The sequence below is a fragment of the Desulfococcus sp. genome, assembly GCF_041737845.1.
Classification (GTDB): Bacteria; Desulfobacterota; Desulfobacteria; order Desulfobacterales; family Desulfococcaceae; genus Desulfococcus.
This window is the reverse complement of record NZ_JBGSQX010000032.1, coordinates 1-51,521: the sequence shown is the minus strand read 5'-3', so window position 1 is coordinate 51,521 and position 51,521 is coordinate 1. Positions and strand designations below refer to the sequence as shown.

At 61.9% G+C, this 51,521-nt stretch carries 47 protein-coding genes and 1 pseudogene; 18 read left to right on the top strand and 30 right to left on the bottom strand.

Going from position 1 to position 51,521, the window contains the following annotated elements; translation table 11 throughout:
- Positions 1-176 (top strand): annotated as a pseudogene (locus ACEW8N_RS04155) (hypothetical protein); the annotation flags it as partial.
- A gap of 40 nt (positions 177-216) precedes the next feature.
- Positions 217-1,080, top strand: coding sequence for a DUF58 domain-containing protein (locus ACEW8N_RS04150; RefSeq protein WP_373498540.1), 864 nt, complete (start codon positions 217-219; stop codon positions 1,078-1,080).
- A gap of 85 nt (positions 1,081-1,165) precedes the next feature.
- Here the strand turns inward: ACEW8N_RS04150 and ACEW8N_RS04145 are convergent, their stop codons facing one another.
- The 4 genes from ACEW8N_RS04145 to ACEW8N_RS04130 form a co-directional block, all read right to left on the bottom strand.
- Positions 1,166-2,632, bottom strand: coding sequence for an ammonia-forming cytochrome c nitrite reductase subunit c552 (locus ACEW8N_RS04145; RefSeq protein ID WP_373498539.1), 1,467 nt, complete (start codon positions 2,630-2,632; stop codon positions 1,166-1,168).
- 32 nt (positions 2,633-2,664) lie between these two features.
- Positions 2,665-3,126, bottom strand: coding sequence for a cytochrome c nitrite reductase small subunit (gene nrfH / locus ACEW8N_RS04140; RefSeq protein WP_373498538.1), 462 nt, complete (start codon positions 3,124-3,126; stop codon positions 2,665-2,667).
- Between the two features lie 76 nt (positions 3,127-3,202).
- Positions 3,203-4,129 carry a dihydroorotate dehydrogenase-like protein gene (locus ACEW8N_RS04135; RefSeq protein WP_373498541.1) on the bottom strand — a complete coding sequence of 309 codons (927 nt, stop codon included), beginning with the start codon at positions 4,127-4,129 and terminating at the stop codon, positions 3,203-3,205.
- Positions 4,011-5,090, bottom strand: coding sequence for a TetR/AcrR family transcriptional regulator (locus ACEW8N_RS04130; RefSeq protein WP_373498537.1), 1,080 nt, complete (start codon positions 5,088-5,090; stop codon positions 4,011-4,013). The genes ACEW8N_RS04135 and ACEW8N_RS04130 overlap by 119 nt, the downstream gene beginning before the upstream one ends.
- A gap of 298 nt (positions 5,091-5,388) precedes the next feature.
- Here ACEW8N_RS04130 and ACEW8N_RS04125 point away from each other — a divergent pair, with 298 nt between their 5' ends.
- On the top strand, positions 5,389-6,468 hold the full coding sequence (locus ACEW8N_RS04125; protein WP_373498536.1) for a TOBE domain-containing protein: 1,080 nt from the start codon (positions 5,389-5,391) through the stop codon (positions 6,466-6,468).
- 32 nt (positions 6,469-6,500) lie between these two features.
- Here ACEW8N_RS04125 and ACEW8N_RS04120 read toward each other — a convergent pair whose 3' ends face one another.
- The 12 genes from ACEW8N_RS04120 to ACEW8N_RS04065 all read right to left on the bottom strand — a co-directional run bounded on the left by ACEW8N_RS04120 (position 6,501) and on the right by ACEW8N_RS04065 (position 17,767).
- The gene (locus ACEW8N_RS04120) at positions 6,501-7,538 is read right to left on the bottom strand and encodes a galactose-1-phosphate uridylyltransferase (protein WP_373498535.1); all 1,038 of its coding nucleotides are present in this window, start codon (positions 7,536-7,538) and stop codon (positions 6,501-6,503) included.
- 348 nt (positions 7,539-7,886) lie between these two features.
- Positions 7,887-8,207, bottom strand: a complete 321-nt coding sequence (gene tsoC, locus ACEW8N_RS04115; protein WP_373498534.1) for an NEPxGxxU motif selenoprotein TsoC — start codon at positions 8,205-8,207, stop codon at positions 7,887-7,889.
- A gap of 11 nt (positions 8,208-8,218) precedes the next feature.
- Entirely contained in the window at positions 8,219-10,006 is a 1,788-nt protein-coding gene (gene tsoB, locus ACEW8N_RS04110; protein WP_373498533.1) for a rhodanese/DsbD fusion-like selenoprotein TsoB, read from the bottom strand.
- Positions 10,003-10,476, bottom strand: coding sequence for an LULAXC motif (seleno)protein TsoA (gene tsoA, locus ACEW8N_RS04105; RefSeq protein WP_373498532.1), 474 nt, complete (start codon positions 10,474-10,476; stop codon positions 10,003-10,005). Before tsoA ends, tsoB begins: the two co-directional genes overlap by 4 nt.
- Positions 10,477-10,499: 23 nt before the next feature.
- Positions 10,500-10,805 (bottom strand): ArsR/SmtB-type metalloregulator TsoR, encoded by a 306-nt coding sequence (locus ACEW8N_RS04100; RefSeq protein ID WP_373498531.1) that lies wholly within the window; start codon positions 10,803-10,805, stop codon positions 10,500-10,502.
- A gap of 286 nt (positions 10,806-11,091) precedes the next feature.
- Positions 11,092-11,850 carry a sensor histidine kinase gene (locus ACEW8N_RS04095; RefSeq protein ID WP_373498530.1) on the bottom strand — a complete coding sequence of 253 codons (759 nt, stop codon included), beginning with the start codon at positions 11,848-11,850 and terminating at the stop codon, positions 11,092-11,094.
- Between the two features lie 125 nt (positions 11,851-11,975).
- A complete protein-coding gene (locus ACEW8N_RS04090) occupies positions 11,976-12,173 on the bottom strand; it encodes a Fic family protein (protein WP_373498529.1) in 198 nt (65 codons plus the stop codon).
- 123 nt (positions 12,174-12,296) lie between these two features.
- Entirely contained in the window at positions 12,297-12,635 is a 339-nt protein-coding gene (locus ACEW8N_RS04085) for a helix-turn-helix transcriptional regulator (RefSeq protein WP_373498528.1), read from the bottom strand.
- Positions 12,636-12,799: 164 nt separating this feature from the next.
- On the bottom strand, positions 12,800-13,096 hold the full coding sequence (locus ACEW8N_RS04080; protein ID WP_373498527.1) for a hypothetical protein: 297 nt from the start codon (positions 13,094-13,096) through the stop codon (positions 12,800-12,802).
- A 107-nt stretch (positions 13,097-13,203) separates the two neighbouring features.
- Positions 13,204-14,256 carry a prolipoprotein diacylglyceryl transferase family protein gene (locus ACEW8N_RS04075; protein WP_373498526.1) on the bottom strand — a complete coding sequence of 351 codons (1,053 nt, stop codon included), beginning with the start codon at positions 14,254-14,256 and terminating at the stop codon, positions 13,204-13,206.
- Positions 14,253-15,302: a phosphatidylserine decarboxylase gene (locus ACEW8N_RS04070; RefSeq protein WP_373498525.1), complete on the bottom strand. Its 1,050-nt coding sequence runs from the start codon at positions 15,300-15,302 to the stop codon at positions 14,253-14,255. Before ACEW8N_RS04070 ends, ACEW8N_RS04075 begins: the two co-directional genes overlap by 4 nt.
- Positions 15,299-17,767 (bottom strand): hypothetical protein, encoded by a 2,469-nt coding sequence (locus ACEW8N_RS04065; protein WP_373498524.1) that lies wholly within the window; start codon positions 17,765-17,767, stop codon positions 15,299-15,301. The genes ACEW8N_RS04070 and ACEW8N_RS04065 overlap by 4 nt, the downstream gene beginning before the upstream one ends.
- A 226-nt stretch (positions 17,768-17,993) precedes the next feature.
- On the opposite strand from ACEW8N_RS04065, the gene ACEW8N_RS04060 reads away from it, so the two are divergent.
- Complete coding sequence (locus ACEW8N_RS04060) at positions 17,994-19,151, top strand: DUF2786 domain-containing protein (RefSeq protein ID WP_373498523.1); 1,158 nt, start codon at positions 17,994-17,996, stop codon at positions 19,149-19,151.
- Here ACEW8N_RS04060 and ACEW8N_RS04055 read toward each other — a convergent pair.
- On the bottom strand, positions 19,136-19,612 hold the full coding sequence (locus tag ACEW8N_RS04055) for a methylated-DNA--[protein]-cysteine S-methyltransferase (protein WP_373498522.1): 477 nt from the start codon (positions 19,610-19,612) through the stop codon (positions 19,136-19,138). The genes ACEW8N_RS04060 and ACEW8N_RS04055 overlap by 16 nt on opposite strands.
- Positions 19,613-19,914: 302 nt before the next feature.
- On the opposite strand from ACEW8N_RS04055, the gene ACEW8N_RS04050 reads away from it, so the two are divergent.
- Positions 19,915-20,211, top strand: a complete 297-nt coding sequence (locus ACEW8N_RS04050; protein WP_373498521.1) for an integration host factor subunit alpha — start codon at positions 19,915-19,917, stop codon at positions 20,209-20,211.
- Positions 20,212-20,233: 22 nt separating this feature from the next.
- Here ACEW8N_RS04050 and ACEW8N_RS04045 read toward each other — a convergent pair whose 3' ends face one another.
- Positions 20,234-20,479 (bottom strand): hypothetical protein, encoded by a 246-nt coding sequence (locus ACEW8N_RS04045; RefSeq protein ID WP_373498520.1) that lies wholly within the window; start codon positions 20,477-20,479, stop codon positions 20,234-20,236.
- A gap of 25 nt (positions 20,480-20,504) precedes the next feature.
- Complete coding sequence (locus tag ACEW8N_RS04040) at positions 20,505-21,158, bottom strand: lactate utilization protein (protein ID WP_373498519.1); 654 nt, start codon at positions 21,156-21,158, stop codon at positions 20,505-20,507.
- A 323-nt stretch (positions 21,159-21,481) separates the two neighbouring features.
- Between ACEW8N_RS04040 and ACEW8N_RS04035 the strand changes: the two genes are divergently transcribed.
- On the top strand, positions 21,482-22,039 hold the full coding sequence (locus ACEW8N_RS04035; protein WP_373498518.1) for a lipocalin family protein: 558 nt from the start codon (positions 21,482-21,484) through the stop codon (positions 22,037-22,039).
- On the opposite strand, the gene ACEW8N_RS04030 is transcribed toward ACEW8N_RS04035, so the two are convergent.
- Positions 22,034-22,990: an acyltransferase gene (locus ACEW8N_RS04030; protein WP_373498517.1), complete on the bottom strand. Its 957-nt coding sequence runs from the start codon at positions 22,988-22,990 to the stop codon at positions 22,034-22,036. The two genes, ACEW8N_RS04035 and ACEW8N_RS04030, sit on opposite strands and share 6 nt — an antisense overlap.
- Before the next feature lie 128 nt (positions 22,991-23,118).
- Here ACEW8N_RS04030 and ACEW8N_RS04025 point away from each other — a divergent pair, with 128 nt between their 5' ends.
- The 4 genes from ACEW8N_RS04025 to rnmV all read left to right on the top strand — a co-directional run bounded on the left by ACEW8N_RS04025 (position 23,119) and on the right by rnmV (position 27,238).
- Complete coding sequence (locus ACEW8N_RS04025; RefSeq protein ID WP_373498516.1) at positions 23,119-24,543, top strand: PAS domain S-box protein; 1,425 nt, start codon at positions 23,119-23,121, stop codon at positions 24,541-24,543.
- Between the two features lie 146 nt (positions 24,544-24,689).
- Positions 24,690-25,619 (top strand): DMT family transporter, encoded by a 930-nt coding sequence (locus ACEW8N_RS04020; protein WP_373498515.1) that lies wholly within the window; start codon positions 24,690-24,692, stop codon positions 25,617-25,619.
- Between the two features lie 206 nt (positions 25,620-25,825).
- Complete coding sequence (locus ACEW8N_RS04015; RefSeq protein WP_373498514.1) at positions 25,826-26,569, top strand: enoyl-CoA hydratase/isomerase family protein; 744 nt, start codon at positions 25,826-25,828, stop codon at positions 26,567-26,569.
- Positions 26,570-26,686: 117 nt separating this feature from the next.
- A complete protein-coding gene (rnmV, locus tag ACEW8N_RS04010; protein ID WP_373498513.1) occupies positions 26,687-27,238 on the top strand; it encodes a ribonuclease M5 in 552 nt (183 codons plus the stop codon).
- Between the two features lie 30 nt (positions 27,239-27,268).
- Here the strand turns inward: rnmV and ACEW8N_RS04005 are convergent, their stop codons facing one another.
- The 5 genes from ACEW8N_RS04005 to hcp form a co-directional block, all read right to left on the bottom strand.
- Complete coding sequence (locus ACEW8N_RS04005) at positions 27,269-27,973, bottom strand: YceH family protein (protein ID WP_373498512.1); 705 nt, start codon at positions 27,971-27,973, stop codon at positions 27,269-27,271.
- Positions 27,974-27,988: 15 nt separating this feature from the next.
- On the bottom strand, positions 27,989-28,738 hold the full coding sequence (locus ACEW8N_RS04000; protein ID WP_373498511.1) for an esterase family protein: 750 nt from the start codon (positions 28,736-28,738) through the stop codon (positions 27,989-27,991).
- Between the two features lie 79 nt (positions 28,739-28,817).
- Positions 28,818-29,981: an acetyl-CoA carboxylase biotin carboxylase subunit family protein gene (locus tag ACEW8N_RS03995; RefSeq protein WP_373498510.1), complete on the bottom strand. Its 1,164-nt coding sequence runs from the start codon at positions 29,979-29,981 to the stop codon at positions 28,818-28,820.
- Positions 29,982-30,065: 84 nt separating this feature from the next.
- Positions 30,066-32,345: an anion permease gene (locus tag ACEW8N_RS03990; protein ID WP_373498509.1), complete on the bottom strand. Its 2,280-nt coding sequence runs from the start codon at positions 32,343-32,345 to the stop codon at positions 30,066-30,068.
- A gap of 322 nt (positions 32,346-32,667) precedes the next feature.
- On the bottom strand, positions 32,668-34,296 hold the full coding sequence (hcp, locus tag ACEW8N_RS03985) for a hydroxylamine reductase (protein WP_373498508.1): 1,629 nt from the start codon (positions 34,294-34,296) through the stop codon (positions 32,668-32,670).
- Positions 34,297-34,655: 359 nt separating this feature from the next.
- Between hcp and ACEW8N_RS03980 the strand changes: the two genes are divergently transcribed.
- The 3 genes from ACEW8N_RS03980 to ACEW8N_RS03970 all read left to right on the top strand — a co-directional run bounded on the left by ACEW8N_RS03980 (position 34,656) and on the right by ACEW8N_RS03970 (position 38,576).
- Positions 34,656-36,416 (top strand): sigma 54-interacting transcriptional regulator, encoded by a 1,761-nt coding sequence (locus ACEW8N_RS03980; RefSeq protein WP_373498507.1) that lies wholly within the window; start codon positions 34,656-34,658, stop codon positions 36,414-36,416.
- A gap of 246 nt (positions 36,417-36,662) precedes the next feature.
- The gene (locus tag ACEW8N_RS03975; protein WP_373498506.1) at positions 36,663-37,148 is read left to right on the top strand and encodes a cupin domain-containing protein; all 486 of its coding nucleotides are present in this window, start codon (positions 36,663-36,665) and stop codon (positions 37,146-37,148) included.
- An 18-nt stretch (positions 37,149-37,166) separates the two neighbouring features.
- Positions 37,167-38,576, top strand: a complete 1,410-nt coding sequence (locus ACEW8N_RS03970) for an FAD-binding oxidoreductase (RefSeq protein ID WP_373498505.1) — start codon at positions 37,167-37,169, stop codon at positions 38,574-38,576.
- Positions 38,577-38,680: 104 nt separating this feature from the next.
- Here ACEW8N_RS03970 and ACEW8N_RS03965 read toward each other — a convergent pair whose 3' ends face one another.
- Both ACEW8N_RS03965 and ACEW8N_RS03960 read right to left on the bottom strand, forming a co-directional pair.
- On the bottom strand, positions 38,681-39,610 hold the full coding sequence (locus tag ACEW8N_RS03965) for a DUF1566 domain-containing protein (protein WP_373498504.1): 930 nt from the start codon (positions 39,608-39,610) through the stop codon (positions 38,681-38,683).
- 11 nt (positions 39,611-39,621) lie between these two features.
- Entirely contained in the window at positions 39,622-40,023 is a 402-nt protein-coding gene (locus tag ACEW8N_RS03960; RefSeq protein WP_373498503.1) for a hypothetical protein, read from the bottom strand.
- A gap of 434 nt (positions 40,024-40,457) precedes the next feature.
- Here ACEW8N_RS03960 and ACEW8N_RS03955 point away from each other — a divergent pair, with 434 nt between their 5' ends.
- Both ACEW8N_RS03955 and ACEW8N_RS03950 read left to right on the top strand, forming a co-directional pair.
- Positions 40,458-42,635 carry a VTT domain-containing protein gene (locus tag ACEW8N_RS03955; protein ID WP_373498502.1) on the top strand — a complete coding sequence of 726 codons (2,178 nt, stop codon included), beginning with the start codon at positions 40,458-40,460 and terminating at the stop codon, positions 42,633-42,635.
- Positions 42,636-43,322 (top strand): endonuclease/exonuclease/phosphatase family protein, encoded by a 687-nt coding sequence (locus tag ACEW8N_RS03950; RefSeq protein WP_373498501.1) that lies wholly within the window; start codon positions 42,636-42,638, stop codon positions 43,320-43,322.
- A 171-nt stretch (positions 43,323-43,493) separates the two neighbouring features.
- On the opposite strand, the gene ACEW8N_RS03945 is transcribed toward ACEW8N_RS03950, so the two are convergent.
- Both ACEW8N_RS03945 and ACEW8N_RS03940 read right to left on the bottom strand, forming a co-directional pair.
- The gene (locus ACEW8N_RS03945) at positions 43,494-44,645 is read right to left on the bottom strand and encodes a bifunctional oligoribonuclease/PAP phosphatase NrnA (protein ID WP_373498500.1); all 1,152 of its coding nucleotides are present in this window, start codon (positions 44,643-44,645) and stop codon (positions 43,494-43,496) included.
- 68 nt (positions 44,646-44,713) lie between these two features.
- Entirely contained in the window at positions 44,714-46,090 is a 1,377-nt protein-coding gene (locus ACEW8N_RS03940; RefSeq protein WP_373498499.1) for an NAD(P)/FAD-dependent oxidoreductase, read from the bottom strand.
- A 429-nt stretch (positions 46,091-46,519) separates the two neighbouring features.
- On the opposite strand from ACEW8N_RS03940, the gene ACEW8N_RS03935 reads away from it, so the two are divergent.
- The 3 genes from ACEW8N_RS03935 to ACEW8N_RS03925 are packed head-to-tail and all read left to right on the top strand — an operon-like array spanning position 46,520 to position 50,524.
- Positions 46,520-47,641: a transketolase C-terminal domain-containing protein gene (locus ACEW8N_RS03935; protein ID WP_373498498.1), complete on the top strand. Its 1,122-nt coding sequence runs from the start codon at positions 46,520-46,522 to the stop codon at positions 47,639-47,641.
- Entirely contained in the window at positions 47,634-48,932 is a 1,299-nt protein-coding gene (locus ACEW8N_RS03930) for a thiamine pyrophosphate-dependent enzyme (RefSeq protein ID WP_373498497.1), read from the top strand. The genes ACEW8N_RS03935 and ACEW8N_RS03930 overlap by 8 nt, the downstream gene beginning before the upstream one ends.
- Positions 48,933-48,982: 50 nt before the next feature.
- Positions 48,983-50,524 (top strand): aldehyde dehydrogenase family protein, encoded by a 1,542-nt coding sequence (locus tag ACEW8N_RS03925; RefSeq protein WP_373498496.1) that lies wholly within the window; start codon positions 48,983-48,985, stop codon positions 50,522-50,524.
- A 24-nt stretch (positions 50,525-50,548) separates the two neighbouring features.
- Here ACEW8N_RS03925 and ACEW8N_RS03920 read toward each other — a convergent pair whose 3' ends face one another.
- Positions 50,549-51,244 (bottom strand): GntR family transcriptional regulator, encoded by a 696-nt coding sequence (locus tag ACEW8N_RS03920; RefSeq protein WP_373498495.1) that lies wholly within the window; start codon positions 51,242-51,244, stop codon positions 50,549-50,551.
- Between the last annotated feature and the right edge of the window lie 277 nt (positions 51,245-51,521).

Below are 51,521 nucleotides of genomic sequence, written 5' to 3'. Positions count from 1 at the left end.
TCTCCCGGGGCCGCGGCTTCGTCCACATAGACGACGTCGCGGCCTGCGCGCCCAACGTCCTGGGCCACCGCCTCCTCCTGACCCCCGCTGCCGAGGCCCGGGGCGTCACCCCCCGGGAGGTCGTGGAGGCGGTCCTGGCGTCGGTCGATCCCTGGCCTGCTTGCGAAGACCGATGACGGCAAGGCGGCGAGAACGTCGGGGGAGGGGGCCTGCGGCATGAAGACGGAAAGCGGGCTTCTGTCGAAAGCGGCGCTCCTGGACCTCGCGGCCCGCCGCAGGGTCGACGCTTTCCCCCCCGGCGACTGGGAGAGCCAGTTCAGGGGCGCGGGGTACGAGTTCTGGGGCCTGAGGGAGATGGCACCCACCGACGCCTTCCGGGACATCGACTGGAAGGCGACGGCCCGGTCCGGAAGGCACTACGTGCGGGAGTACCTTGCCGACAGCCCGTTCAGCCTCATGATCCTCTACGACGTCAGCGGATCCATGGCCTTCGGGCGGAAGGAGCTGCTCCAGGCCAACATCGCCGCGGCCCTGGCCTGGAGCGCCGCGGCCTCGGGCAACCGGTGCGGCCTGATCCTGTTTGCCGACGCGGTGGTCGAGTATCTCCCCCCGCGGCCGGGGACGGCCCACCTCCACCGGATCGTTTCGACCGTGGCCGCCGCCCTGCCGCTTGCCGGTCGGAAGGCGGTCCTGGACGGCGCCTTCGCCCGCCTGACGGGGGAGATGAACCACAGCCTCGCCTTCATCCTATCGGATTTCACGGCGCCGTTTGAGAGCCGCTTTTCCTTCCGGCGGATGCCGGGCCGGCCGGTCGGCCACGAGGTGGTTGCCCTGAGGGTCCTGGAGGCGTGCGAGAAGGCGCTGCCGGAAGGCTCCTCGGGGCTGGCCGCGCTCCACGACCTTGAAACCGGCGAACGGGCGGTCCTCGATCTCGGAAAATGGCGGACGTATAACGAGCGGGCCGCCGCGCATCACCGGGAGTTGACGCTTCGGCTGGCGGATGCGGGGATTCGGGTGACGCGGATAACGCCCGAGGACGACTACATTCGGAAAATCCAGGACTTGATGAAAACCGGATGACCCGCGGGTGACGGCAGTTGGCCGCCTTGGCGCCCTGCAGGGGGCGCCCGGCGGCGGTGCGGCGGATTCGGGAAAAAGCGCGCGGCTAAAAGAACTTTTCCTGAATCCCCATGGGGTCTTTGAATTCCAGGTCGGGATTGAAGGGCAGTTTTTTCTCTCCCCGCTGATCGACATATTTCATGATCTCCAGGTCCACCTTGAGGGGCACGTCCACCCCGGCCTTGGCCAGACCCTGGCGCAGATAGGCTTCGGCGCGCGTTCCGAAGGCCAGCGAGTCGCCCAGGATGCGCAGCCCCTCGGTGGGGTTGTGGAAACCGATGGAGTTTTCCGCCCCGATGAAGAGGGAGCGGTAGAAGGCCTCCTCGTAGAACTCCTTGGCCTTCTCGTAGAGCTGCGGGTCGATGACTTTGCCTTCGGCCCGGGCCTTGTGTACGATCTCGAAAAGCTTGGCCACGGTGGCGGTCTGGTAGCCGGAACGGATCATGATGGAGATCACCTGATCCTGGATGCTGAAGACGCGGTCCTGGAGCCATTCGGCGGACTCGGCGTGGCACTGCTTGCAGGACTTCATGCCGGCCTGCACGGGGCTCATGATGCGGTGGTCGGAGATTTTGTGGATCCCGGCCACGGTATAGGGCATGTGGCAGTCGGCGCAGGAGGCCCCGGCCTTGAAATGGGTGCTGCCCTTGGTCCAGAACTCATATTCGGGATGGCGGATAAAGGCCATCTTGAACCCGGTGACGCTCTGGGTCCACTCTTTCACCGACGGGTCCTGGCGAATCCGCAGGATGATGTCCTCGATGCTGATGCTGCCGAAGGTGCTGTTGTGCCATGGGAAGTAGAGCCCCACCGACTTGCCTTCCGCGTTCTTGGGGATGTTGTAGGTCACATGGCACTGGGCGCAGACGGCCGAGCGCATCTCCTGGCGGGTCAGGGTGGCCGGGTCTTTCCCGATATTTTTCATGGCCTCGACCAGCGTGAACCCGCGGGAGATCTTGAGGCCCATGTCTTTGTTGTCGTGGCAGTCGATGCAGGCCACGCCCAGCTCTCGATGCGGTTCGGGGATCTTTCCAAGCACCTCCTTGAAGGATAGCTTGTAGTAATCCTCTCCCGCCTCCCTCTGGAGCTTCGGGGCATACGGCGTCTTGCAGCTCAGGCAGACCCCGCCCGCCTTGAGGCGGGAGGCGTCGATTTCCAACTGGTCGCGGACCATGAAGGCGTGCCCCCGGGGTTCGTTGTACTCCACGCCGAACCCCCAGCCGTTGAAGAGCAGGGCCATGTAAGGGAACTGGGAGAGCTTGTCCACGGAGACGGCGCCGCTGTCCATGCCGGTTTTGTACCTGCTGCGCCGCGTCCCCACGGATTCTTCGGTTTTCTTCCACAGCTCGTACTCCTCGGGAAAAGCCTTGCCCCAGACCGCCGGGTCGACCTCGTCATCGGGGATGGAAACGATCTGTCTGGGCTGGGGCTCGGGGGGGCTGCACCCGCCCGGGGCCAGGGCAACGACAAAAAGAACGCATACCGCCGATTTCATGTAATTGCTGAAAGCCATTTTTCCTCCTTGAATGTGACATGCCGGTTCGTTCAGCCGGACAATCGGACCCCGGCCAGTTGATGCTGCAAAAACCTGTGGCAATCCCAACAGTTTCGATCCTGGTCGATCCTGGCCACCCGCTCGGAATGACATCGGATGCAGTTGTTCTGGATGAATTTCTGGCCGCGCTCGGAAACCTGGATGACCTCCGGGGTATTGCCGGAGTAGAAAACGATCACATCCTTCATCCCGTCGATGGATTTCCAGACGTAGTAGGTCGGCAGGTTTTCATGCGGCAGATGGCAGTCCACGCACCGGATGCCGCGGTGGGCGCCGACATTGAACCATGCCTCATATTGGCCCTGCATGGCATGACAGGAGGCGCAGAAGATCGGCGCCTCCGTCCTGGCCATGAGTCCGGGCGGGCCAAATGCGATAAAAACGCCTGCGATGGCGGCAAGCGCACCGGCCGCCGCCAGATATTTCCATGGATGCTTTTTGAAAGATTGCATTCGCCACCCTCTCAAACCGGCGAAGCGCGCCGGCGCCTTTCCGTGGTTGAATACATGGGGTCCTGAATGAAAATGATCAACTGAAATACTTCATGAATTGAACCCGCTCGTAAGCCGCGGGATTGCTCGATGCCTCCTGGCTCATTTTCCCCCGGAAATCGGAAAGGGACGTGTAGTTGTGCCGACCCATCCAGTCCCGCAGGGTATCCAGCAGGGTGCCGATATGTTCCGGCCCTTTCTTGTAAAGGCTGGAAGCCACCTGAACCGCCTTTGCCCCGGCCAGAAGCTGCTTGATGACCGCCTCGCCGTCATGGATCCCCGTGGAGGCGATGAGATCGCAGGAGACCTTGTTGGCCATGATGCCGATCCATCTGAGCGGCATGGCCAGCTCCGCCGGGGTGCTGAACACGAAAGAGGGTTTGATCGCGAGCTTTTCGATGTCGATGTCCGGGCTGAAGAAGCGGTTGAAGAGCACCAGGCCGGCGACGCCCGACTGCGACAGCCGTTGGATCATCTGCCCCAGGTTGGAGAAATAGTGGCTGATTTTCAGGGCGATGGGAACGGAGACCGCGCCCGTCAGCTTTTCGATGACGGCAAAGTACATGTGCTCCTGCTCCTGGCTGGACCGGCTGAAATCCGAGGGCAGGAAAAACATGTTGAGTTCGATGGCGTCGGCGCCGGCATCCTGAAGCTGCCTGGCAAAAGCGACCCACTCATGGGAATAGACGCAGTTGATGCTGGCGATGACGGGGACCTGGACCTTCGCCTTGGCTTCCTGAATCAGGGAGGTGTACTCACTCAGCTTTTTGCCCTTCAAATGGAAATCATAGTAGTCGAATTGTTCCAGATGGACGCCTGCGGCTTCCGCTTCCTTCAAAATGTCTTCATGCTCGAAGACGATTTCCTCTTCGAAAATGGATTTCAGAACAATGGCCCCGGCGCCGGCTTTCGCGAGGGCCTCGATCTTTTCCGCCGATTTCGTCAATCCTGAACTTCCGGCCACGATGGGGCTGGGGAGCGTCAGGCCCAGATAGGTTGCTGTCAGATCCATCTCTGTCTCCTTTCGTTTCGATGTACGCCCCGGCGATCGGCGCTGGGTCGGGATGGCGGATTTCCCCGCGGGATGAGGCGTCCGGAGGGGTCCCGCCGGTCATGTCGCTTTTTTCATCCTGCCTTTGAAACGGAATCCGAAAGGCCCGCTCCGGACAGGTCAGGAGCGGGAGCCCGCCGGAAGCGGTTTCGGGTCTGGAGGCATCAGCGGAAGATTGCGGCAGCGGCAGGCTCCGGCAGGCGTTGGGGTCGGCATGTTCATGGCTCCTCCCGTGTGCCGTGGTGGATGAGTCTCCTGCGTCCCCGGTAGGAAGGGGTTGGGATCGAAGGGCGTCTGAAAACAGCCGCCATGCCTGCCTGCCGTGTCGAGCCAGGTCGAAGGCGCCGTCGCTCAGGTCCCAGATGACGGCGGCCGGCTGGATCATGCCCAGAAACGAAACGGCGATGTTTTCCGGGGACAGGTCCCTGCGCATCTCCCCGCGGTTCTGCCCCTCGATGACGATGCTCGACACGTTTCGGATAACGTCCCGGATGATTCCCAGAAGCTGCCGCCGCTTGTCCGGCATGCCGGCCAGGACCTCTTCCGAGAAGACGATCCGGGGGATCGCGCTGTTGCTGCGGATCAGCTCAAGGTGCCGGGTCAGGAGAATCTGCAATTTGTCGATGGGCTTCGCATCCAGCGTCGCCACATCCTGGAAATTCGCATTCAGGCGCGTTTGAATCAATCGCAGAACGGCGTCGACGATTTCGCCCTTGTTTTTATAATGCCGGTAGACGGCGGAAGGCACGATATCCACCCTCCGGGCCACGGCGGCCAGATTGAGGGCGCGCACCCCGCCGTCGCGGACGATCTCCAGCGCGGCCAGGGCGATCTGGTCGTGGCGTATCTCTGTTTTGAACCGTTTTTTGGGCATTTCTGCTCGAATGTGAATACATATTCACCTAATGAAGATGCGGGGGTTTGTCAAGCAAAAAAATGCGCCGGCGCTCTGTGGACGGGGCCTGACGGAGGCGGCCCGGGATCGAGCCGGTTGGCTTTGCTGCCATCCGAAAGAGGCGGCTTCCCCTTCCGCGGTTTGAAAGAACGCGGCGCCTTGCTTTTTGGCGTAAATCTGGTAAAAAAGCCTGACGGCGCAGGGCCGGAAAAACAGGCCGGACAATCCTGCGCCCATATCGGATGTCCGCGGAACCGCCAGGAAAAGGGCCCCGACAATGACTGATCATACCCCCATGCCGCCCGGCACGAGGCACCATGGACGCATCGTCTCGATTCCCGAGGAAGGGCGGTGCCTGGACCTCGTCCAACTGGACCGGCTGGAGCAGGCCTTCCGGGAGTGGGCGGCGGGGTCCCCCCGTGCGGACGTCCGCGCGGCAAGGCGGCGCATCCTGATGGTTTTTCTGCTGATACGCTACACGGGCGCCAAGTTGAACGAGGTTTTGGCCCTGAACCCTTTCGAGGACATCGACCCCGGCCGGAGGGTGGTTGTGTTTCGCGGCGAGGAAGCGGCCAGGGAAGCCCATCCGCGGGAGGTTCAGATCTCAGAGACCCTGTCCCGGGAGATTCAGGCCGCGCTGGCGGATCCTTTTTTCACGAAGGCCGCCAAAAGCCCCTTGGATGTCGATCCCGGCTTCGTGCGGCGCAAGTTTTATGACCGCGCCCAGGCCTGCGGCTTCCCGAAACGGCTGGGCGGCCCGGAAATGATCCGCAAGGCGCGAGCCGTGGAGCTGATCCGGGGCAACATGCCCCTGCCGGCGGTTCAACAGATGATGGGCCATTCCACCCCCAACCTGACCTTCTCCTATGTCACCTTCTCCCCGGACGACATGCGTCAGGTGGCGCGCGTCTTCATCGAGCGGGAGGCGTCGCGCAGAACCAGCGCCCGGAATTCGTTTTTCGGGAAGATCCATGCCATCGAGCGGGGGGACATCCAGACCCGCGTGGTGCTGACCACCGTCGGCGGTCATTCCGTCACCACGGTCATCACCAACGACAGCGTGGCGCGGCTCGCGCTGAAGGAGGGCGGGCTGATCACCGCGGAGGTCAAGGCCCCGTGGGTCATCCTCCTCCGGGGAAAGGAAGCGCCGGCAAGCAGCGCCGAGAACCGGTTCAGCGGGGTCGTCGAGCGCATCACGGAAGGGAAGGTGAATACGGAATACACCGTCCGCCTGACCGACGGCACGGCCGTGTGCGCCGTGGTCTCCACGGAAAGCGCCCGCTGCATGGCCCTCCGTCCGGGCGAACCGGTCTGGGCCGTCTTCAACTGCTTCGCCGTGGTCCTGCATGTCGAGTGACGGCCGCCCATCGGTGCGTCTGTCCTGAAAGATCAACGGGAATCTTGCGGCCAGAATGCGCGCGCCCGCTCGGCCGTTGCCTCCGGCGCCGAAAAGGTGGTCATGTCGCCCAGCATCACCTCGAAGCCGGTGAAGTCGCTGCGCACCCAGGGGGCGTAATTGCTTCGGACCGTGAGCACCACCCGCAGTTCCAAATCGTCCGAGCCGTCCTCCAGCAGAAGCAGGCCGAGGTTGTACCCGTTGCGGCCAAGGCTGCGGTAGAATTTCTGCACGCAGAGAACCCCCCGCGATAGATCCGTCCAGTCTTCCTCCCGGGTATTCCGCAGGGAGGTGACGCCGGGCAGAACCCCCCAGATCTCAAAAAACCCTTCGGGCGCAAACGCAGCCAGCCACTGCCAGGGGCCGGTGGCGCCGATCCAGCGCCGGCCGGCCTGCTTCTCCTGCGCCAGGTAATCGCTATAGAGGCGCGTGCCGGACTGCCGCCGGTGAAGGGCCGCGCGCTGCCGGAGAAAACGCTGATGGTTGGCGGGCTGCCGGTCGGCCTGCACCTGCAGATGGGGGTGGAGCAGGGACCCGCCGGCCGAGGGCAGGTGGTTCTGGGTGACGGCCATGAAAACCGCGGCAGGGTCGTGTTCCAGGACCCGCAGCAGGTAGTCCCGGCAGTTCCGGAAGCTGTCTGCGTAGGACTCTACGCCCGCGGTCCCGATGGGAACAAAGTGGCCGTCGTCGAAAAGGCTTACCGCGGAATACCGGCCGTAGGGAAAGAGATTGGGGAAGAGCGTCGAACTTCCCCGGATCATGCGTCCCCGGGGCCAGAGTTCGGGCGGCAGCCGCGGGGTCTGAAGGGCGATCCGGGCCTGGCAGAAAGGGCAGTTGTCCCGGTCTTGGGCAAAGGGGGGCGCTTCAGGCAGGGATTCGGCGCCGGGCTCGCGTTCTTCGCCGCGGCTGTAGGTGATCCTGCAGGTGCGGCCCGTGATGGGGTGGGTGCGGATCTCGATGGGGCGATCGGTAACCTCACCGCCGGGCAGCACGATTCGGGAATGAAATGTCTCCTGTTTAAAAGCCAGCATGGGCGTTTTCCTCTCGTGCGGGTCTGCAAAAGCCGTAGCGAGGCAGTAAAGCCCGGCGGGTCATGTCCCCTGATGAAGTCTGCGGCGCCGCGGCATTTACGGCGCTGTCAGGGCCGCGGTTTTCCGGTTTGTCTTTTGATGGGATGGCTGTGAGGAGCTAAGCAAGATTACACCCGAATGTCCAACGAAAACAGAAAAGGGGATGGTGGTGTTAAAACGATAACATACAGAAATCATATTAAATTCATCATTCACCCTGCCGGCTGAGGCCTTGTATTGGATATGGGAAACCCGTGGCACGGCAGGTCAGTCGTTATGAGAAGTAAAGAAAAAACGCGGGAAGAACCATCAGTCCGTTTTGAAAAGACGGCCGAGCATTCCCTTTTTCGGGGGCTCGGGTTCGGGAAGCCCCAACTGGCGGCAGATGGCAGCCGCCACCGCGTGTTCGGAAACATCTTCGCCCTCCACCACGATCTCGTCGCCCACCATGACCGCCGGGGCCACGGGCAGGTCCAACTCGAAGTAGGCATCGGTCTGATATTCGGGCTTGGGTTTTGCAGTGATTTCGATCTCCACCGGATATGTTGCGCCCAACCTGGGCATCATCTTTTTGAAATGCTTTCAGGGCTTGCCGTTGGGTTCGTTGAGAAAGAAGCGGACCTTGAGCATGAGAATCTCCTCTATGGTTTTTCATTATTTGACGGCTGTGCGGACATGGGTTTCTTCGCATCGGCCATATGGCCCAGGAAGGCTTCGGGCGGCAGAAAATCCACCAGGCGCAGATCGCTGCGCTCTTTTCCCCGGGCATCCAGGAAGACGATGGTGGGCACGCCCTGGACAGCGTATTCCTCCAACAGGCCTTCATATGCCGGATTGCCGCCCCGGGTTACATCCACCTTGACCATGATGAATCCTTCTTGCGCCTGTCGGACCACCTCGGCATGATGAAAGGTCGTCTCTTCCAGCGTCCGACACGGTGTGCACCAGTCGGCGTAGAAATCGATGATCACCGGCTTTTCCTGTGCGGCCGCCTGCTCCAGGAGCGCTTCAGAGTAAGGCTGCCAGTCGACCCCCGGCCCCCGCATGGCCCAGGCGGTGACCCAGAAGGTTGCCAGGACCAGGCAGGCCGTGCCCACGGTGGTTTTCACCCAGGGAAAGGTCCTGAAGCCTGCCTGATTTTTATCGATCCAGCCCAGGTGCAGGCCGGCGGCTAGGGCGAGCGCGACCGGCAGGAGCATCTTCAGGACTTCAGGCAGGACCGGCCGGATGAAGTAGGCCGCCATACCCACCAGGATCCAGCCCATGAGCTTGCGCACCCAGAGCATCCAGCCTCCGGCCCGCGGCAGGCGCTGAAGCTGGCCTGAAAAGAGCGCCAGCACGAACAGGGGAAGGCCCAGTCCGAGGCTGAGGACGAAGAAAATCAAAAATCCCAGCCAGGGGCTCCCCATGCCGGCCACCCAGGTGAGGAGCCCCAGCACGAAGGGGCCGATGCAGGGTGCGGCCACGATTCCCAGGGTGAGGCCCATGAACAGGCTGCCGAAGTACCCGGTGTGGGATTTGCCGGCGGCCCGGGCCAGGACGCCGGGCAGACGAAGCTCCCAGAGGCCGAAGAGGCTCGCGGCGAACAGGATCAGGACGCCGGCCACAAGGGCCGGCACGATGGGGTTTTGCAGCATGGCCCCCATCAACCCGCCGGTGAGCGCGGCCGCGACCCCCAAGGCTGAATTGGTGAGGGCCAGCCCCATGAGGTAACACAGTCCATGCAGCACCAGCTTGATCTGACCGGGCCTGTCCTGGGTGGTGCGGCCCCCGAAAAACGAGACCGTGATGGGAATCATGGGATAGACGCAGGGCGTCAGGTTCAGGGCCAGGCCCCCGGCGAAAATACCCAGCAGCGTCCAGAGCATGGCCCAGCCCTGAAGGGATGGGCTGCCAACCAAGTTACCGCCCGGCTGAACGGGCGTGGCGAGGCCTGCGGGCGCGCCGGCGATGGGCAGCCCCTGCTCCTGCCATTTCGGAAAACCGTAAGGGTCGCGGTAGACGTTCCTGTAACCGAGGGATACGGCCACACGGGCCGCCGAGTCGCTGCGGACTCATGTCAGGCCCGCTCAGTAAAAGACGAGCGCACGATCCTTATCCGACCCCAGAAAATCCCTGAGCTCCCCGGCCTTGCGCCAGCGGGACCACCAGGTGGGTTCCATCGAAAAATTGAGGGCGCCTTTAATATGCCCTGTGCGATATTCCCACTCCTGGCGGGTGTCGATCAGCAGCAGTTCGGAGGGCTGCTTTTCATATCTTTCGGCGAGCGCCTCGGTGGTGATGATGCCATAGCCGCCGACCTTGGCCTCGGCCATCACATCGTCCCAGGTGGCCTGCTTCGGCGGGATGGGACGCTGGGCGTACCAGACCGAGACGATGGTGATCAACACGGCCGCCAGCGCCAGGGAAATGGATGTCCGGATTTTCATGCCGGATCCTCTTCAATCTGCTGTCGCTTCCCGCCCCTTGCCAGCTTTGAAAGCAGGAATGTCGCCCCTCTGCGCGACACACCGAGCCTTTCCGCCAATGCTTTATCGTCCAAAGTCCCATGCGTTTTGAAAAGCGCACGCACTTCCGATTCCAGTTCCTCCAGCCAGTCCTCAAACAGCACCAGCAGGTCCGGATCGGCGATTGCCAGGAGCTGTTCCGACTGGGCCACCTTGTCCACCAGACTCCGGCACATCTGCGTTGGGTCGACACCTTCGCCCATGCATTCGGCCAGTCACAAATGGACCAGACTGGATACCTTGTCGCCTTCGGCCTGCCCGAGCAGGTTCATCAGAAAACGCTCGCGCGCGCCAGTGTCCAGGTCCGCCAGAAGTCTTTCCATGACCCGGGTGAGTTTCGACAGGGCTTCTTCCGGGGCCATGCGGGAGATGATTTCAAACAGTGCGTCCATGGGGATGGATAGCCTCCGTTGGGTTAAAAGGTGCTCCTGTCGGACAGGAGGTCTGCTGCCACAGCGCTCAGGGTTTGCAGGACGTCCAGGATTCTGGCATCCGCCAGTTCATAGTAGACAAACGGTCCTTCGCGCTCCACCCTGACCAGAAGCGACCGCTTCAACTCCTTCAGGTGATGCGACACCAGGGGCTGCGACAACTCGAGGGACTCGACGATGGCGGACACCGATTTCCTGCCGCTGCTGATGAAAAGCAGTATCCGCAGGCGGTTGCCGTCGGACAGGCTTTTGGCCAGGAAGGCGGCGCGTTGAAGGTGATCCTGATTCAACGGGGATTGCCCCGAAAATCCCTGGCACGGCCTTTCCGAAGCCGGTGAGATCCGGTTCGGATCTTCATGCAAGGGTAGCTTTTCTGTCTTGCCCATCATTCGATACCCCGGCGCATCTGATGCCGATAGTTATATCAGTAAATAAATGAACGTTTATATGCTGATATGATGGTTGTCAAGTGGAGAATGAACGGATGGCGCAGCGGTATCGTGAATTGGAAAGCCGGGTGCGGGAAACCCCACTGGGACCCGCGATCAGCCTGCGCGGTTTCGCCCGGACGGGCGCCTATGCCGGGTCTTTGCATCCAGCCGGAAGCCGGACGATGAATGCCGCCCCGCAGCCCGCCCCGCTGACAAGGCTGAGGTCGCCCCCCAGATCCCGGGCCAGGGCGAGGGCGCCGGCCAGCCCGACCCCGTGCCCCCGGACGGGGTCGGACCCCGCCGCCGAAAGCTGGAAATAGGCTTCGAAGATCTTCCGGTGGTACTCGCAGGGAATCCCGTCGCCGTCGTCCTTCACCGAAAAAACGAGGTTGCCGCCGTCCTGCCGGACGGCAAAATCGACCTGCCGCTTCCGGTACTTGAAGGCGTTGCTCAACAGATTCCGGAGGATCTGGCGGGTCTTGTCCGCGTCCAGCAGGAAAGACCTCTCGAGGAGGGAGGGCTCGACGGCGAGCACGAGGCCCGCGGGCGAGGCGATCCGGTCCATGTCCGCGAAGGAATCCGCCGATTTCATGGGCTCCGAGATCCCGCTGTCGATCAGGTCGAAAAATTCCGTCAGCATCTCCCGGATCATGGTTTTGAGGGGGGTTTCGGTCCTCACGATGATGCCCTCGCCCGACCGCGCCAGTTCGAGGGCGTCGTGCGTCAGCATCTGGGCTGCGCGGGTGTTGCGAAGGAGCCGGGTGAGGACCCGCTCCTGCCTGGGCGTGAGGGGGCCGTACTGCTCCCGCCGGGACAACAGCCCGCTCAACCCGGCCTGGATCACCGCGAGAGGGTTCTTCAGGTCGTGAATCAGCAGGTCGATCTTGATCTCTTTTCGGGCCACCGCGATATCTCCGGGAATTTATGGACAGCCGGATGATGTCACGGGATTGTTTGGCGTGTCAAGGGGGCGGTTCGGACGAGCATGACAGAAGCTCCGGACCTTTGAGTTGATGCCTGCGGTGTTGTTCATCTCTTTTCTTGGGTGGTATAATATTTTTGTTTCGAGCTTCTGGGTTTGTCCGGTATTGTCAGGGATAGGAGACCTTTTTTCAATAACGGCCGGAGAACCTTCGTCCTGAAATACTTTCTATCCTTTATCTCTATGAAAGCCTGGATTTCTTCTCTAGCCCGGGGGATCTGACAAAAATCAAGTATTCTTGCCACCCGTTCAACTTGGGGGGTGACTTGGGGGGTGACTTGCCCGTTCCTGCCACCTTTCCGGCAACCACCGGCTCCGTTTCTTCCGGCTGCCGGATCCAGACGAAGGCTTCGTTGTACCCGCTTTTTTCAGAAATCATCGTCCACGACCTGTCTGCCGGGGTGGATATGTTTCGGGAGCAGGGCAATCTTGTCGTCGGCCTGCCGGATCCCGGCGGTCAGGGAGCCGTCGTCCGCGTCGAAGAGCCGGATGCCCACAAGGACGGCCGCCTCGAACACGGCGCCGATCCGGCAGGTGAGGCTGCCGTTCTCGATGCGCTGAAGCAAGCCCCGGGAAATGCCTGCCCGATCGGCCAGGTCCTGCGCCGTCATGTTGCGCTCCTTACGGGCAATCTTGATCTGCTTGCCGAGAAGTGCTGCAGCATGGATGGTGATGCGGGAGTAGGTGCGCTTGGCTTGTTTTGGCATGTCTCGCCTCGAATGATCTATGAATAGACCATATCCATAAGATATGATTTATATATAGACCATCCTAAGGCGGCAGTCGTCTTTTCGTCAAGCAAAAAACGGTTGGTGGGGCCAGGATGGACAGGTGTTTTCATCCCGCCGACCCGGCGGGCAGGCGCCGTCTATCATGCCTGGTAGACGGCGTCAACGACATCCGCGATCTCCGCCCCGATGCCGTGGCGGTGAAGGACCTGCCGGATCTCGGCAACCTGGGCGGGCGCAGTGATATCGATGTCCGCACCGCAGGCGGTTTCCCGGAGTGGATAGCCCTGCTGATCCAACACCCGCACCGCCTCGGCATAGGGGGCCACCAGCAGGCCCAGCACCGAGTAATCCCCCATGTAAAATGCCGGAAGGCGTGTGTTGTCCATGTACGCCGCCCGGCTGCGCCGGTCATTTGGAAGTATGACGATTTTACCCATCGGTGGTGTTCTCCTTTTTTACCCAGAAAAAATGACCATTCCGGGTGAGGATTGCAAGAAGGTCCGGCGGATCGATGGGGCGTTTCTTTAAAAGGCTGCGCGCAGTCCTAAATCCGATCCCGGATCACATGAAACGACAGGGCCGACCCCGTGACCCGGCTGCGGCCGGTGTAGAGGAAAATCGCCGCCCAGAGCACCTGCAGGGAGAGGATGACGGCGGGGTGCCACAGGTATCCCATGCCTGCCGGCACATCCGGCGCGGGGGTCTGGACCGCCGGCTGGAACAGGGCCGTGAGGACGGCGTATCCCACGGCCGCCATGGCCATGATCTGGTAGGCGGAGATCTGCCGGCCCCCGCGAAAGTCGGCGCGGAGCATCTCGGAGACCGAGCGCCAGATCTGGGTGATGAGGAGGGTTTCGAAAAAGGCCGTGTTGTAGAAGCCCTTCAGGAAGAGGTAGACGCCCGCGATGCCCGAGGCGCAGTAGATAGCGGCGGTGACGGCCTGGATGGGCAGGACCCGGCGGCCGTCCCATCCGTCGGCGTAGGCGATCTTCTTGGTCTTGCCGGAGAAGACGAAGCACAGGTTCCGGAAGAGTCTCTGGATGAGGGGCGGGCAGTCCGCAAGGGGCCTGCCATAGCAGCACCCGAAGCTGATGCAGGCGAGCCGGCCGATCCCCTCCCCAAAGGCGTAGGATATGGAGAGGGCCGCCATGAAGGTCATGACGGCCACCGGTGCGGTCATCCACGGTTTCAGGGCGAGGTTTACGGCCGCAACAATCCAGGGCGCGATGAGGATGCCCACGAAGGAGGCCCCGCCCACGGTGAAGGTGTGTTTTTTCTTTTCGACGATCCGGGCCACGATCTTGGAGGCGGGGATGCAGACCCCCAGGAGGGCTGCGGTGATCGTGGCGATCGCAGCGGGTGATGCCGCCGTGGCTCCCATGAGGACGATGAAGATCATGACGGCCAGCACATAGGCGTTGGCGGTGAAGAGCCCGTAGAAGGTGAGGTTTTCGCCCTGCCAGTCGCCCTCGGGATGCTTCCTTCGGGGGATGGCGGCCAGCATCTGCCACCGCTCCCCCGGCAGTGCCTTGAATCCCCAGCTTAAGACCAGGGAAATCGCCAGGGTCAGCCCCAGCACGAACAGTTCGTCGATCATGCACCTGTCTCCTTTGCCTGTGAATCAAAATTCCGCGGGTTTCGCCGGGCGATCTCCTGGCGCACCCGGACCTCGGTCTCCACCAGGGGCCTGCCGAACCCCTCCGAAAACCGGGTTGCCGCGTCCGTCCGATGGAGGTTGTAAAGGATGTCCTCCGAAAAGGTCACCCGCCCTTTCTGGAAGATGAGGATATCCGTGGAGGAACCGGGCCGGTAAAGGCTCTTGGGCATCCCCTTTTTCAGGAAGATGCCGGGGGTCACCTCCCTTGGATTGTCGTACCGGTCTTCGCTGTAGCACTGGACGATGTCGCCGATCATGAGGGCCGCGACCTCGATCACGGCCACCCGCCCCACCCCGGTACCCCCGGGCACGTCGGTGTCGATGACGGTGACGACCCGCCGGTTCTTGGAAAAGGAGGCCCTGGTTGACATGATGGCCCCGGGGTTGCACGGCCGATATTCGCCGGCGATCTCGTAGAAATCCAGGACCCGGCCGGCCACCGGGGTGTGGTTGTAATGGTATTTGTCGGGAGTGAGCCGGAACACGGCCACGTCGCCGTCCCGGAACGCCGCAAGCCACTCCGGCTTGTGGGCGCCGATCAGCTCCGCATAAGTGAAGAACTTTTCCTTGATGAAGAACTGGGAGATCCGGGAGAATGATCCAACCAGGACCCGGGCGTCGGCGGGCGAGACCACGGCATCCGGGTCGTCCGGCATGGGCCGGGCTTCCCAGTAGCGGATCTTCCGCTCGAAAACCTTCCGGGCCGTGTCCAGGGCATGGGGCGGGTCGAGGCATTCGTCGAGGTTGATCCCCAGGTCCCGGTAAAAGCGGCCGGCCCGGGCCAGGCGGCTGCCGATGGCCGCGTCGTAGGCGACCCACCCCAGGACGCTCGATACCCTGGCGGAGGTCAGGAGGGTGAAAAGCCGCGTCGGCTGCTCCCGGTCGGCGGCATAGAGGGTGTTGACCAGGCGGTCGGCGAAGAGGGTTTCGGTTTCGACCCGGCCGGTGGCGCGGTCGATGTACTGGTGGGGGGCAAGTGACATCATGCGGCGTCCTCCTCCTCCGTGTTGCGCCGGATGTCGTGATGGATGCTCAAGACCATGAGCCGGATCAGGCGCCCGAGGGACCGGTCGTCGATCTCCTCCGAGAGGATCCGCGCCCGGATCCTCGTCAGGAACTCCCAGGCGCTTCGCCCCTCCAGGATCTCCGACAGCGCTTTCCGAACGGCGTCCCGCCCCAGGGCGGCGCAGGCGTCCAGCTTCTTGAAATCCTGTTCGAGGTCATCGAGGGCTTCGCGGATCTGGCGTTCCCTCAGGGATTCCCGGTAGTATCGTTCCGCCGCCGTGTTGAAGGCCTCCCCTGAAAGCGCGAGGGGGGTGGGGGCGCCCGCCTGGTCCAGGATGGACCGGGTCAGGCGGTCGGCCGCGGCGAAGTTCGTCGGGGATTCGATGCGGCGGGAGAGGTCGGCCAGGGTTTCGGTAAGGCCCATCATCTCGATCAGGTCCGGCGCGTCCGCCTTGAGGGTCTCGACGAGGGCCTTTCGGAACTCCTGGTTGTAGACCCGGATGGTTCCGTGGTAGCGGTGGCTGGGGCGCGTGCGTTGGGTCCGCGCAAGGATGCGGGCCATGAGCGCGTTGGGGGTATCCTTTCGGATGAAGAAGGTGGGGATGCCGATGGCGCTCCCGAAAAAGATCTGGCGCCGTTCGCTCTCGATGAACGGGTCGTCGGGGATGTGGGCGTGAGTGATCGTCCCGCTGAGGATGTATTTGCAGGCCAGGGCCGTGACCAGGTTCTGGAGGGCCGCGGCCGGGGCCATGTCGCCGCGGATGGATTCAAAGAGGCTGTAGTAGCGACCCTCGAAGCCCGAAAAGCCCATCTTGGAGAACTCCCGAAGCCGGCAGGGCAGGTACATGGGCATGGCGGTGTCGAAGATCCCGAACTCGGCCAGGTCCTGTTTGAGGCGGGCGTCGTTGCCAAGCTCGCCGTTCAGGGCCGGGCTCCGGTCGGTGCTCATGAGGGCCACGAAGTAGTCGAGGAGCCGGTAGTCCCGGACAAAGTCCCCCCGCAGGCCGAAGATCCTGCTGAACCACCGGTCGATCCATTTGGGGCCGAAGGGCGTCACGGGCTGGCCCATGACCTTGAGCCTGGCCTTCTTCTTCCACCGCCGCCAGATCATCCGGAGGTGGGTGAAGTCGAGCTCGTGGGGGAGGAAGCCCAGGGCCTTCTCGGGATGGAAGTCGCTGAAATCGAGGCGATAGGGCGCGGCGCTGTAGGTGCCCACGAACAGGGGCAGAAAATGTTCGGTGATCTTGATGACCAGGTCTCCCAGGGTCTTCTCGTCCCGGGCGTCGAACCCGGAAGCCGGGTCTTTCATCAGGGCCGTCAGCTTCCGGCTTCCCAGGCTGATGTGGGTGCCGTTGTTGGCCAGGCTGACGTTGGAAAGGGACGGCAGGACGACCAGGTTCCGGGTGATGATGCCCGCTTCCTTGAGCTTGGCGATGCCGTTCAACTGGCTCCGGGAAAGGACCTTGTGGCAGAGGTGCATGTACCGGTGCTTGGTCTCGCCGCAGTCCCACCCCGAGAGGCACGGGCTCATGTAGAGTTCCCGGTAGAAGGCGTCCGGGATCAGCTCGTTGAGCTGCTTCTGCCGGGTGTGGGTGTGGGGGGCGAAATAGACCCTGGCCCGCTGCCCGCTGCTCAGGAGGCCAAACTTCCGGTTGGCATGGAGGATCAGGAGTTGGGAGAGAAGATAGCGCTTGGCGGTCTCCCGGGCGATGCCGTGGCCCGGCGGCGTGTTCCGGACCGGGAGAACGGGATGGAAGGAATAGGTCTCCGGCGAGGTGTTGTCGTTGAGGAAGTGGCCCATGAGGTGCAGCCCCGCATCCCGAACGAGGGCAGGGGCCTCCGGAGGGTCGCCCACGGCATCGGCCAGGGCGAGCTTGAGCAGGTAGCTCACGGGGACGCGGATGTAGGTCTCTCCGTTTTTCACGAAGGTGAACCTGTCCGCGTCGCACCGCCTCGGGCCGTCCGGCCGGTTCCTGTCGGCAGCCAGATCGCGCGTGAAGACCCTCCGGGAAGCGTCGTTCAGGGCGGCGTGGTGGAACCGTACCCAACTGTTTTCCCAAATGCCGTCCGGATTGTCGTCCAAAAAATTTTCGAGGTCGGTGACGAGGCGGCGGGAGGTTTCGCCGGTCCCGGCCCGCCGCAGGAGATTCTGGTAATAGTTGGACCCTTCGATGGTGACGGCCAGGTCCACATTCTCCCGGCTGCCGGCCACGACCGCCTGAAGTTCGTTTTCAGCCCCCATGGTGGTGTCCATGAAGGCAAACGGCAGGGATTCCGCAAAGAAATCCGGCCTGTCGTCCGGGCCGGCGCCGAGCACGCCCTGAATCCTTGGCAGCGCTTCGGTCAGCCAGTCTTCGCGGTCGGGTCGTTGAGGGGTGATCATGTCGGTAAACAGGGGCACTGTCCTTCCCAAAGTGTTCTCCTTGATCCAGGTCGATTTTTCCATTATAGACTTCCAGAAAAAGAGGACCCGCGGCGACCCCCGAATGAAAACCGGCGGGCCGGGTCCTGCTTCAGGGGCCTCTTCGCCTGGAAGGTGATTTTCTGGTAGCGGAGTATATCGGACTTGGATGAGGCCCGGGTTAGGCCCGGGTTAAAATTCGATGAAATATGATGGACAAGATAGCGATAACGGTCGCGGGACGCGTCTATGAAGAAGGGGGATGTCGGGTATGGAAGGCAATAGACACGCGGAAACACATCCAGGCGACGGAGGGATCGGGGCCGCGCTGGAGCGGAGCATTCTTCACGGCCTGGCCTGTGAGTGGGAGCATGCGCTCCGGGGATTGCCTGAGCCATACCGGCTTCGTCTGAAAAAGCCCCTCTTCCGGCTCGAAGCCATGAAGGACCGCCTGGGGTACTGGTCCGATGCCCGCGGTGAGATCGGCCTCGCCAGGGACCTGGTCCTCAACCACCCGTGGGACAGCGTCCTCGAGGTCCTTCACCACGAAATGGCCCATCAGCTTGCCTGCCGGGCACTGGCCTCCGGCGGCCAGGAGACGGCCCACGGCCCCCGGTTTCAGGAGGCGTGCCGCCTGCTGTGTGCCAACCCTGAAGCCTCGGGCCGATACGAGACCCTCCATGAACGTCTCGCGCGGAACAGCTTAAACGAGGAGGACAAGCTCGTCCTGCGGATCCAGAAGCTCATGGCCCTGGCCCGGAGCCACAACCGGCATGAGGCCGAGGCGGCCATGCAGAAGGCCCACGAGCTGATGCGCAAGCACCATGTGGCGCAGCTTGCGCAGAAAACCCGGCGGGAGTTCGTGAGCGTCTTTGTCGGGGCCCCGGCCCTCCGCCATTTCGTCGAGGCCTACGAGCTGGCCCATCTGCTCCAGGAATTTTATTTTGTCCATGGGATATGGATTTCCGCCTATGTGGTGGTAAAGGAGCGGATGGGGCGGGTCCTGGAGATCAGCGGAACCTCCCGGCACGTCCGGGTGGCCGCCTATGTCCATGATTATGTGTGCCGGTTCATCGACCGGGAATGGGAGGCATACCGGAAGGAGAAAACGCGGCCGCCGGGGCAGCGCCGGAAAAGCGATTTTGCATGGGGCGTGGTCCGGGGCTTCCGTTCAAAGCTGATGTCGTCAAAGGCGGACCCTCAGGCGCCGGCCGTCCCAGGGGAGCTGATACCGGTTCGGGATGCCCAGCTCGACGGCTACATGCGCCGCCGGTATCCCGTTATCCGGAAAGTCTCGGGCAGGGCCGTGCAGCACAACCCATGGGTGTTCGAGGAGGGCATCCGGCTCGGGGAGGGACTGGTGATCGCGGAGGGGGTTTCCGAGCGGGACGGCGACCGCGGGAAACGCCTGCCTCATTTCGACACGTGATCCTGCTCCAAGGCCAGGAGCGCCGCCTTGATGTGGACGCCGCCCCCGAATCCCGCAAGCCTTCCGTCGGCGCCGATCACCCGGTGGCAGGGGATCACAATGGGGATGGGGTTGCGGTGATTGGCACCCCCGACCGCCCGGGAAGCCTTGGGGTTTCCGATGCTCCGGGCGATCTCGCCGTAGGAGGCCGTACGGCCGTAAGGGATCTCCCGCAGGGCCTGCCACACCTTCAGTTGAAAGGGGGTGCCGCCAAGATGGAGCTCCAGGGAAAAGGCCGTCAGGTCTCCCGCGAAATAGGCCGAGAGCTGGCGGACGGCCTCCGCGAAAGGGGCCTTGTCCCGTCTGGACCGGGGATCCGGAACCGGCGGCGGTATCGTGTCGAAATGGATGAAATGGAGCCGGTCGCCGTCCCCCTCGATGAGGAGCTTTCCCACGGGGCTGTCCATATGCCAGTGATACATGATGATTTTCCTTGTTGATGCGGGCTTCGGGATAATGATGCCGGCCTGGGCTTCCTTATAGCACCCCATGGCCGCCGGGCACAACGGGGAATCGGCCGGGGAGGGGGCGTGATCGGGGTTTTCGGGGGGTCGCGATCAGATGGCGGATTTAGCCTTTGACAAAATGGATAAGGATAAGTTATCTTAAATACACATAAACGGTACCTCTTTAAACCCTTTGCGGTTGCCATCATCAAACCCGGGAACTCCATGGATCGCAGAACGCTGAAAGGAGCCCCATGAAATCGGAGAAGACGGAACCCATGACACTCACAAAAGCCACCATCATTGAAAAACTTCAGGACGAATTGGGGTCGGACGGTTTTACGAAAAGCAAGAGTTCGGAAGTGATCGAGACGCTGCTCACGATCATGAAGGATACCATGGAAAAGGGAGAAGACATTCTGATTTCGGGGTTCGGGAAATTCCAGGTGCGCGAGAAGTCCCAGCGGAAGGGACGGAACCCCGCGACCGGCGACACCATGATGCTCTCCCCGAGGCGGGTTGTCACCTTCAAATGCTCCGGCCGCCTGAGGGACAGGATCAACGGGGAGGAATAGCGCGTTTTTACAGGCCCCCGATCTAAAAGTCATCAAAGAGGGTTGGCTGGTGCCAGCCCTCTTTGGTTTTGAGCCCCGGCCCCGGGGGCCGGGGCGGCGGATCGATCATGATGAGGCATTCGGACGTCAGGGGCAGGCTGTGCTGGTCGGTGATGCCCCGGATGCATCTCGAAAAGCGGGGAAAACAGAGCTTGAGCTGCAGCATGGGCCGCCCGGAAAAAAAGCACAACCGTTTCGGAAACCCGAATGTGAGCTGTTCCGGTATCATGTTTCGGGAAGCCTCTTCGAGGCGGTCACAACCCCAGGTCCTCGTTGATCAGGATGACCTTGACCCGGCCTTTCGGGTAGGCCTTTTCCGTGATGGTCCAGGTGTTGCAGATCCGGGACGGGCTCTTGCAGTCCTCGCACCGGCCGGTTTTGACGCACGGGGTCTTCATGTCGAGCCGCATGGCATTGACGGGGGCGACATAATTCTTGATGCGGAGCATGGCCTCCTCGATGTCCGGAACGATCTTGTTCCGCCCCGCCAGCACCACCACCTCCCTGGGACCGAAGGTCAGTCCGCCGATGCGGTTGCCGATCATGTCGAGGTTCACCAGCTGGCCATCCTCCGTGACGGCGTTGGTTCCCGTAAAATACAGATCCACCAGGAGGGAGTGCCTTCGGTGTTCGATCTTCTCTGCGGCCGGGATGTCCTTTGCCGTGGTGTCGATGATGGTGATCTCCCGGCTTTCCACGATGGCCTCGTATATGCCGGACGCCGCGAAGGTCATGGATCCGCCCCACGAAACCGACTTGGGCTGCGATTTGGGCAGGATGTCTTCCATCACGATGCGCCTGGCGCCGTCCAGGCTGGATGCGGTGAAGACTTCGAAATGATTGGTCTCCAAGGCCTCCTTGACATCGCCGAAGCGGATCTCCCAGAAATTCTGAATCGGTTGGTCCATATGCGTCTCCTTCTATTTTCCCCGGCGATTTCTCCCGGGCGGTTCTTCCAGGTTTTGGGTTCTGTTTCCGATGCGATTCCGCGGCTGCCGTCCGGGAGAAGGCCTTTCAGACCTGCGGGCTGGCGGCGGCATCGCCCCCAAGGGGTCTATAGGCCACTTTGAGTCTGGCTTCAAGAAAAATTAGCCCTGAAATATAGAGGGTTATGTGAATACTTGAAAAACCGGCGGGTTTGACGTATGCTTCGGGATATCCGTGCGGCGGGTTTTCGCCGACCCGCAGTCATCCAACCCTGAATGTGGCACCCCTGGAAGGAGGCGTTTGCATGAATGGCGATCCTATCCGCAGCCGAAAATGGATCCCGTGGGCGGCCGGGCTGGCGATGAGCCTTCTCTTCGGCTGTATCGGGCCTCCCGAGGGGGTCCGGCCGGTGACGGACTTCAGCCTCGAACGGTACCTGGGCGTCTGGTACGAAGTCGCCCGGCTGGACCACCCGTTCGAGCGGGGCATGACCGACGTATCCGCTACCTACAGCCTGCGCGAGGACGGCGGCGTCGAGGTCCTCAACCGGGGCTTCGATCCGGCGTCCGGAAAATGGAAGGAGATCCGGGGCCGGGCCTACTTTACCGGCAGCGAACGCCAGGGCAGCCTCAAGGTGTCGTTTTTCGGCCCGTTCTACGGCGGCTACCACGTCATCCAACTGGATGAGGCGGCGTACGGCCATGCGCTGGTGTGCGGCCCCAGCCGATCCTACCTGTGGATACTGTCCCGGGATCCCCGTTCAGGCCGGGAAAAGACGGCCCGCCTGGTCGAAACGGCGCGCGCTCTGGGATTCGACACGGACCGGCTGATCTTCGTCCCCCATGAACAACATCCATTATGATTCAGAAGGCTCGCAGAAAGACGGCAGTCCCGGGCACGCCGTTTCCGCTCCAGGCCCCGGGGCGCCGGAGAGCAACGCCTCGACGCATTGGTCTTTCTGCTCCCAGAGGGCGTTGACCCAATTCTGAAATGCGTCGCGAAACGCGTCGTCGTTGAAATAATCGCCCAGCATGGCGGGCGAAATGGGCAGTGCCCTCACCTGAACGCGGATCTCCCGGATTCTGCCGCACAGAAAATCCCAGAAGGATTGCGGCCCCCCGGGATACGCGATGGTGACATCGATCATGCTGTCGAGGTATTCCCCCATGGCCCCGATAACGAAGGCGATGCCCCCGGCCCGGGGTTTCAGGAGGTTGCGGTAGGGCGAGCCCTGCCGGTCGTGCTTTTTGGGGGTGAAGCGGGTGCCCTCGACAAAGTTCATGACCGACACCGGAATCGTCTTGAATTTTTCGCACGCCTTGCGGGTGACCTCAAGGTCTTGGCCCCGGAGGTGGGGGTTTTTTTCAAGGAAGCGGCGCGTATACCGTTTCATGAATGGAAAATCGAGGGCCCACCAGGCCTGCCCCAGGACGGGAAACCAGAACAGCTCTTTTTTCAGAAAGAATTTCAAGAACGGGATCCGCCGGTGGAAGATCCGCTGGAGCACGAGGATATCGACCCACGTCTGGTGATTGGACACGACCAGATACCAGCTCCGGCGATCGAGTTTTTCCATACCGAATACCCGAACTGTGGTATCGGTAAAGGCATCCTGGTTGAGATTGTTGCATCCGATCCAGTTTTCGGCGCATCGGGTCAGGATGCGGTCGCAGAATTTCCGGAAAGCGCTTTGGGGAAGTGCCGGCTTCAGAACGGCCAGGAGGAAGATCGGAATGACCCAGAAGAGGGTGTTGACGGCATAGAAGAAGAGGGATACGGCCCCCCGGAGATTCGAAACGGCGTCGTTGGTCATCGTCGTACCTGCGGCTTTCGGTTGATCGGTTGAGGGTTGGGAAAATATAGCGGGGCAGGTCCCGGCCCCGCAAGCCCGGACCCGGATATTACAAATATTTTACAAACAAGAAGGAAGGGTTCTGCACCATGACGCCATTCATCACGGCGCTAATCATCACCAGCGGGATCTGCCTGGCGGCGGGGGGGATGCACCTCTCGATCACCCTGCGCCGGAGAGAGGCCGCGGCCGGTCTCTTATTTGCCGCCATGTGCTTCAGCGCAGCCGTCAACGCGATGCTGGACGCCGCGGTGTTCCAGGCCGCGGACCCCGCCGCCTTCGTGCCCCTGTTCAAATGGCAGGCCGGCGTACAGGGGATATTCTGGACGTCGCTCACCTGGTTTGTCGTCTTCCAGAAGGGCTGCGCCCGCCGCTGGCTGGCCTGGGCCGTCACCGGGGCATTCGCCCTGGCCCTTGTCGTCAACATGGCATCCCCCGCGGGCGTTTTTTTCCTGGCGATCGAACCGCTGCCGCTGGTCGATCTGCCCTGGGGCGAGCGGATCGCATACGCATCCGGGGAGGCCAACCCCCTGCGCGTGGTCGCCGACATCGGCGGGTGCCTCATGGCGGGGCTGATCGCGGAATGCGCTCTCCGCCTCTACCGGAAGGGGCTGCGGAGGGAGGCCGCAATCCTGGGGGGCGGGGTGCTTCCATGCCTCGCGATCGCCTACCTCCACGGAACCCTGGTCCAGGCCGGCATCGTCGGTCCGCCGCCCATGTCGAGCTTTGCCCTCCTGGTCCTGATCCTCATCCTGTACGCATCTTTGACCGGCGAGCTGCTCCGGGCCTCGGAAGCGGCCCTGGAGATTGCGGCAAACGAACGACGGTGGCGCGCCCTGATAGAGAACATCAACCTCATGGTGTCTGCCATCGATCGCGACAAGAAGATCAGCTACGTCAATCCCCGGTTCCTGGAGGTCACCGGGTTTTCGCGCCGGGAGATGGTCGGTCGCCGTTTTCTGGAATTCGTTGCAGAAAAGGACCGCGGGCCGGCCCTCGAACGGTTTCAGCGCGCCATGAACGGGCGCGTCCGCAGCCGGTACACCTCCACCCTGATGAAAAAGGACGGCGCCGAGGCGCGGATTTCCTGGTTCAGCCTGGCCTTGCAGGACGATTCGGGAAGCACTGCCGGGCTCATCAGCGTCGGCGAGGATGTGACCGCTGCTGAAGTGGCGCGTGAGGCCCAGCGATTGGTGCGGGACCAGGCCCTGGCAGAGTTGCGGGAGGTGACGGGGCGCCTCGAGGCGGATAATGCGGCCCTGAGGGCGCGGATGGCGCAGGAACTTTCGTCGGAGGAGGCCGGGCAGCAGCGCCCGGTGTCGGCTCCGAATGAACCCCCTGCCGACGATGAACCGTTGATGCCCATGGAAGAGATCGAGCGCCGGCACATCCTGGAGGCCCTGAAGCGCGCGTCCGGGCGCATCAAAGGCCCGGGAGGTGCGGCCGAACTGCTGGGCATGAACCCTTCCACCCTGCGGAACCGCATGAAGCGGTGCGGGGTTGCGCGGCCCTGAGGGGTCCCTGCGGGAAGGTCCTGACAGATCCGGGCCGCGATGATGCCCGATGCCGTTAACGCTGAGATTCAAGGAACAACTGCTGCCTGATCGTGACCCCTGACCTCACATGGATCCAACGCCCCGTCGTCCGGGCCACTCTTTGGATGACCGGCACCCTGGCGTCGTTCCTGGCCATGGCCGTGGCCGGGCGGGAGCTGTCGGCGGGGCTGGGCACCTTCGAGATCCTGTTTTTCAGGAGCCTGACGGGGCTTGTCATCATCGGCGCCGTTCTTCTAAAGAAACGCCGCGGGAGGGTCGGGTCCCGGCACCTTTCCCTTCACCTCCTGCGCAACCTGGCCCATTTCGGGGGGCAGTTCGGCTGGTTTTACGGGCTGGCATTCATCCCCCTGGCCGAGGTGTTCGCCATCGAGTTCACGGTGCCCGTCTGGACGGCCCTGCTGGCGGCCCTCATCCTGAAAGAAAAGCTGACCGCGCCCCGGATCGCCGCCGTCGGCCTGGGAATTTCGGGCATGCTCATCATCCTCCGCCCGGGGCTTTCCGTCGTCACCCCGGCGGCACTGGCCGTCCTGGGCGGCGCCGTCTGCTACGCCCTGTCCCACACCCTCACGCGGCGGCTGGCCCAGACCGACGCCCCCATCGTCATCCTGTTTTACATGACCCTCATCCAGCTTCCCCTGGGATTCCTGCCGGCGCTTCGCGGCTGGGTGACGCCGTCTGCGGCCATGTGGCCGTGGCTGCTGGTCGTGGGGGGGACGGCCCTGAGCGGCCATTACTGCATGGCCCGGGCCTTCGCCCTCGCCGACGCGACGGTGGTCGTCCCCATGGATTTCCTGCGGCTGCCCCTCATCGCCCTGGTTGGCTGGCTCTTTTACGGCGAGGGGATCGACGCCTTCGTGCTGGGCGGGGCAGCGGTCATGCTTGCGGGAAACGTCATCAACATCCGGGCCGAACGCCTGCGGCATCCTGCCGCGCCAAAAGCGCAGGGATCAAGAAGTGATGGTCTCGTAAAAAGTCAATTTTCAGACGGTTCCGAAAAAAGACCGAGATCAAGGCTTGCGAATCCCGAGGAATGAGGCGTACTTATAGTACGCCGCAGTGACGAGGGATGAAGCGTAACGCAGATATCGGCCTTTTTACGGAACCGTCAAGAAGTGTTTGACAGTCGCAGCCGATGGCGTAATATCAGGCGGCGCCTGGAATCGCTTTTTACGGGAACGGATGGCTGCGGTCCGGGGCGCCGGCTGCGGCCATCTTCATATTTTTCGAAAGGGGAATCGCTGTGCCGAAAGTGGTGATTGAGGAACAGGAGGGGATCGGGTTGCTGCGGTTGAACAACGGGGTCACCAACGCCATCAGCCCGGAGCTTGTGAATGACCTGGAGGCGGCGCTTCAGATCGTCGAGCGCGAATGCCGCGGAATGGTTTTTGCCGGGGGCGGGAAATTTTTCTCCATGGGGTTGGATCTGCCAACCCTGATCCCCTTGAAAAGAGATGCGTTCTCTGACTTTTTTGACAGGTTCAACCGGGCCCTGCTGCATCTTTTCACGCTCCCGATACCGACCTGCTGCGCCATCGCGGGCCATGCGGTCGCCGGCGGAACCGTTCTGGCTTTGGGCTGCGACTACCGCTTTGCGGCGCCGGAGAAAAAGCTCGGCCTGAACGAGATCCATCTGGGCGTGCCCGTTCCCTATCTGGCCGACATGCTCCTGAGGCAGATCGCAGGAGATCGAGCGGCGACGGAGATGACGTACGGCGGCAATTTTACGGCAGCCTCGGATGCGGCCCGCTTCGGGCTCGTGGACGCGCTTTTTCCGGCGGAAACCGTTGAGGCAGGGGCCGTCGAAAAGGTGTCCGGCCTTGCGTCCCATTCCCCGGCGGCATTCCGCGAAACCAAGAAAAACAGGGTCGAGACCATCCGCGGCCTGTATGCGCAGCACCATCAGGCCAAAAACGAGGCCTTTGTCGACTGCTGGTTCAGCGATCCGGTCCGGCCCCTCCTCGAGGCGGCCGCCCGGAAATTTTAAGGGAAGACTGAAGGCTGGGGGGGATTAGGCTGAAGGAAGAGGGGCTGAAGGGGGAACAGTCTTTTAGCCTTCAGCCTTCAGCCGGGGGGTGCGCTGCAAAGGAGAGAAGCGGGATCCATGAATATCAGGGAAGTGATTGTGGTCGAGGGGAAAGACGATGAACGGGCCGTGAAGCAGGCGGTCGATGCCGAGGTGATCCTCACGAGCGGATACGGCATCACCGAGGAGACCTTCCGGAGGATCGAATTCGCCCGGCTTCGGAAGGGGGTCATTGTCCTGACGGACCCGGACCGCCCCGGCGAGCAGATCCGGAAGCGGATCAACGACAGGGTGCCGGGCTGCAAGAACGCCTATCTCTTGCAGGCGGACGCATTCAGGAAGAACGACATCGGCATCGAGAATGCCGCGCCCGGAGCGATCCGGGAGGCCCTGGAAAAGGCCCGGTGCGTCGTGGAGACGGCGGCGGACGTTTTCAGCCGGGAAGATCTTTTCGAGCACGGGCTCCTGGGCGGCCCGGACGCGTCCCGGCGGCGGGAGGCCCTGGGTTGCATCCTCGGGATCGGGTACGCCAACGGCAAGCAGCTCCTGAAACGGCTCAATCACTATGCCATAGGCCGCGAGGAATTTCAGCGCGCCGCAGCAAGGCTGGCTGAAGGGAAGGGCGCCTGAGGCCGGAATCCTTCAGGGCCGCCGGCGAAATCATTCAAACTGAGTCCTGAAGGCCAGGAACGCCGCCTTGAGGTCGCTCAACTCGGTTTCGAGTTCCGCCACCCGGGTTTCCAAAATCTCCAGGCGTCCGGGAACCGGGCTGGGGTCCCGGACCGGATCCCCGCTTTCCGGGAGGACAATCTCCTCTGTCGCGGCTGAGGGGTCGAAGACGGCATCCGTCTCCTCCACCGCTGCAAAAAGATGGGCCCAGCGGCTTTCCTTCTGGCCGGGCCGCCGGGCAAGCTGGACCGCGAACGGCCCCTCCTCCCGTCCGGCAAGCTTCTGGAGGGTGTGCTCGACCGCCGGCAGGGCATGAAACTCCGCGAGCCGGACGGTCCGCTGGCGCAGCTCCCCCGCCGTCTGGGGCCCCCTTAGAAACAATACGCACAATACGGCCAGCTCCCGGTCCGAGAAGTCGGCCACATCCTCCAGGTTGTGCCGGTATTTTGCGATGCGGCTGCCGTGGGTCCGGATCTGCCAGACCAGACGCCGGTTCCTGAGCCGGTCCACGGCCTGCTGCACCGAGGCTTCATCGAGGTTCATGACCGGCTCCCGGTTGGACCGCTGGTTGCAGGCGTTGCACATGGCGTTCAGGGACAGGGGGTAATAGTCCGGGGTGGCCATCTGTTTTTCGATCAAAACGCCCAGGATTCGGACCTCAACGGGGTCGAGCGGAACATCCGTCTGTTTCTCCATGAAGGCCGGCTCCTTTCACCCGCACACGTGCTCCAGGAAATAATTCATCTGCCGGTACCACCAGGGCCAGTCGTGATTGACGTCGTTCCCCCAGAAGTCGACCCATGCGGGGATGGATTTCTCGCGGAAAAGCGCATCCAGGCAGCGGGTGTCTTCAATCGACTCCTCCTCCCATGCGCCCTGGCCCACGCAGACGATGATGTCGCTGCAGTCGTAGTGCTCCAGATACCATCGGTCGTTCAGGGCGGGGAGATAGCTGAGGGGGGAATTGAAGAAAACGTCCGGGAGGTCTTCGGAGGAGATGCCGAACTCGGGGCGGTCCAGGCGGTAGAGGCCGCTCAGGGCGATGGTCCCCTCGAAAAGGTCCGGATGTCTGAGAAAGAAGTTGAGGGCATGATAGGCTCCCATGCTGCACCCGTTGGTCATGATGCGGTCGTGGGGGAGGCGGCAGTGGTCGCGGATGAAGGGGACGACCTCCCGGCACACGTAGCGGTCGTAGTCTTCATGCCGGGCATTCCGGAGGGCGGGCGGAACCCTGAAATGGTACCAGGACTCGCTGTCGATGCTGTCGATGCAGAACATCTTGATTCTGCCGGCGTTGATGAATCGGGACAGTGCATCAATCATTCCCATGCCCTCGTAGTCGAAATAGCGGCCGCGGGAGCATGGAAACACGATGAAGGGCCTGCCCCAGTGGCCATAGATCCTGAGGGCCATATCGCGGTCGAGATTCGGGCTGTACCAGCGATGTTCTTCGATATGCATGTCGTCCTATCCTTAATAGGGATGGCCCCCAAAACGACGAACGCCTCGCGAATCGCTTTTTCGGGGGACTGTAGGGATGTTACTGTTCCATCAGGTCCCGGGCCAGCCGGAGAAGATCCTCCTCTGAAGGCGACCGGACGATATAGCGGTACCGGCTCATGGCGCCCTGGAAGACCGCCGGGTTTTCGCCGTGCTCCGCGAGCCGGTCGCCGCACCGGGCGATCGCCTCGTCGTGGTTGAGCCGATAGGCCCTTTCCCTTCTCCCGACATAGGCGCAGTAGTATTTTTTCTCCGCAGGCGGCGTCGGCTCCCCCAGGCGGATCATGCGGGCGTATGCGGCATAGAGGTCCCCGTCGACGCTGTAGTTCATCATGTCGAGGATGGCGCCCCCGGGCGGGCGGCAGTTGATCTCGATGGGGAGATAGGCGTCGCCTTTCCTGAAGAATTCGAAATGAAAGAATTTGCCGTGGACGTTGAAGGCCTGGACGAGTCGTCTCCCGATGGCGGCAAGCGGCTCGGGGATGATCCGGGTGACATAAAAGAAGGTATCCTTGCCCAAAACGTACTCCAGGACCCCGTCGCCGTAGACCAGGGAATTTTCGAAGATGATCCGTCCAGCGGTGTCGGTGAGGCCGTCATAGCTGACGATCGGGGCGTCGATGAACTCTTCGAGGACATAGGTGCCCGGCGGGATGCCGGATACGAGCTCCCGCAGCTCTATCTCGTCGGCCACCTTGTGAATGCCGCAGGCCCCCACGCCCTCGTCCGGCTTGAGAATCAGGGGATAGCCCAGCTCTTCCGCCAGCATGAGCCCGTGGTCCAGGTCGCGGATGCATTCGCCCCGGGCCGCGGGCAGGCCCAGGTCCTGGAAGACCCGCTTCATGGCCGATTTTTTCCTGAGCCGCTCCAGATCCGCCGGCCGGATGCCGTCCATGCCGAGCTTTTCGTTGATCCGGGCCTCCAGGCCCAGCCAGTTTTCATTGTGGGATTCGACCCGGTCAAAATGGGGGGCGATGCCTGAGGCCGCCTGGGCCTCCATGAGCGTCGCCACCGCGTTTTCGACGGATGGAAACGCATGCAGATCGGCCTGGACATAGTATCTCAGGGACGATCTCAGCCGCTCGGGCATGAAATAAAAATCCGCCTCCCCGATGGCCCACACATTGACGCCCAGGCGGTCCAGCGCCAGGATGAACTGGGCATAGTTGGGCGGAAACTCCGGAGATAGGTATAAAAATTCCATGATCCCCTCGATTCTGAATCGGGCGTGATTGGAAACAGGTCACTTATAGAACAACCATTCAAAAGACGAAAGGAAAAAGAATGCCTAATCGACCCGTTCCGGCGGCTCGGGTCCGGGGGGTTTTTCCCCTTTCACCTGGAAGGTCTCGTCGAAAATGTTCAGGAGGTGCAGGACCTGTTCGCTGATCTTGAGCACGGCGTTGTTGATGCCGTAGAACAGGATGGAGAGGCGGGTCTTGGACTGGCCGCTCCGGATGCGCTCCACCTGCCTCCGGTCCAGTTCGTCGAGGGTCTCCTTCAGGCTGACATAGTGGGCCGCCGCCTCCCGGTATTCGAATGACCTTCGACCCAAAAGCATGTTCGCCGTGTCGTGGAGCAGGGCCTCGGCGTAGCGGCGGACCTCTTCCAGCTCCGCTTTCTGGGGCGGCAGGAGGCCGGCATGCTGGTTTGCGGTGTGGACATGGCAGCGCAGGATGAGGTCCCGCATGCTCTCGGTGATTTCCTGGAGGGCGGAGATGACATTGGCGTATTTGCCGGCGTTCTGGATATCACTGTGGTGCGTCAGCCGCAGGGTCTTGAAGATGTTTGCGGCGATGATGTTGGACCATTTCTGGAGCTTGCTGGTCTCGCGGCGAAGCTGTTTGAGCTGCTTGCGGTCCTGATGGAGGATCCCGTCGAAGCATTCGGAGATGTCGATGAGGACTTTTTCGAGGAACCGGCCGCTGTGCTCGAAGCAGGTGCGGATGGCGAAATCGGTATTCTTGACCCGCTTCAGGTCGAGGAGCTCCAGCTCCTGGACGGCCTTTTCCCGGCTGGCGTGGATCTTGAAGTTACGGAAGATGATGAGTCCCACCAGGGCCAGGAGGCCGATGACGGCCGCACCCTCCAGGTACGCGATGGCGAAGGCGAACACCAGTGCCACGGTGAAGGCCATGAGCGCCGTGAAGAACCACCCCCCGATGACCGCGAGCACGCCCGTGACCCGGTAGACGGCGCTCTCCAGACCCCAGGCCTGGTCGGCCAACGAGGTGCCCATGGCCACCATGAAGGTCACGTAGGTGGTGGAGAGGGGCAGTTTCATGCTGGTGCCCCAGGAGATCAGGGCGCTCGCCGTCATCAGGTTGACGCTGGCGCGGAGCAGGTCGAACTCGGGAATTTTTCCGTCGTAGCCCGATGCCGGCCGGTAGCCTTCGGCATTCATCCGGAGCCGCAACCAGCGCAGCAGCGGCATGGGTGTGATCCTCCGGACGCCTTCGAACAGGCCCAGCACCATGCGGACCATGATGCGGGAGAGCTGGGACGAGTCAAAACGCTCAAGCCCCTCCTCCTGGCGGCCCAGGTTCACCTCTGTCTGGGTCACGGTATGGGCTTTTCTGGAGAGCCAGAGGACGGCCACCATGACGGCCCCCGACGCCAGGAGCAGCAGGGTGCTGGTGTGGACCGATTCCCGCAAGGCCGCCATGGGCGTGGTGAGGGGGGCTGTGGAGGCCTTGGCCAGGGCGAAGGCATGGAAACCGGCCAGGGGGACCCCGATGAAATTGACCAGGTCGTTGGCGGCAAAGGCCATGGCCAGGGCAAAGGTGCCGGCGAGCACGATGGGCTTCAGGATGTTGATCTGGGTTGTCAGCATCAGCAGTTGGAAGAGTATCGTAAAGAAGACGAATCCCGAGACGAGGATCGTCCAGGTGTGGGTGTCGATCCAGTTGATCGCCTCCGGCGTCATGAACGAGGCGCCCTTGGCGCCCTTGATCAGGATGAAGTAGGTGATCATGGTCAGCGCCAGACCGCCCCAGAGACCCCCGTAGCGGCGGAGCCGGGATGAGAAGTCGAAGGTGAAGAGGAGGCGGGTCAGGAATTGGGCTGCGGCCCCGCTGACAAAAGCGATGCCCACCGACAGCAGGATGCCGGAGATGATGGCCAGGGCCTTGCCGGTGTTGATGTAATCCGCCAGGGAGAGCAGGGCCTGGTCGTTCTGGGAGATCTTGAAGATCGAGACGGCAATGGCCGCCCCGAGCAGTTCAAACACGATGGAGACCGTGGTGGAGGTGGGCATGCCGAAGGTGTTGAAGAGGTCGAGGAGCAGGATGTCGGTGATCATCACCGCGAGAAAGATGGTGATCAGCTCGGGCATCAGAAAATACTGGGGGTGAAAGATCCCCGTCCGGGCCACCTCCATCATCCCGCTGGAGAAGGTCACGCCGGCCAGAATCCCCAGGCTCGCGATGAACAGGATGATGCGCCTGGGCGCCACGCGCGACCCCACGGAGGAATTGAGAAAGTTGACGGCATCGTTGGCGACGCCCACGATCAGGTCCGCAATGGCGATGGCGAACAGAATGCCCAGGGCAAAAAGATAGAATTCCATGAGTACCTCTTTCACAGGCCAAATCTACCGGCGTTCGGGCATGCCGCAGATAACAGTCAACCAAACAAAAAAAGCGTTTCCGAAGTCTGGCAGGTCACGCAGGCCGCCTCCCGTGGAACAGCCGGCCGTTGAAAGAAAGTGTAGTTACCATAAATTGTCGGGGGATGGTTAGGATAAAATGAGGAAAATGGAGGCAGGTGAGAGACGGCGATGAAAGCCTTTTCCCGAACGGGACGGCTTGATTGGCATCGGGACCTGGAACTGATCCGGGTCCCGATGCCGGGTGGATGCCGATGGCCGCAGACGCCCCCGATGAAACGGCTTATCCCAGAATGGCCTTGAGGTCCCCTTCGGGCGTCCCGATGGGCTTGATGTCGAAATGTTTCACCAGGGTGCCAAGGACATTGGGTGTCAGGAAGGCCGGCAGGGACGGCCCCAGGCGGATTCCCTTGACCCCCAGGAAGAGCAGGGCAAGGAGCACGCAGACCGCTTTCTGCTCATACCAGGAGATGATGAGGGACAGGGGCAACTCGTTGACACCCACGTTGAACGCCTTGGACAGGGCTGTCGCGATCTGGAGGGCCGAGTAGGCGTCGTTGCACTGGCCGACGTCCAGGAGGCGGGGAATGCCGCCGATGTCGCCCAAATCCATGTCGAAGAATCGGTACTTGCCGCAGGCCAGGGTGAGCACGATGCAGTCACGGGGAACCTTTTCCACGAATTCCGTGTAGTAGTTGCGCCCCGGCTTGGCGCCGTCGCAGCCGGCCACCAGGAAAAAGTGCCGGACGGCGCCCGACCTGACGGCCTCGATGACCTTGTCGGCGACGCCCAGGACCGCGTTCCGGGCAAACCCGACGGTGACCTCCTTTTCGACGTGGTCTTCCTGGAACCCCGGGAGTTCCAGTGCCCGGTCGATGACCGGCTTGAAGTTGAGGTCCGCGATATGGGGAATGCCCGGCCAGCCGACCATGCCCGAGGTGAAGAGGTTGTCCTTGTAAACGGCTGCCGGCCGCTGGATGCAGTTGGTGGTCATCAGGATCGCTCCGGGAAAATCGGCGAACTCCTTGACCTGCTTCTGCCATGCCGTGCCGAACTGGCCGTAGAAATGGGAGTATTTTTTCAGGCCGGGATATCCGTGGGTCGGGAGCATCTCGCCGTGGGTGTAGATGCTGATGCCCTTGCCCTCGGTCTGCTTGAGGAGCTCTTCCAGATCCCTGAGGTCATGGCCCGAGACGAGGATGGCCTTGCCTTTCCGGTACCCCAGGGGGACCTTGGTGGGGACGGGATGTCCGTAGACGCCCGTATTGCCGGCATCGAGGAGCTCCATGGCCTTGTAGGCGGCTTCGCCGCACCGGAGGGCCATGGCGACCCACTCGTCGACCCCCATGTCGTTCCGCTGGATGGCGGCCAGGGCCTCATGGACGTAAGCATAGACGCTCTCGTCCTCCTGGCCCAGGATCAGGGCGTGGTCCGCATAGGCGGCGACGCCCTTGATGCCGAAGAGCACCGTATGCTTCAGGGAGAGGATGTCGGGATTGTCGCCGGGATAGGATTTCAACCCGACCGCCTCGCCCTGCTTGACCAGCCCCTCCACGGTCGATTCGGGCCGGAAGGCGGCGGCCCCGCCGGTCCATTCTCCATTGCCGCCGGCGGTCTTGACCGTTGCCTTCAGCGCGTCGCGCAGGGTTGCGGCCTTGCCGATCAGGACCCTGAAGCGCTCGGGGTCGAAATCGACATTGGTGAGGGTCGAGAAGGCGGCCTGAACCGTGAAGACGTTGACCTCCCTGTCGGAGACGTCGACCTTTCGCCCGTCCACGGCGACCTGGGACAGCCCCATGAGGGTATAGAGCAGCAGATCCTGCAACGCGGCAACGTCCGGCTGCTTGCCGCAGACCCCCTGGATGGTGCAGCCCGTGCCTTTGGCGGTTTGTTCACACTGGTAACAAAACATGGCGGTCCTCCTTGTCGGTTATGGCGGCGGCCGGATGCGGCGCATGGGGTGCGATTCCATGCGTCCCTGCGCCCACGGCTTCCACCTGGTTATGGATGCCCATTGGGCCTAAAATAACACATCTCTGTATCCAGTCATTGACTTAAATCAAGCGCGTTTCCCCGCGGCGGCCTTTCTCACCCTTGCCGATGGCGGCGCCCCGGCCCGCGATGGAGAATCTCATGCCAAATAAACGATACGCACACCGATCGATCCATTCTAGAAAATAATGTCAAGCAGGGGTAAAATGAATATCTTAACCGGAGAAAACAGGTGAATTGGAGGATACCCTCAACCTTCTGCCGAGAAAGGTAAAGGAAGTGACCGGTAACGCTGACATCACCACAGAGATCCTGGACATGGTCTACCGGACGGTCGAATGTTCTCCCGATCCGGTCTTCTGGATGGACGATTCGGGGCGACTGTATCGTGCCAATAAAGCCGCCTGCCGTCGATTTGGCCTTTCACCGGATGATCTGGAAGCTGTCACGATCTTTGATATCGACGCCAACTGTGATGCATCCCGATGGCCCGCTCTGAAGCACCGGTTGAAAAACCTTCCGGGGGAGTTGTATGAAAGCCGGTTTCATTCAAAGCTGGGGTATTCGGTTCCCGTCGAGGTTACCGGCGCCCCCGTCGAATTCAAAGGACGGCAGCTGTTTTGTTTCTTCGTGCGAGACATTTCCCGGTGCAAACGGGCCCATGAGGCATCCAAGGCAAGTGAAGCGCGGCTGCGTGCCATCATGGAGGCCTTTCCGGATCTGGTGTTCGTGCTGGACGAAGATGGGCGCCACATTGAGGTGCTGACATCCCAGGAAGAGTTGTTGTACGCCGCCGTGAAAGACATTCGGGGCCGGTTTCTGCACGACATTTTCGAAGCGCCGCTGGCGGACAGTTTTCTCAAGCTCACTCGGGAAACCATCCGCAATCAGTCCCTGGGGGTCATCGAGTACGAACTGCCCATCGCGGGCGAGATCCATTGTTTCGAAGCGCGCACCGCGCCATTGACTGAAAATATCGACGGCAGGCCATGCATCGTCTGGATCGCCCGGGACATCACGGCGCGCAAGCGCGCGGAAGACCTTCAAAGCCAGAATGTCTATCTCCAGGAAGAGCTGACAAAGGAACTCCACTACAGCGACATCATCGGCACCTCGGCCGCGATGAAGCGGGTGTTCGAGAACATCCGGATGGTTGCCGATACTGCCGCCACAGTGCTGCTTCTCGGGGAGACGGGAACCGGAAAGGAGCTCATCGCACGGGCCATCCACAAAACCGGCGGCCGGAAAGGCAGCCCATTGATCAAGGTCAATTGCGGCGCTCTTCCGGCGGGTCTGGCCGAGAGCGAGCTTTTCGGCCACGAAAAGGGGGCGTTCACCGGTGCCGTCGAACAAAAGAGAGGTCGCTTCGAACTGGCGCACCACGGTACGCTCTTCCTGGACGAGGTCGGCGAGACTCCGCCGGAGATCCAGATCAAACTCCTGCGCGTCCTCCAGGAGCAGGAGTTCGAGCGCGTCGGCGGCAGCCGCACGCTGAAGGTCGACGTTCGCATCATCGCAGCCACCAACCGGGATCTGGTCCGTCTGGTAAAAGACGGAAGGTTCAGGGAAGATCTCTACTACCGGCTCAACATTTTTCCCGTCAAGGTGCCGCCGCTGAGGGAGCGAAAGGAAGACATTCCCCTTCTGGCCCGTCATTTCCTCGCCGTATTTTCAGGACGCATGGGCAAACACGTCGGAGAGATTGAGATCGGGGCCTTGAAAAAGCTCATGGAATGGAGCTGGCCCGGTAATGTGCGCGAGCTGGCCAATGTGCTCGAAAGGGCCGTCATTCTATGCCACGGAACGGTGCTGGAGAAGCAGCACATCAGCGGTTTAATTGAACCGGCGATTCAGCCTGATCGGTTTCCGACCCTGGAAGAGGTTGAGCGCCGGCACATTCAGGATGCACTGGAAAAGACCGGCGGCGTTCTGGCAGGGCCCGTGGGCGCCGCCTCCCTTTTGGGTATCAACCGGTCGACCCTGTGGTCGCGGATGCAGAAGCTGGGAATCCGGATCGCCAAAAAGATCACCACGCCGTAAGTCCAGCGAGAATACCATGACGGTATTCCGGCATATGCTGATATTTCAGCATCACCGCTTTTTTTCTGCCAACCGGTCCTATCGCACCCCACCGCGCGGCGCACTGCCGCCAGCCCATTCGTCTATGCTTCCAGAGCGTTTTTTGCTTCTGGCACGGATCTTGTTGACGATATCACCATATCAGAAACCATCCGTAACCTTTTAAGAATATTTTCATCGACATTCGACGATATCAGAGGTGATGTCATGAAAACCGACGCCGCAATCCCGCTTACCACGGGCGAATTCTTTGACTTCGGGGGCCTGGCGGTGAACTGGAGGATCGACGGGTCAACAACAGGCTCCCGCTTCGCTGTTGTCCACCACCCCATGGCCCCCCATGCCCTGGCGGCCCCGCTGCACCGGCATCATAACGAGGATGAATATTCCTATGTCATCCGGGGAACGCTCGGCGCGCTGCTGGGTGATGACATCGTGATCGCCGGCCCCGGCGACTGGGTGATCAAACCCCGGAACCAGTGGCACACTTTCTGGAACGCCGGCGACACGACGTCCGAGATCATCGAGATCATCTCGCCGGCCGGCTTTGAAAATTACTTTCGTGAGGTCGCCGCGTCCTGGGGTGACCTGGAGCGTTTTCAGAGGATCAATGAAAAATATTCGCTTGATATGAATTTCGAGAGTGTTGCCGGGCTATGCGACCGTTTCGGCCTGACGTTCCCATCGTTTTGAGGAAGAAAGGAGACATAAATGAACCCAAAAAAGATCAGCAGGGGAGGTATCGAGAATTTTCGGAAAACCTTTGGTGGTCGCGTGATCGGCCCCGCGGATATCCAGTACGATAATGCCCGGAAGGTGTGGAACGGTATGATCGACAGGCGGCCGGCGGTGATCGCCCAATGCACGGGGTCCGCGGATGTGGTCGCGGCAATCCGATTCGCCCGAAGCAACGACCTGGAGGTCGCTGTTCGGGGCGGCGGTCATAACGTGGCCGGCTATGCGGTCTGTGATGGCGGACTGGTCATCGACCTGTCGCCCATGCGCGAGGTGGCGGTCGATCCAGAGGCCCGCACGGCACGCGTCGGAGCCGGGGCGCGCTGGGCCGACGTGGACCGGGCAACCCAGCCATACGGGCTCGCGACGCCCGGCGGCGAGGTGTCCGAGACAGGTGTCGCCGGCCTTACCCTCGGCGGCGGAGTCGGCTACCTGAGGCGCAAGCACGGGTTGAGTTGCGACAACCTGGTGTCGGTGGAGCTGGTCACCGCAGACGGTCGGGTGATCTCGGCAAACGAGATCGAGAATGCCGACCTGTTCTGGGCCTTGCGCGGGGGCGGCGGCAACTTCGGCGTCGTAACGGCCTTTGTGTTTCGTCTGCACCCGGTGGGGCCGGAGGTTGTGACCCTTAATCCAATATATCCCATAACCGAGGCGCGGCGTACCTTGTATTCCTGGCGGGCGTTTGTCGAGACGGCGCCCGACGAGGCGTCGACCGCCTTTGCCATATGGGGAATTCCCCTGCACCCGGATTTTCCCGAAAACCTCCATGGAACAGCCGTATGCCTTTTCGACGGCATGTATGCCGGCCCGCCCGATGTCGGGGAAGAGGTGTTCCGGCCGTTTCGGGAACTGGGGAACTCCCTGCTCGATTTCAGCGGGCGCCTCCCCTATGTCGAAGCGCAGCAGGCGTTTGACGTGTTTTTCCCGAATAACGGCCTGTATTACTGGAAATCGCTCTTTCTCGACAACCTCACCGACGCGGTCGTCGAAACCATCGTCTCCCGTGCCGAGAAGCGCCCCAACCCACGCATTCTGGTGATCCTTCGTCACATGGGGGGCGCCATCGACCGGTTGGGCAGCGACAAGACCGCCTATCAAAGCCGTGGAGCGCAGTTCATGCTCAGCATCGACGGCGCTTGGACCGATCCTGCGGAAACCGATCGCAATATCGCCTGGATTCGTCAATTCTGGGAGGAGATGAGACCGTTTTCAACCGGTGGCGTATACCTCAATTTCCCGGGATTCGGCGAGGGGGATAGCGATCTCTGGCAGGCCAGCCACGGCGCCAATTACGAGCGGCTGGCGATGGTGAAAAACATGTATGATCCGACAAACTTTTTTCGCCTGAATCAGAACATCCGGCCTTCAGCGCCCCGTGATTGAACGGAATCGACAAAGCATCTCCCCGGACTGGCGAGGCAAGGGATGGGATGGAACAACTTGATGCGGTTTCATGAATTCAACACCGGTCTCCGGGTCGGTCGGAATTATCCGCTTTTCATCGGCCATGCGTAAAAATCATTCCGCGGCTTGAAGCCCACGCCGATGAATCCATCCCGACTGTAAAGGGTCCAGGCGTATCGGGGCTCGTAGACGCTGGTCGTCGACGACCAGTAGGCCTCCCGAACATTGAGAAAGGGGTGGCCGGCGGGCAGGGCCGGCGTATGCTCCCCCAGGTCTACGAGGCTCTCCAACTCCCTGATGTTGGGCAGCCGCCATCTTTGGCCGTCCGCGTTATTTTCGCTGTTGAATGCCTGAACCCGCGAAAGCGCTTCCTGCCAGGTGAGCCGACGACCGGCAAAATCGGCATTTCTATGCCAGGTCAACCTGGTGCGGGCGTCGTAAACATAGTCGCCGTCGACCGTGAACCTGTCGTTGTCCAGGCCCGCCGGAAGGGTCTCTGGTTTGTGCGGCGAAGACACCGGCCAGACCATGTAGGAACCGTATTTCATCCCTCTGTGAATGCGGCCCCCACCCATATGGCCGTACCAGGCCTGATCGGGAAGCCGGCGGCACGTATCTCCGGTCCAGTAATAGCCGGTAAAGACGTTTTCGAAGGGATGCCCGCAGGCAAGCGACGGGTTCACGTTCTGGTGGCTGAGCAGCGAAAAGAGCAGGCGTCGGGATGGCAGCTGCCAGTCGCTGTACCCGTGGGCGCTCTGTTTTCGCATCTCCATGGCGAAGTCAAGGGCCTCCTGCCAGGTGAGCGGGTATTCCGCCGGGTTCGCGTCCCGGGTCCAGACGGCGCCGGTGAACCCATCCCTGACGACGCGGTCCAGAACCTCAAATCGTTGCCCTTGCAGCAGACGGGAGGATTTTTCGAAAGCGGCATCCTGTCCGGTTCCGCTGCACGGGATCTCTTCGCCGTCTTCCGCGTAACACCGGATCTGGTCGGTTTCCAACAGGTGGGGACCCATGATTGCCTTCGTCAGCCGGAAAAAGTGATAAAAGGTTTCGATTCGACAAAACCGTGGCCGTCGGACGCCCTCTGGCGCTCTACATCGGGAGTGAAGCCGAAGGCCTCGGCGTCTCCGCTGTCGACGCCCGGCAGGGCGTGGCTGACGGATGGGGGAAATTCGCCCCGGGATGACTGAAATCGGGTGATCATCGGCGTTTCGGGGATCCTGGGGATCCTCAGGATCTCCTCGATATAGACGTTGACCACGTTGTCCATGACCTTGTGGGTGCCTTTCATCTTCTTGATGTGGGCTTCAAACTTGGCGACGGCGGCCTCGGGGCTTTCAGCATCGACGATGCTGCTGAAATAGCCGTGCTTCACCCTGCCGTCGACGTCCACTTCATCGAACGAAAAATGACCTATGAACAGCATAAGCGCTCCTTTCTGTCTGCGGGTTGATATCTTTCACGACTTCGACCTGTCTAATATTATATTCGGAATTTCATGGTCGGCGATAGTAGCGCCATCCTGTAGTTAATCTGAAAACAGGCTTTATTCCAATGGACGACGGCCGATTCCGGGATACACGATCCGCCGCCCCGGAATCAGTGCTTCCCCCCATGTCCCAAATCCATTGGATCCGATAGAATGATGGCTGTCCACTGTCGGGCTGGAAATCCGTCTTCGGTTCAAAACCTCCGGAACAAGCACCAGCAGGGAACAAGGAGGAGCCCACGCAAATGCTTCGAAGTCTCAAAGAAATCTGCTTTTTATAGGCGGCTTCATTATTGGTAATCCGGCGGCCGGCATCGACGTGCCATTTCGACGGTGTCAGGTTCAACGACATCATACGGGGATGATATCCATTGGAAGAGATTCTTAAACCATCACGCAACTGCTGGCAGCAGTTGAGCGCCCGCCGAGCCGCGTTCATTGTCGACGGAGAGGCCTATTTTCGCGCACTGTACGCAACCTTCGCCCGGGCGCGCCGAAGCATTTTCATCGTGGGCTGGGACCTTCACAGCGACCTCCTCCTGGTTCGGGACGGCGAAGACTGCGACGGCCCCGCCAGGCTCGGCGAGTACCTCGACCGCTTGTCGTCCCGTCGGGACCGGCTCCACATCTATCTGTTGAGCTGGGATTTTGCCATGATCTACGCCATGGAGCGTGAATTTTTTCCGCGGTACAAGCTGAAGTGGCGCACCCATAAGCGGATCCATTTCTGCCTGGACGGTCATCATCCTGTCGGGGCATCCCAGCATCAGAAGATCGTGGTGGTGGACGATGCCGTCGCCTTTGTCGGCGGATTGGATTTGAGCAAGTGGCGCTGGGATACCCCGGAACACCTGATAGATGACCCCCGCCGAATCGACCCCGACGGAGAGCACTATCCGCCATTCCACGATGTTCAGATGGCCGTGGACGGACCGGCGGCCAGGGCGCTGGGCGAGCTGGCCCGAGACCGGTGGACACGTGCCGCGGGGAACGCACCCTGCGATACGGATGCGCCCGAGGGGCTCGAAGGGCCTGAAACGCCGGGCGGGAATGACCCCTGGCCCGCCGTCCTCGATCCGGATGTCGAAGACGTCCAGGTTGCCGTGGCCCGGACGCTTCCCGCCTACGGCGACCAGGCGGCGGTGCGGGAGGTGGCGCGGCTCTATCTGGACAGCATTGCGGCCGCGAAACGATACATCTACATCGAAAACCAGTATCTTAGCTCCCACAATGTCGGGCAGTCCCTGAAGGAGCGCCTCAAGGCGCCGGACGGCCCCGAGGTGGTGATCGTCCTTCCGGAAAAAACCGGCGGCTGGCTGGAGCGGCACACCATGGATGTCCTCCGAAGCCGGGTTCTCGGCAGCCTCCGGAAGGCCGACGTCCACGGCCGCCTCCGCGTCTACTTCCCGAGAATCGCCGAAGCCCCTTACTGCGCCCTCATGGTCCATGCAAAGGTCATGGTCATCGACGATGATTTCGTCCGCATCGGCTCTTCCAATTTGAGCAACCGCTCCATGGGGCTCGATTCCGAGTGCGACCTGGCTATCGCCGCCGGGTCGGAGAATCGGGTTCGGTCGTCCATCGCCCATTTTCGAAACCGGCTGCTTGCCGAGCATCTGGGCGCGGCCCCCGCCCAAGTCGCGGATGCCCTTGAGAAAAGCGGTTCGCTCATCAAGGCCGTCGAATCCCTGTGCGCCGGGGAGCGCACCCTGGTGCCCCTCCCCGGGGATGTGCCGCCCGAGATCGACCGGTGGGTTCCCGAGTCGGCGCTCCTCGACCCCGAAAAACCGATGGAGCCGGATGAACTCCTCGACTATTTTGTGAGCCGCGAGCAGCAACCCTCCGCCTACCGGCACTTGTTGAGGGTCATCCTCCTGATCGCCGGCGTGATTCTGCTGACGGCCTTGTGGCGCTGGTCCCCCATGGGCGAATGGGTAGACCTGGACTCCGTCCGCGCCGCGGGAGAATGGATCCGGCGGCAGCCGCTGACGCCGCTTTGGATCCCCGCCGCATACATGATCGGCGGAATGGTGGCGTTTCCGGTCACCCTACTGATCATCGCCACCGTCCTGGTTTTCGGCCCCTGGTGGGGTTTCTTCTATGCCTTGTCCGGCGCCGAACTGAGCGCTGTCGCCGTTTTCGCAGTCGGCAGATTTCTGGGAAGGAACACGGTGCGGCGATTCGCCGGGAGCCTCCTCAACCGGCTCAGCCACAAGCTTTCGGACTCTGGGTTGATGGCCGTCGTCACCTTTCGCATCGTTCCCGTGGCTCCCTTTTCGGTGATCAACCTGATCGCCGGCGTCTCCGAGATCCGCTTTCGGGATTTCGCCCTGGGCACCTTCATCGGCATGGTTCCCGGCGTGACGGCCATCGTCTTCTTGGCGGACCGCATCTCAGAAGCGCTCCGCATGCCGGACCTCGGCCATTTTGTCGCCCTCGTCGTTGCAGTGTCGATGGTTGCAGGCGGGCTTTTCGGGTTTCGGCGATGGCTGCAGCGAAAGCGTGACGGCCGAGAGGGCGATGACCGACCGACGGGGGGAGCGCATTGAATGCGGCTCAGAATCGCCACCTACAACATTCACCGATGTGTTGGGCGCGACGGGGTCGAGGCCCCCGACCGCATCGCCGCCGTCCTTCGGCAGATGAATCCTGACATTACGGCGCTTCAGGAGGTGGGGTATGACGGCGCTTCGTCGGAGAATGTGCTGCACCGGCTGGCCGAGGCCGTCCGTGCCGAGGCGATACCCGGACCGACCCTGCTGGATGAGAGGGGCGCCTATGGCAATGCCGCTTTGACCCGGATCGCCCCCCACCGGGTCAAACGGTTGGATCTCAGCCTGCCGGGCAGGGAGCCGCGGGGGGCTGTTGCCCTGATGCTGCGGGTGAACGGCAGCGCTGTCCGGATGGTGGCGACTCATCTGGGGCTTCGACCTTTAGAGCGGCGGTATCAGATGCGCCGGATACTGGGGCTGTTGGACCGAAAGGCCGGCGCGGTGACGATTCTCATGGGCGATTTCAACGAATGGCTCCTGTGGGGGCGTCCGCTGAGGTGGGTGAAACGCCGTTTCAGCGCCATGGCCGCGCCCGCCACCTTCCCCAGCCATCGACCGTTTTTGGCCTTGGATCGTATCTGGGTTCACCCCGGCGACCGGCTGGTTTCCCTTTGTCCTCATACGGCGCCGCCCGCTTCGATCGCCTCCGATCATCTGCCCCTGCTGGCAGAGGTGGAGATTTAGAGGCGGCGTCACCGCCGTTACCATCCGAAGGATTTGAAAAGGATATCAGTCCGACGACAGTTCCAGGTCCGCGTCCTTCGGCCGGTGGTTCATCCCGTTTGTGCGGAGGAGGGATCGGGGTTCAAAAAGCTGCCGGTCCAGGCTTAAGGTTCGCTCACCGCCTTTGCGCCGTCATGATTCAGCCACCTTGCTTTTGAGGCCGATTTTCGAGAAAATCTTCTGCTTGATCTGGGTGTCGAAAAGCTGCCATTTTTTCTGGCGATAGCCTTCGTCTCTCACGCCTGACAGGAAGCCGACAGGGATCTGGAACCCCCCGGCGGAGAGCTTACCGCCCCCGAAATAGTTGCCGCCGGCATCCTTGCCGAAGACCTCCTTGATGAAGGCATCCGGGTCCAGGGTGATCTTCGAGGTCCGGAACGACCCCACCAGGGTTTCATCCTCGTTCTTGCTGGTGACGATGCCGTATACGATGGCGGTGTGGATGTTCTCTTCGCTCAGCAGGAAGTCCGCAGCCTGGGGAATAGCGTCCCGGTCCTCGGCCCGGAGGTAGCCGATGCCGCTGATGGAGAAGCTTTCGGCGAGCTCGCGGTTTCTCAATGCCCGTTCCGTGATATCCATGGTCTGCCGGGAGCGCTCCTGCATCATAATCTGATTCAGCAGGTCTGCATCCTTAAAGCGGCTCAGGAATGCCGCCGCCTGAAAATCTTCCGGCTTGGCATAAACGAATCCGCCGGTGTCCGTGATGATGCCGTGGGTCAGCGCTGTGGCGACCTTGACATGTTCGGCAACGGCGCTGTCCAGCTCCAGCAGTCCATTCTTGAGGTATTCAGCGTAGATACTGGCCGTGCTTCCGATGTTGCGGCGGATGTCCTGGAATTCAGCGTTCAACTCAGCCTGGGCCTCGTGGTGGTCCACGACGATCAGCCTGGGGATTTTCGCCGCCAAGAGGGCTTTGCTCAGCGCGGTGGCCGTGGCCCCCTGAGTATCCAGGAAAACGGCGCCCCGGTATTGCGTCAGGTCGAGGGACGCCTCATGGCGAAGGAGCTTGATCCCCAGCAGCCGGACCAGCGCGATATTCTGCTGATGGCTGATCCGGCCGCAATAGACCATGTCGGTTTCGATATCGAACCGGCTGCAGCAGAGCTGGTGTGCCAGAGCCGTGGAGATGGCGTCGGGGTCGGGGTAATCCTGGAGTACGATGATATGTTTTTCTCCCCGATGCTTTTCCAGCGTTTCGATCAGTTTCGCCGTGGGATCGTTGGGTTGCAGGCCGGATTGCGGGCTGTATTCCGCGCTGTTTGGATGTGCTTCCTGATCCGTCATGACATGGGCCTCCTGAATAGATGGTTTGAGGAGCGGTGCTTTACCCTCGGTCATGTGAATGCTGCGGATTATCGGATCAAGGGCCTCAGCATGTAGATGATGTCGCTCTCCCGCGAGGGATAAGGGGTCATGATGCTCTGGCGGTGCAGTTCCGCTGCGGAAATGCCGTTGACCATGGCAAGGGTGAAGGTGTTGATCAGTCCGGCGGCGTTGTCGGACAGGATGTGCGCGCCCAGGATCTTTCCACCGTCTCCCACGAGCACCTTATAGGCCGCCGATTTCATTCCCACCCGTGTGTAGGTCGGCCAGTCAAGGTTTTTTCCGAAACTTTTTTCATAGGCGACGCCCTGGTCTTCAAGGGCTCTTTCCATCGCCCCCACCATCCCGTATTGGGGATACGTGAAGAGAACCGACGGTGCGGCCGCGTAGTTCATGATTGCCTCCTGCCCGTCGCCGCTGTGCTCCCGAATGATGTTGGCCGCCGCCGTCAGAGCCTCGGCGTCGGCCACCCGGGCCAGCTGGACGGTGGCCGCACAGTCGCCTGCGGCATATACCCGCGGGTTGGTTGTTGCCATGTTCCGGCCGACCGTGATGCCGCGTCTGGATGCTTCGATGCCGGCCTGGTCCAGGTCCAGACCGTCGAGGTTCGGTGCCCGGCCGGCGCCGTGCACGACGAGATCCGCGTCAAACCGCCTGCCGTCTTCCGTGGTGATGCTGAAAGCGCGGTCGGTCTTCTCGACGGCCCGGATGGTCACGTTGGAATGGATATCGATGCCCGCTTCGGCGGATGCCTCCATAAGAAGGCCGACCATTTCTTCATCGAACGGGCCCAGCGGACGGGGGGCGGCCTCCAGGATGGTGCAGCGGGTATCCGAGGGCCCCAGGCGGACGGCGAAATGGGCGAATTCGAAGGAGATGAATCCGCCGCCGATAAAGACGATCCGGCGGGGCAGGCGGTCCAGTTCCATGAAATCGCTGCTCGTGAGGATGAATTGGGAACCTTCCATGGGCAGGGGCATGGGGGCTGCACCCGTAGCGAGGACGATGTAGCGCGCCGAAAGCTCCCGGCCGTCCGCGGAAATGCTCTCCATGCCCGTGAACCTGGCCTGGCCCCGGATGAGATCGATCCCCGCTTTCTCCAGACCCTTGACCGTGTTGGACGGCACGGACCCCGTGAACCGGTTCTTGGCCTCTCGGAGCGCCGACCAGTCAGCCGTGGCCGTCGACGCCATGCCGATGCCCATGAGATGGCGCGACCGGGCCACGACCTCGGTTCCTTCGTAAAACCATTTCTTGGCCTGGCAGCCGCTGAGGGCGCAGGTCCCTCCAGGCCGGTCGCTGTGTTCAACCATCCCCACCGTGAGTCCGTTCCGGCTCAGTTCGTAGGCCGCGGTCTGACCGGCCGTACCTGAACCGATGACCAGCGCGTCATATCGTTTGGACATAATCACCTCCAAATGTTTTGTTGACATCCGGCAGGATGCCCACCTCGGTTTGACATTATGGATAATAATATGCAGAAAACCCCGGCGCTGCAATGGGGGCGGCAATCCATTTGCGCGCCGGACGGGTTGGAATACAAGGCTGAAGCGCTGAAAAGGAGCGCCGGCGCCTGTATTTCCAAAGCCGGTCCCAACGAGGGGTCCATATTGGATGTCATCCGGAATTGTCCGTCGATGGATGGATCGACCTGAAGGGCGTCACCATATCGGCCAATCCCATGCCACCCGGCCCGTCACCTCCCGGATCGAAGGTCTGCTCCCGGCCTCCGAAAAGGGTTGACATCTCGAATCCGATTCATTAAACGGGGAAATAATTGATTGGAAATTTGATCAAATTTATAATCGAAGGCAACCCTCGAACGGAGCGGGAACATGGGGCTGACATTGATGGAAGGCAACGAGGCCATCGGCTGGGGAGCCCTGGCCGCCGGGTGCCGATTTTTCGCCGGGTATCCCATTACGCCGGCCACGACGATCTATAACACCATGCTGCGGCTGCTGCCGCCCAACGGGGGCATCTGTCTTCAGGGGGAGGACGAAATCGCCTCCATCGGCTTCTGCCTCGGGGCTTCCATGGCCGGCATGAAAGCCATGACGGCGACCTCCGGGCCGGGCATCAGCCTCTACAGCGAGCAGATCTCGTTTGCCATCGGCAGCGAGATCCCCCTCGTCATCGTGGACGTCCAGCGCCTGGGGCCCTCCACCGGGTCCGCGACCAAGGGCGCAGACGGCGACATCCAGTTTCTGCGATGGGGCAATTCGGGAGGGCTGCCGGTGATCGTGCTGGCCCCGGTGGATGTGAAGGACTGCTACCTCCTCACCATGCAGGCCTTCAACCTGGCGGAAACATACCGCTGCCCGGTCTTTGTGGCCGCCAACAAGGAGATCTCCATGACCCGGGAGACCCTTGACCTGGAAAGCCTCGACTTGCCCCCTGTCGCGGAGCGCCGGACGGCGGATCCGGACGGACCGTTTCTGCCCTTTGGCGCGGCGGGCGGTCGGCAGGTGCCGGACTTTCTTCCCATCGGCCACCAGACCCTGGTCCGGCAGACCTCCTCGACCCACGGCCCGGACGGCTATATCACCACCGACCCGGAGCAGATCGGGCTCATGCAGGAGCGGCTCCTCGCCAAGATCAAAAGCACCGTCCCGGAATTCACCTTCTATGACGAAACCGCCGTCCCCGGGGCCGATACCCTGGTGATCGCCTACGGGGTGACCGCCCGCGCCGCGAAGGCGGCCATCATGCAGGCCGGATCTGCCGGCCGCAAGGCTGCGCTCCTCGTCCTGAAGACCCTCTGGCCCGTTCCCGAAACGCTGATCCGGGAAAAGGCCCGACCGTACCGCCGGGTGGTCGTGGCGGAGATGAATCTCGGCCAGTATGTCCGGGAAATCGAGCGGCTCCTGCCCGGCAAACCGGTCGAGTTCCTGGGACAGATGAACGGCGAACTCATCACGCCTCGCCAGATCCAGGAGGTGATTCAACGTGGATAGTCTATTGAACAGCGGCCGTCCGCCGGTTTTCTGCCCCGGGTGCGCCCACGACCGGGTCCTCCGCGTCCTGGACCATGCCTTGACGGCCATGGGGAAGGCCGGTGAACAGGTTGTCATCGTGACGGATATCGGGTGTTCCGGCCTTTTCGACACCTTTTTCAACACCCACGCGTTTCACGGTCTCCACGGTCGGGCCCTTACCTATGCCACCGGAATCAAGATGGCCCGGCCGGACCTCACGGTCATCGTCACCATGGGCGACGGCGGCCTGGGGATCGGGGGCGCGCACGTCCTCAGCACCTGCCGGCGCAATATCGACCTCACCCTGCTGGTGCTGAACAATTTCAATTACGGGATGACCGGCGGCCAGTGTTCGAGCACCACGCCCCGGGACGCCGAGGTCGGCTCCGGCTTCCTGAACCGGCTGGAAAAACCCATGGACATCTGCCGGGTCGCCGGCGCCGCGGGCGCGGCCATGGTCTCCCGGGTCTCCACATACGATGAGGCCCTGGTCGATCACCTCAAGGCGGCCATCGCCCATGACGGTTTTTCCCTGGTCGACATCTGGGGGCTGTGCCCGGGGCGCTACACCCGGAAAAACAAACTCACCCCCAGGAGCATCGAGGCCGGCCTTGCCGGGCTGCCCGATCTCTCCGGATTTCGGTCTGAAAACGAAAGAATGGAATACGGCCGCGCGTACCGGCAGGAAGCCGCCATGCAGAAGACGGCCCCCCCTCCAATCCGCATTGAGCCCACCTGCCGGCCGCCCCAAAAAGGCCGCCGGGAAGTGGTGATGCTGGGAAGCGCCGGTCAACGGATCGTCACCGCAGGGGAACTGCTCTGTCTGGCCGGGGTCGCGGCCGGATGTCACGCCGCCCAGAAGAACGACTACCCCATCACCGTGATGCGGGGGCACTCGGTGAGCGAGGTCATCCTGTCGGAAACCGAGATCGGATACACCGGCATTGAAAACCCGTCGGTGGTCATCGCCCTGGCGCCCGAGGGCGTGGCCCGCCGGAAGGGGATGCTGGCCCGGCTCTCGCCCGAAGCCCTGGTTGTCAAAGACGCCGGGGTGGCGCTGCCCCCGAGCGGGGCCGCTGTTATCGACGTGGATTTCAAGGGGAAAAAAATCAAATCGCCGGACTGGGCACTTGCCGCCCTGGCCGTTCTGGCCCGGGAGAGGCGGGCGCTGACCCTGGAGATGCTGCAGGAGGCGGTGAACCTGCGCTTCAAGGGCGCGGTCCGCGACATGGCGCTGGACGTCATCGACAGGGTCATTGCAGGAACCTGACGGCCGGGGGATCATCCCCCATCCGGCATCAGCCAATAGGAGGGCAGGCCATGACGCTAACCGACCTTTTTGCGACGTTGGGGATTGCACAGCAGTCCGTGGGATCCTCCACCGGCGCCCGGTGGGGCCGGACCGCGGATCAAGGAGAGATCGCGAGCATCTCTCCCATTACGGGCAAGTCCATTGGATCCGTGTTCAAGGCATCGGATGCGGATTACGAGTGGATTATAACCGAAGCCAGCGCCGCGTTTAAGAAATGGCGGCAGGTGCCCGCGCCCCGGCGCGGCGAGATCGTCCGACAGATCGGGTTGAAGCTCAGGCGTTATAAAGATCCCCTGGGCCGGCTGATCACGTTTGAAACGGGAAAGTCCCTGCAGGAGGGGCTGGGCGAGGTCCAGGAGATGATCGACATCGCCGATTTCGCCGTGGGACTGTCCCGGCAGCTCTATGGGTTCACCATGCACTCCGAGCGGCCCGACCACCGGATGTATGACCAGTATCATCCCCTGGGCGTCGTCGGCGTGATCACCTCGTTCAATTTTCCCGTGGCGGTATGGTCCTGGAACGCGCTGATCTCGGCCGTCTGCGGGGACGTGGTGGTGTGGAAACCCTCCTCCAAGACGCCGTTTGCGGCCATCGCCTTGCAGAACATCATCGCGGAGGTCATCCGGGAAAACGACCTGCCGGAAGGCCTGTTCAACCTCGTCATCGGGGGCGGAGCCGTCATCGGCGAGCGGGTGCTCCAGGACCCGCGCATCCCCCTCATCTCCCTCACGGGTTCGACCCGGGTCGGAAAACGGGCGGCGGCCATCGTCGCCGGGCGGCTGGGAAAGTCTATCATGGAGCTGGGCGGCAATAATGCCGTCATCCTCACCGAGAACGCGAACCTGGAAGCAGCGATTCCCGCCATCGTCTTCGGCGCCGTCGGCACCGCCGGACAGCGGTGTACCTCCACCCGGCGTCTGATTATCCATGATGCGATCTATGACCGAGTCGTCCAGACCCTGAAAAAGGCCTATGATGCTTTGAAAATCGGAAACCCCCTGGACGAGGCCAACCACGTGGGACCCCTCATCGATCGGGATGCGGTCCAGGGCTTTGTCGCGGCATTGGAAAAGGTGGTACGGGAAGGCGGCAAGATCCTCCATGGGGGCCGGGTCCTGACCGGCAGCGGATATGAAAGCGGATGCTATGTTTCCCCGGCCCTGGTGGCGGCGGAAAACGACTACGGCATTGTTCAGGAAGAGACGTTCGCGCCGATTTTGTACCTGATCCGTTACACAGGCGATGTGACCCACGCGATCGCGCTTCACAATGACGTTCCCCAGGGGCTTGCCTCGGCCATTTTCACCCGGGACCTCTCCCAGGCGGAGATCTTCCTGTCGGCCCGGGGATCGGACTGCGGGATTGCCAACGTCAACATCGGCACATCCGGCGCTGAAATCGGCGGCGCGTTCGGGGGGGAAAAAGAAACGGGCGGGGGCCGGGAATCCGGGTCCGACGCCTGGAAGGTCTACATGCGCAGGCAGACCAATACGATCAATTACGGCACAGGGCTGCCCCTGGCCCAGGGCATCAAATTCGAGATTTAGGAGAGCGGGCGGCCGGCCCCGGGCTCACAGCCGGGTCGCGTTCAACTGTTTTTCCACCCCCGCCAGAACGTGGCGTTGAACCCGCCGGATATGCCGCGAGAGGGTTTTCCGGGCGCCCTGGAGGTCATGGCTCAGAATGCTTGCGACCAACGCCTGGTGGTCCGCGTCGGCCGATGCCATGGATGTGGAAAAGAGGAAGTTTCCGCCGTATTTGAGATAGAGCAGGTCAAAGAGGTTCCGCAGCACGCTTTGCTGAACCAGGGTTCCGGAAAGGGATGCCAGGGTCAGATGAAACTCCATGTCCTTGAGGAGGCGATCATAGAGGTAGACCTCGCGGGAGGCCCTGGCATGGGCATTGAGGGCGGACTTCAGGCGCTGGATGTTCCGGGCGTCGAGGCGCTCCAGGGTTTTGGGCAGCAGGGAGATTTCGACCAATTCACGCAGTTCGTAGATCTCCCTGACCTCCTGCAGGCTGATGGATGCCGTGTAGTACCCGCGATTGGTTTCATGGCGGACCAGTTGCTGGACCTCCAGCCACTTCAGGGCCTGGATCACGGGCGTCTGGCTCATGCCCAGCCTTTCCGCCAGGTCGCGGTAGGCAATCTTCTGACCGGCAACGATCTCATTGTGGAACAGCATCCTCCGGATGCCTTCGTAGGCTTTCTGGGCATGCCCCATCAGGTCGCCCGCGGCCTTCTTTTCAGGTTTTTTCGGCGTCACGTCTGCTTTTCTCCACCCCCTCGGGCGTCAACGATGTAATCACATTTTTGATTAATTTATTTGGCCGGGATTGTCAATTGATGACAAGGAATATCGCTTCAGATTGATTTTGGCGGAAAGTGTTTTCAAACACGGATCAAGGAGACGATGAGATGACGATCAATGTGTGTATCGCGGGCGCCACCGGGTGGGTGGGCGCGGACCTTTCGAGAGCGGTTCACGCCGCAGGCGATATGAGGCTCACCGGCGCCGTGGCGCGCGGCGCCGCCGGCCGGGG

Bases quoted from the DNA above. Each gene is read 5' to 3' on its own strand.
- ACEW8N_RS04150 (WP_373498540.1), top strand. From the start codon at position 217: ATGAAGACGGAAAGCGGGCTTCTGTCGAAAGCGGCGCTCCTGGACCTC.
- ACEW8N_RS04145 (WP_373498539.1), bottom strand. From the start codon at position 2,632: ATGGCTTTCAGCAATTACATGAAATCGGCGGTATGCGTTCTTTTTGTC.
- nrfH (WP_373498538.1), bottom strand. From the start codon at position 3,126: ATGCAATCTTTCAAAAAGCATCCATGGAAATATCTGGCGGCGGCCGGT.
- ACEW8N_RS04130 (WP_373498537.1), bottom strand. From the start codon at position 5,090: ATGCCCAAAAAACGGTTCAAAACAGAGATACGCCACGACCAGATCGCC.
- ACEW8N_RS04125 (WP_373498536.1), top strand. From the start codon at position 5,389: ATGACTGATCATACCCCCATGCCGCCCGGCACGAGGCACCATGGACGC.
- ACEW8N_RS04120 (WP_373498535.1), bottom strand. From the start codon at position 7,538: ATGCTGGCTTTTAAACAGGAGACATTTCATTCCCGAATCGTGCTGCCC.
- ACEW8N_RS04085 (WP_373498528.1), bottom strand. From the start codon at position 12,635: ATGCCAAAACAAGCCAAGCGCACCTACTCCCGCATCACCATCCATGCT.
- ACEW8N_RS04080 (WP_373498527.1), bottom strand. From the start codon at position 13,096: ATGGGTAAAATCGTCATACTTCCAAATGACCGGCGCAGCCGGGCGGCG.
- ACEW8N_RS04075 (WP_373498526.1), bottom strand. From the start codon at position 14,256: ATGATCGACGAACTGTTCGTGCTGGGGCTGACCCTGGCGATTTCCCTG.
- ACEW8N_RS04070 (WP_373498525.1), bottom strand. From the start codon at position 15,302: ATGATGTCACTTGCCCCCCACCAGTACATCGACCGCGCCACCGGCCGG.
- ACEW8N_RS04065 (WP_373498524.1), bottom strand. From the start codon at position 17,767: ATGGAAAAATCGACCTGGATCAAGGAGAACACTTTGGGAAGGACAGTG.
- ACEW8N_RS04060 (WP_373498523.1), top strand. From the start codon at position 17,994: ATGGAAGGCAATAGACACGCGGAAACACATCCAGGCGACGGAGGGATC.
- ACEW8N_RS04055 (WP_373498522.1), bottom strand. From the start codon at position 19,612: ATGTATCACTGGCATATGGACAGCCCCGTGGGAAAGCTCCTCATCGAG.
- ACEW8N_RS04050 (WP_373498521.1), top strand. From the start codon at position 19,915: ATGACACTCACAAAAGCCACCATCATTGAAAAACTTCAGGACGAATTG.
- ACEW8N_RS04045 (WP_373498520.1), bottom strand. From the start codon at position 20,479: ATGATACCGGAACAGCTCACATTCGGGTTTCCGAAACGGTTGTGCTTT.
- ACEW8N_RS04040 (WP_373498519.1), bottom strand. From the start codon at position 21,158: ATGGACCAACCGATTCAGAATTTCTGGGAGATCCGCTTCGGCGATGTC.
- ACEW8N_RS04035 (WP_373498518.1), top strand. From the start codon at position 21,482: ATGAATGGCGATCCTATCCGCAGCCGAAAATGGATCCCGTGGGCGGCC.
- ACEW8N_RS04030 (WP_373498517.1), bottom strand. From the start codon at position 22,990: ATGACCAACGACGCCGTTTCGAATCTCCGGGGGGCCGTATCCCTCTTC.
- ACEW8N_RS04025 (WP_373498516.1), top strand. From the start codon at position 23,119: ATGACGCCATTCATCACGGCGCTAATCATCACCAGCGGGATCTGCCTG.
- ACEW8N_RS04020 (WP_373498515.1), top strand. From the start codon at position 24,690: ATGACCGGCACCCTGGCGTCGTTCCTGGCCATGGCCGTGGCCGGGCGG.
- rnmV (WP_373498513.1), top strand. From the start codon at position 26,687: ATGAATATCAGGGAAGTGATTGTGGTCGAGGGGAAAGACGATGAACGG.
- ACEW8N_RS04005 (WP_373498512.1), bottom strand. From the start codon at position 27,973: ATGGAGAAACAGACGGATGTTCCGCTCGACCCCGTTGAGGTCCGAATC.
- ACEW8N_RS04000 (WP_373498511.1), bottom strand. From the start codon at position 28,738: ATGCATATCGAAGAACATCGCTGGTACAGCCCGAATCTCGACCGCGAT.
- ACEW8N_RS03995 (WP_373498510.1), bottom strand. From the start codon at position 29,981: ATGGAATTTTTATACCTATCTCCGGAGTTTCCGCCCAACTATGCCCAG.
- ACEW8N_RS03990 (WP_373498509.1), bottom strand. From the start codon at position 32,345: ATGGAATTCTATCTTTTTGCCCTGGGCATTCTGTTCGCCATCGCCATT.
- hcp (WP_373498508.1), bottom strand. From the start codon at position 34,296: ATGTTTTGTTACCAGTGTGAACAAACCGCCAAAGGCACGGGCTGCACC.
- ACEW8N_RS03975 (WP_373498506.1), top strand. From the start codon at position 36,663: ATGAAAACCGACGCCGCAATCCCGCTTACCACGGGCGAATTCTTTGAC.
- ACEW8N_RS03970 (WP_373498505.1), top strand. From the start codon at position 37,167: ATGAACCCAAAAAAGATCAGCAGGGGAGGTATCGAGAATTTTCGGAAA.
- ACEW8N_RS03965 (WP_373498504.1), bottom strand. From the start codon at position 39,610: ATGGGTCCCCACCTGTTGGAAACCGACCAGATCCGGTGTTACGCGGAA.
- ACEW8N_RS03960 (WP_373498503.1), bottom strand. From the start codon at position 40,023: ATGCTGTTCATAGGTCATTTTTCGTTCGATGAAGTGGACGTCGACGGC.
- ACEW8N_RS03950 (WP_373498501.1), top strand. From the start codon at position 42,636: ATGCGGCTCAGAATCGCCACCTACAACATTCACCGATGTGTTGGGCGC.
- ACEW8N_RS03945 (WP_373498500.1), bottom strand. From the start codon at position 44,645: ATGACGGATCAGGAAGCACATCCAAACAGCGCGGAATACAGCCCGCAA.
- ACEW8N_RS03940 (WP_373498499.1), bottom strand. From the start codon at position 46,090: ATGTCCAAACGATATGACGCGCTGGTCATCGGTTCAGGTACGGCCGGT.
- ACEW8N_RS03935 (WP_373498498.1), top strand. From the start codon at position 46,520: ATGGGGCTGACATTGATGGAAGGCAACGAGGCCATCGGCTGGGGAGCC.
- ACEW8N_RS03925 (WP_373498496.1), top strand. From the start codon at position 48,983: ATGACGCTAACCGACCTTTTTGCGACGTTGGGGATTGCACAGCAGTCC.